At 50.2% G+C, this 57,089-nt stretch carries 56 protein-coding genes (1 of these 56 running past the window's edge); 25 read left to right on the top strand and 31 right to left on the bottom strand.

The window, feature by feature from the left end; translation table 11 throughout:
• The 10 genes from IQ268_RS33220 to IQ268_RS03200 form a co-directional block, all read right to left on the bottom strand.
• Positions 1 to 914: the 5' portion of a peptidoglycan-binding protein gene (locus IQ268_RS33220; protein ID WP_193875522.1), read on the bottom strand. The gene continues 97 nt to the left of window position 1, outside the view; 914 of the gene's 1,011 nt are visible here — the first part of the coding sequence; the start codon lies at positions 912 to 914; the stop codon falls past the left edge of the window.
• A 786-nt stretch (positions 915 to 1,700) separates the two neighbouring features.
• Positions 1,701 to 2,165, bottom strand: coding sequence for an SH3 domain-containing protein (locus IQ268_RS03240; RefSeq protein WP_193875520.1), 465 nt, complete (start codon positions 2,163 to 2,165; stop codon positions 1,701 to 1,703).
• Positions 2,165 to 3,679: an AAA family ATPase gene (locus tag IQ268_RS03235; protein WP_193875518.1), complete on the bottom strand. Its 1,515-nt coding sequence runs from the start codon at positions 3,677 to 3,679 to the stop codon at positions 2,165 to 2,167. The genes IQ268_RS03240 and IQ268_RS03235 overlap by 1 nt, the downstream gene beginning before the upstream one ends.
• Before the next feature lie 84 nt (positions 3,680 to 3,763).
• Entirely contained in the window at positions 3,764 to 4,270 is a 507-nt protein-coding gene (locus IQ268_RS03230; protein WP_193875516.1) for a DUF177 domain-containing protein, read from the bottom strand.
• Between the two features lie 135 nt (positions 4,271 to 4,405).
• A complete protein-coding gene (locus IQ268_RS03225; RefSeq protein ID WP_193875514.1) occupies positions 4,406 to 4,912 on the bottom strand; it encodes a R3H domain-containing nucleic acid-binding protein in 507 nt (168 codons plus the stop codon).
• A gap of 103 nt (positions 4,913 to 5,015) precedes the next feature.
• Positions 5,016 to 6,155, bottom strand: a complete 1,140-nt coding sequence (gene yidC, locus IQ268_RS03220; RefSeq protein ID WP_193875512.1) for a membrane protein insertase YidC — start codon at positions 6,153 to 6,155, stop codon at positions 5,016 to 5,018.
• A 198-nt stretch (positions 6,156 to 6,353) separates the two neighbouring features.
• The gene (locus IQ268_RS03215) at positions 6,354 to 6,749 is read right to left on the bottom strand and encodes a PH domain-containing protein (RefSeq protein ID WP_193875510.1); all 396 of its coding nucleotides are present in this window, start codon (positions 6,747 to 6,749) and stop codon (positions 6,354 to 6,356) included.
• Positions 6,739 to 7,146: a ribonuclease P protein component gene (rnpA, locus tag IQ268_RS03210; protein ID WP_193875508.1), complete on the bottom strand. Its 408-nt coding sequence runs from the start codon at positions 7,144 to 7,146 to the stop codon at positions 6,739 to 6,741. The genes IQ268_RS03215 and rnpA overlap by 11 nt, the downstream gene beginning before the upstream one ends.
• A 48-nt stretch (positions 7,147 to 7,194) precedes the next feature.
• Positions 7,195 to 7,332, bottom strand: a complete 138-nt coding sequence (gene rpmH / locus IQ268_RS03205) for a 50S ribosomal protein L34 (RefSeq protein ID WP_193875507.1) — start codon at positions 7,330 to 7,332, stop codon at positions 7,195 to 7,197.
• 198 nt (positions 7,333 to 7,530) lie between these two features.
• Positions 7,531 to 8,070 (bottom strand): DUF2808 domain-containing protein, encoded by a 540-nt coding sequence (locus IQ268_RS03200; protein WP_193875505.1) that lies wholly within the window; start codon positions 8,068 to 8,070, stop codon positions 7,531 to 7,533.
• A 1,596-nt stretch (positions 8,071 to 9,666) separates the two neighbouring features.
• Here IQ268_RS03200 and IQ268_RS03195 point away from each other — a divergent pair.
• The 3 genes from IQ268_RS03195 (at position 9,667) to IQ268_RS03185 (ending at position 12,639) form a co-directional block, all read left to right on the top strand.
• Positions 9,667 to 10,830 carry a Re/Si-specific NAD(P)(+) transhydrogenase subunit alpha gene (locus IQ268_RS03195; RefSeq protein WP_193875503.1) on the top strand — a complete coding sequence of 388 codons (1,164 nt, stop codon included), beginning with the start codon at positions 9,667 to 9,669 and terminating at the stop codon, positions 10,828 to 10,830.
• Positions 10,831 to 10,942: 112 nt separating this feature from the next.
• On the top strand, positions 10,943 to 11,236 hold the full coding sequence (locus IQ268_RS03190; RefSeq protein WP_193875501.1) for an NAD(P) transhydrogenase subunit alpha: 294 nt from the start codon (positions 10,943 to 10,945) through the stop codon (positions 11,234 to 11,236).
• Positions 11,233 to 12,639, top strand: a complete 1,407-nt coding sequence (locus tag IQ268_RS03185) for an NAD(P)(+) transhydrogenase (Re/Si-specific) subunit beta (protein WP_193875499.1) — start codon at positions 11,233 to 11,235, stop codon at positions 12,637 to 12,639. Before IQ268_RS03190 ends, IQ268_RS03185 begins: the two co-directional genes overlap by 4 nt.
• A gap of 109 nt (positions 12,640 to 12,748) precedes the next feature.
• Here the strand turns inward: IQ268_RS03185 and pgsA are convergent, their stop codons facing one another.
• Complete coding sequence (gene pgsA, locus IQ268_RS03180; protein ID WP_193875497.1) at positions 12,749 to 13,270, bottom strand: CDP-diacylglycerol--glycerol-3-phosphate 3-phosphatidyltransferase; 522 nt, start codon at positions 13,268 to 13,270, stop codon at positions 12,749 to 12,751.
• Between the two features lie 144 nt (positions 13,271 to 13,414).
• On the opposite strand from pgsA, the gene IQ268_RS03175 reads away from it, so the two are divergent.
• A complete protein-coding gene (locus IQ268_RS03175; protein WP_193875495.1) occupies positions 13,415 to 14,068 on the top strand; it encodes a glutathione S-transferase family protein in 654 nt (217 codons plus the stop codon).
• 28 nt (positions 14,069 to 14,096) lie between these two features.
• On the opposite strand, the gene IQ268_RS03170 is transcribed toward IQ268_RS03175, so the two are convergent.
• Positions 14,097 to 15,185: a response regulator gene (locus tag IQ268_RS03170; protein ID WP_193875838.1), complete on the bottom strand. Its 1,089-nt coding sequence runs from the start codon at positions 15,183 to 15,185 to the stop codon at positions 14,097 to 14,099.
• Positions 15,186 to 15,673: 488 nt separating this feature from the next.
• Here IQ268_RS03170 and IQ268_RS03165 point away from each other — a divergent pair, with 488 nt between their 5' ends.
• From IQ268_RS03165 to IQ268_RS03150, 4 genes are all read left to right on the top strand, one after another.
• Complete coding sequence (locus IQ268_RS03165) at positions 15,674 to 16,498, top strand: photosystem II manganese-stabilizing polypeptide (RefSeq protein WP_193875493.1); 825 nt, start codon at positions 15,674 to 15,676, stop codon at positions 16,496 to 16,498.
• A 772-nt stretch (positions 16,499 to 17,270) separates the two neighbouring features.
• Positions 17,271 to 18,047 (top strand): RNA polymerase sigma factor SigF, encoded by a 777-nt coding sequence (locus IQ268_RS03160; protein WP_193875491.1) that lies wholly within the window; start codon positions 17,271 to 17,273, stop codon positions 18,045 to 18,047.
• A 125-nt stretch (positions 18,048 to 18,172) separates the two neighbouring features.
• On the top strand, positions 18,173 to 19,210 hold the full coding sequence (gene glpX / locus IQ268_RS03155; protein ID WP_193875489.1) for a class II fructose-bisphosphatase: 1,038 nt from the start codon (positions 18,173 to 18,175) through the stop codon (positions 19,208 to 19,210).
• A gap of 391 nt (positions 19,211 to 19,601) precedes the next feature.
• Positions 19,602 to 20,900: a glutamyl-tRNA reductase gene (locus IQ268_RS03150; protein ID WP_193875487.1), complete on the top strand. Its 1,299-nt coding sequence runs from the start codon at positions 19,602 to 19,604 to the stop codon at positions 20,898 to 20,900.
• Positions 20,901 to 21,056: 156 nt separating this feature from the next.
• Here IQ268_RS03150 and IQ268_RS03145 read toward each other — a convergent pair whose 3' ends face one another.
• From IQ268_RS03145 to IQ268_RS03130, 5 genes are all read right to left on the bottom strand, one after another.
• Entirely contained in the window at positions 21,057 to 22,610 is a 1,554-nt protein-coding gene (locus IQ268_RS03145) for a sodium:alanine symporter family protein (protein WP_193875485.1), read from the bottom strand.
• 971 nt (positions 22,611 to 23,581) lie between these two features.
• Positions 23,582 to 23,728 (bottom strand): hypothetical protein, encoded by a 147-nt coding sequence (locus tag IQ268_RS32045; RefSeq protein ID WP_228035049.1) that lies wholly within the window; start codon positions 23,726 to 23,728, stop codon positions 23,582 to 23,584.
• 282 nt (positions 23,729 to 24,010) lie between these two features.
• On the bottom strand, positions 24,011 to 24,790 hold the full coding sequence (locus tag IQ268_RS03140) for a photosystem II S4 domain protein (RefSeq protein WP_193875483.1): 780 nt from the start codon (positions 24,788 to 24,790) through the stop codon (positions 24,011 to 24,013).
• Between the two features lie 128 nt (positions 24,791 to 24,918).
• Positions 24,919 to 25,170, bottom strand: a complete 252-nt coding sequence (locus tag IQ268_RS03135; RefSeq protein ID WP_193875481.1) for a ChaB family protein — start codon at positions 25,168 to 25,170, stop codon at positions 24,919 to 24,921.
• A 46-nt stretch (positions 25,171 to 25,216) separates the two neighbouring features.
• A complete protein-coding gene (locus IQ268_RS03130; protein ID WP_193875479.1) occupies positions 25,217 to 25,555 on the bottom strand; it encodes a hypothetical protein in 339 nt (112 codons plus the stop codon).
• Between the two features lie 313 nt (positions 25,556 to 25,868).
• Between IQ268_RS03130 and sufU the strand changes: the two genes are divergently transcribed.
• The 4 genes from sufU to IQ268_RS03110 all read left to right on the top strand — a co-directional run bounded on the left by sufU (position 25,869) and on the right by IQ268_RS03110 (position 29,568).
• Positions 25,869 to 26,336, top strand: coding sequence for a Fe-S cluster assembly sulfur transfer protein SufU (gene sufU / locus IQ268_RS03125; RefSeq protein ID WP_193875477.1), 468 nt, complete (start codon positions 25,869 to 25,871; stop codon positions 26,334 to 26,336).
• Positions 26,337 to 26,480: 144 nt separating this feature from the next.
• Complete coding sequence (locus IQ268_RS03120) at positions 26,481 to 27,017, top strand: Ycf51 family protein (RefSeq protein ID WP_193875475.1); 537 nt, start codon at positions 26,481 to 26,483, stop codon at positions 27,015 to 27,017.
• A gap of 155 nt (positions 27,018 to 27,172) precedes the next feature.
• Complete coding sequence (locus tag IQ268_RS03115) at positions 27,173 to 28,354, top strand: iron-containing alcohol dehydrogenase family protein (RefSeq protein ID WP_370584638.1); 1,182 nt, start codon at positions 27,173 to 27,175, stop codon at positions 28,352 to 28,354.
• The gene (locus tag IQ268_RS03110; protein ID WP_193875471.1) at positions 28,351 to 29,568 is read left to right on the top strand and encodes an aspartate aminotransferase; all 1,218 of its coding nucleotides are present in this window, start codon (positions 28,351 to 28,353) and stop codon (positions 29,566 to 29,568) included. Before IQ268_RS03115 ends, IQ268_RS03110 begins: the two co-directional genes overlap by 4 nt.
• An 804-nt stretch (positions 29,569 to 30,372) precedes the next feature.
• Here the strand turns inward: IQ268_RS03110 and IQ268_RS03105 are convergent.
• A complete protein-coding gene (locus IQ268_RS03105; protein ID WP_193875469.1) occupies positions 30,373 to 31,017 on the bottom strand; it encodes a hypothetical protein in 645 nt (214 codons plus the stop codon).
• Between the two features lie 192 nt (positions 31,018 to 31,209).
• Positions 31,210 to 32,076 (bottom strand): peptidoglycan-binding protein, encoded by an 867-nt coding sequence (locus IQ268_RS32040; RefSeq protein WP_228035048.1) that lies wholly within the window; start codon positions 32,074 to 32,076, stop codon positions 31,210 to 31,212.
• Between the two features lie 199 nt (positions 32,077 to 32,275).
• Here IQ268_RS32040 and IQ268_RS03090 point away from each other — a divergent pair, with 199 nt between their 5' ends.
• Together IQ268_RS03090 and IQ268_RS03085 are read left to right on the top strand one after the other, a co-directional pair.
• Entirely contained in the window at positions 32,276 to 33,274 is a 999-nt protein-coding gene (locus tag IQ268_RS03090; protein ID WP_193875467.1) for an ADP-ribosylglycohydrolase family protein, read from the top strand.
• Positions 33,275 to 33,714: 440 nt separating this feature from the next.
• Positions 33,715 to 36,090 (top strand): HD family phosphohydrolase, encoded by a 2,376-nt coding sequence (locus IQ268_RS03085; protein ID WP_228035047.1) that lies wholly within the window; start codon positions 33,715 to 33,717, stop codon positions 36,088 to 36,090.
• A 69-nt stretch (positions 36,091 to 36,159) separates the two neighbouring features.
• On the opposite strand, the gene hrcA is transcribed toward IQ268_RS03085, so the two are convergent.
• Positions 36,160 to 37,245 (bottom strand): heat-inducible transcriptional repressor HrcA, encoded by a 1,086-nt coding sequence (hrcA, locus tag IQ268_RS03080; RefSeq protein WP_193875463.1) that lies wholly within the window; start codon positions 37,243 to 37,245, stop codon positions 36,160 to 36,162.
• 86 nt (positions 37,246 to 37,331) lie between these two features.
• The gene (locus IQ268_RS03075) at positions 37,332 to 37,691 is read right to left on the bottom strand and encodes a rhodanese-like domain-containing protein (RefSeq protein WP_193875461.1); all 360 of its coding nucleotides are present in this window, start codon (positions 37,689 to 37,691) and stop codon (positions 37,332 to 37,334) included.
• 370 nt (positions 37,692 to 38,061) lie between these two features.
• Between IQ268_RS03075 and IQ268_RS03070 the strand changes: the two genes are divergently transcribed.
• Complete coding sequence (locus tag IQ268_RS03070) at positions 38,062 to 38,235, top strand: hypothetical protein (protein ID WP_193875459.1); 174 nt, start codon at positions 38,062 to 38,064, stop codon at positions 38,233 to 38,235.
• 145 nt (positions 38,236 to 38,380) lie between these two features.
• Here IQ268_RS03070 and IQ268_RS03065 read toward each other — a convergent pair whose 3' ends face one another.
• A complete protein-coding gene (locus tag IQ268_RS03065; protein ID WP_228035046.1) occupies positions 38,381 to 39,733 on the bottom strand; it encodes a lipopolysaccharide assembly protein LapB in 1,353 nt (450 codons plus the stop codon).
• Positions 39,734 to 39,890: 157 nt separating this feature from the next.
• On the opposite strand from IQ268_RS03065, the gene IQ268_RS03060 reads away from it, so the two are divergent.
• The 5 genes from IQ268_RS03060 (at position 39,891) to IQ268_RS03040 (ending at position 44,895) form a co-directional block, all read left to right on the top strand.
• Positions 39,891 to 40,052, top strand: coding sequence for a hypothetical protein (locus tag IQ268_RS03060; RefSeq protein ID WP_193875457.1), 162 nt, complete (start codon positions 39,891 to 39,893; stop codon positions 40,050 to 40,052).
• A gap of 54 nt (positions 40,053 to 40,106) precedes the next feature.
• Positions 40,107 to 41,390 (top strand): phosphoribosylamine--glycine ligase, encoded by a 1,284-nt coding sequence (gene purD, locus IQ268_RS03055; protein ID WP_193875455.1) that lies wholly within the window; start codon positions 40,107 to 40,109, stop codon positions 41,388 to 41,390.
• Positions 41,391 to 41,680: 290 nt separating this feature from the next.
• Positions 41,681 to 43,669 carry a two-component system sensor histidine kinase NblS gene (gene nblS, locus IQ268_RS03050; protein WP_228035045.1) on the top strand — a complete coding sequence of 663 codons (1,989 nt, stop codon included), beginning with the start codon at positions 41,681 to 41,683 and terminating at the stop codon, positions 43,667 to 43,669.
• Between the two features lie 156 nt (positions 43,670 to 43,825).
• Positions 43,826 to 44,719 (top strand): SPFH domain-containing protein, encoded by an 894-nt coding sequence (locus IQ268_RS03045; protein WP_193875451.1) that lies wholly within the window; start codon positions 43,826 to 43,828, stop codon positions 44,717 to 44,719.
• Positions 44,716 to 44,895 carry a hypothetical protein gene (locus tag IQ268_RS03040; protein ID WP_193875449.1) on the top strand — a complete coding sequence of 60 codons (180 nt, stop codon included), beginning with the start codon at positions 44,716 to 44,718 and terminating at the stop codon, positions 44,893 to 44,895. Before IQ268_RS03045 ends, IQ268_RS03040 begins: the two co-directional genes overlap by 4 nt.
• Before the next feature lie 141 nt (positions 44,896 to 45,036).
• Here IQ268_RS03040 and IQ268_RS03035 read toward each other — a convergent pair whose 3' ends face one another.
• From IQ268_RS03035 to IQ268_RS03025, 3 genes are all read right to left on the bottom strand, one after another.
• Positions 45,037 to 46,044 (bottom strand): lysozyme, encoded by a 1,008-nt coding sequence (locus IQ268_RS03035; protein ID WP_193875447.1) that lies wholly within the window; start codon positions 46,042 to 46,044, stop codon positions 45,037 to 45,039.
• A 116-nt stretch (positions 46,045 to 46,160) separates the two neighbouring features.
• Positions 46,161 to 46,520, bottom strand: coding sequence for a zinc ribbon domain-containing protein (locus IQ268_RS03030; RefSeq protein ID WP_193875445.1), 360 nt, complete (start codon positions 46,518 to 46,520; stop codon positions 46,161 to 46,163).
• A 126-nt stretch (positions 46,521 to 46,646) separates the two neighbouring features.
• A complete protein-coding gene (locus IQ268_RS03025; RefSeq protein WP_193875443.1) occupies positions 46,647 to 46,955 on the bottom strand; it encodes a TIGR03792 family protein in 309 nt (102 codons plus the stop codon).
• 157 nt (positions 46,956 to 47,112) lie between these two features.
• Between IQ268_RS03025 and IQ268_RS03020 the strand changes: the two genes are divergently transcribed.
• Together IQ268_RS03020 and IQ268_RS03015 are read left to right on the top strand one after the other, a co-directional pair.
• Positions 47,113 to 47,436: a phasin family protein gene (locus IQ268_RS03020; RefSeq protein WP_193875441.1), complete on the top strand. Its 324-nt coding sequence runs from the start codon at positions 47,113 to 47,115 to the stop codon at positions 47,434 to 47,436.
• A 141-nt stretch (positions 47,437 to 47,577) separates the two neighbouring features.
• The gene (locus IQ268_RS03015; RefSeq protein WP_193875440.1) at positions 47,578 to 48,108 is read left to right on the top strand and encodes an FKBP-type peptidyl-prolyl cis-trans isomerase; all 531 of its coding nucleotides are present in this window, start codon (positions 47,578 to 47,580) and stop codon (positions 48,106 to 48,108) included.
• Here the strand turns inward: IQ268_RS03015 and IQ268_RS03010 are convergent.
• Positions 48,105 to 48,902: a fatty acid desaturase gene (locus tag IQ268_RS03010; RefSeq protein WP_193875438.1), complete on the bottom strand. Its 798-nt coding sequence runs from the start codon at positions 48,900 to 48,902 to the stop codon at positions 48,105 to 48,107. The genes IQ268_RS03015 and IQ268_RS03010 overlap by 4 nt on opposite strands.
• Before the next feature lie 88 nt (positions 48,903 to 48,990).
• Entirely contained in the window at positions 48,991 to 49,395 is a 405-nt protein-coding gene (locus IQ268_RS03005) for an NIL domain-containing protein (RefSeq protein WP_193875832.1), read from the bottom strand.
• A gap of 255 nt (positions 49,396 to 49,650) precedes the next feature.
• Between IQ268_RS03005 and IQ268_RS03000 the strand changes: the two genes are divergently transcribed.
• Positions 49,651 to 50,250, top strand: a complete 600-nt coding sequence (locus IQ268_RS03000; RefSeq protein ID WP_193875436.1) for a thioredoxin family protein — start codon at positions 49,651 to 49,653, stop codon at positions 50,248 to 50,250.
• A gap of 11 nt (positions 50,251 to 50,261) precedes the next feature.
• On the opposite strand, the gene IQ268_RS02995 is transcribed toward IQ268_RS03000, so the two are convergent.
• The 3 genes from IQ268_RS02995 to IQ268_RS02985 are packed head-to-tail and all read right to left on the bottom strand — an operon-like array spanning position 50,262 to position 53,191.
• Entirely contained in the window at positions 50,262 to 51,092 is an 831-nt protein-coding gene (locus IQ268_RS02995) for a SirB1 family protein (RefSeq protein ID WP_193875434.1), read from the bottom strand.
• Between the two features lie 9 nt (positions 51,093 to 51,101).
• Positions 51,102 to 51,638, bottom strand: a complete 537-nt coding sequence (locus IQ268_RS02990) for a cyclic nucleotide-binding domain-containing protein (protein ID WP_193875433.1) — start codon at positions 51,636 to 51,638, stop codon at positions 51,102 to 51,104.
• Entirely contained in the window at positions 51,635 to 53,191 is a 1,557-nt protein-coding gene (locus IQ268_RS02985; RefSeq protein WP_193875431.1) for an FAD-binding oxidoreductase, read from the bottom strand. The genes IQ268_RS02990 and IQ268_RS02985 overlap by 4 nt, the downstream gene beginning before the upstream one ends.
• 159 nt (positions 53,192 to 53,350) lie before the next feature.
• Between IQ268_RS02985 and yidD the strand changes: the two genes are divergently transcribed.
• Both yidD and IQ268_RS02975 read left to right on the top strand, forming a co-directional pair.
• Entirely contained in the window at positions 53,351 to 53,596 is a 246-nt protein-coding gene (yidD, locus tag IQ268_RS02980; RefSeq protein ID WP_193875429.1) for a membrane protein insertion efficiency factor YidD, read from the top strand.
• A 196-nt stretch (positions 53,597 to 53,792) separates the two neighbouring features.
• Positions 53,793 to 56,384: a M1 family metallopeptidase gene (locus IQ268_RS02975; protein WP_193875427.1), complete on the top strand. Its 2,592-nt coding sequence runs from the start codon at positions 53,793 to 53,795 to the stop codon at positions 56,382 to 56,384.
• A gap of 60 nt (positions 56,385 to 56,444) precedes the next feature.
• Here the strand turns inward: IQ268_RS02975 and IQ268_RS02970 are convergent, their stop codons facing one another.
• Positions 56,445 to 56,858 carry a single-stranded DNA-binding protein gene (locus IQ268_RS02970; protein ID WP_193875424.1) on the bottom strand — a complete coding sequence of 138 codons (414 nt, stop codon included), beginning with the start codon at positions 56,856 to 56,858 and terminating at the stop codon, positions 56,445 to 56,447.
• Positions 56,859 to 57,089: the final 231 nt, after the last annotated feature.

The following is a 57,089-nucleotide window of genomic DNA, read 5'->3' as shown; positions in this document are numbered from 1 at the left end:
ACTGGGCCAGGATTGAAGCCTCGTGCCTGTAACCGTCTTTGCAGTTCAATAACGCTAAATCGTCCTTCTACAGAACCCAGTTCCGCTTGAGCCACCGGGGACGGAGCGGGCTGCACCACGACCGGTGGAGGAACCGTCTGTACGGGAGGCGGGGTTTGAATGGGAGGTACCGTTACTTGGGGAGGAGCAGCCACACTGACGCTGTTTAGCGCTGCCTCAGTACTGGGACCAACAATTCCATCAGCAGCCAGCCCATTTGCTTGCTGGAAGCGAATCACAGCCGCTTCAGTTTGAGGGCCAAAAACGCCTGTGATCGTGTCGTTGTAGTAACCAATATCGCGTAGGCGGGTTTGCAGATTGGCAACCCGTTCTCCAGCAGAATCTAGCTGAAGAAAGCCACTATCGTTAGGGACAGGAGTTTGAGCAACGGGTGAGGCGGGGGCACTAGCCGCATTTCTGAGAGCAGCATCTGTAGCAGGGCCAACAATTCCATCAGCAACTAGGCCACTAGCCTGTTGAAAGCGAATCACAGCCGCTTCAGTTTGGGGACCAAAATCGCCATCAATGCTGCCGGTGTAATATCCAGCATTCGCCAGTTGTTGTTGCAAGGTGGCAACACTATCGCCACTGTCGCCTAGCTGTAACCCAATAGAACTACCCCCATCAAACGATTGACTGATTAAGACAGGAAGTTCTGCTGGGGTTTCAGTGGTCATCAGGGTTGTGGCCGTACTGGCTGCACTCCACAGAGTAGAACCGATAGCAATGGATAGCAGACAGATAGCGACCTTGGGTGATAAGCGATCGCTCAAATGGCGCAAACGCCCACCGCCTGCTGCAAGGAGATGATTTTTGCTGACCAGGGTCGGAGTGTGTGGGGTCGAGTTACGATACAGAGTGCCGAAAACTTCCATAAGCGTTTTGTCATGCCTCTAATGGATAAACCTGGCTCAAGATTATACTCTTCAGCCAGGTATTCTATTGCATTTCAAGCTAGTCAGCCTAGCTGCCAGGAGACAGAGTTTCCTAAATTCCGGCGTTTGAACACCAGTAACGTTTTTATACCAAATTAAATTGCGATCGGTACAGATGACGGTTAGAGATCGTTAACCGTTGCTGAAACCAAGCAATTCACCTATCGGCCAACCCCCATAACCGTAGCCCTGAGAAGGGTTGCAATCGGTATTGGATACGCTGTCTCGCCTCTAATCTCGCCCTTAATAGTTAAACCAGTTCCCCGTTTGAAGAACTGGCTAAACAAACATTAAATATGGAACGAGATCTGATAGGTCGTAAGGCCGATCGCGCAACGCTGGGGTCAGACGAAATGATCAATTATTAAGGCTGCACTAACGGCAAAAGCTGTAATTCCTAAAGCTAAGATCGGGTTTTGACCCTGGCTAACGGCAAAAGAGGTGACGACCCCTGCGCCCAAGGCCGCTGTAACTGCTGCACTGAGCCAATCTTTTTTAGAATTTCTGTCGTACATCTTAATTAAGGTTGAGTTTTTAATACTCTGTGAACTAGCACTCAACCTACCACTCTGGCTTTTCCGGTTGACGCGATCGCCATCAACTTGTAATTAAGTTTCAAGAACGGACAATTATCTTAACTTGCGATCGTCAAGCCGTTCGCTGTACCAGCATTGTAGACAGGTCAAATGACCAAATTTTCCAATTGATTCACTCCTGCACAACCTATCACTCTGCCCGTTCCGTGTTGCCCGCTCTCACCCAACCTTCCACGCCGCTGCCAGATAGGCGAACGCGTAGCCACTCTCCGTCAGAGCTTTCACTTAACACCGTAAGTTCTTGCTCGTACTCAACTCCGCCGATCTGCTCTGCGTCGCGATTTGGATCTTGACGAATCACCAACCCAATCGGTTGAGTCACACGGGCTTGATACGCGCCGGGTTCATCAGGGGAGGGTGAAGGCGAGGGGGATGGAGTGGCCGCAGGACTAGGTTCAACTGGCTCTGCCGGAGACTGGCTGGCCACCGGAGAGGGTTCGATGTCAGCCGGGTTGTCGTTAGCAAAGATTGGCTTTGGTGGTGGTGTCGTTAAGCGAGTAATCAGATAACGCGTTATGCTAGCGCCAGTAAAAAACAGTAGCGCGATCGCTAGCGTGAACCCAAGCAAGAATTTTGTAAGCCCAGACCAACTCATTACAATGACTGATGTTGAATACGACTACTTAAACTGCCCTGTCGAGAGGCCATACGTGCTTTCCCAGAAGCAGCCCATTCTTGCAAAAACTGAATTTGCTCTTGAGCCGTTCGGGCTAAAGGAATAATTTGGCTCGCCGCTTCTACCACGTCTTCGGTGGTGAAGTCTCGATTTTGGCTGAACCCAATGTGCATTGCCTCAACCAAAATTTGCTCGATTTCGGCTCCAGAAAAATCTGGGGTTTCGTAGGCTAAGCGGTCAAAGTCATAACTTTGGAGATTATGAGGCCGCAACCGGGAGAGATGAACCGAGAAAATGGCTTTTCGCTCTTCCTGAGTAGGCAACCCAACAAAAAACAGCTCATCAAACCGTCCACGCCTCAGCATTTCGGGAGGCAACGCCTGAATATTGTTCGCCGTTGCCACTACAAACACCGGAGAGGATTTTTCGGCCAGCCAAGTGATAAACGTGCCAAACACACGGCTCGTGGTACCAGAGTCGCCTCTTCCATCCAAGCCGCCAAAGGCTTTGTCGATTTCATCAATCCACAGAATACAGGGAGCCAGCGCCTCTGCTAACTGAATCATCTGCCGTGTCCGTGATTCCGATTCTCCAACTAACCCAGCGAATAATCGGCCTACATCTAAGCGCAGCAGGGGCAAATGCCAGTGGTGAGCGATCGCTTTAGCGGTCAAAGACTTGCCTGTGCCTTGAATGCCAACCAGCAATAACCCACGGGGATGCGGCAGGCCATATTGTCTGGCTCGTTCAGAAAACGCGCCACCCCGCCGCAGTAACCAATCCTTCAGATTATCTAAGCCACCAATGTCAGAAATTCGTTCAGCGGTTGGATAAAAGTCAAGAATTTGCGTCTGACGGATGGTTTGTCGCTTCTCTTCCAGGATCATCTCAACGTCATCGGGTTGGAGTGAGCCATGAGCCGCGATCGCTCGCCCTAAAACACGCCGAATCCGGTCGAGAGAAAGCCCCTGGCAAGAACTCACAAACTCATCAAGCACCCTCCCTTCCAGAGTTTGGTTGATTGACAGCAGCAGTTGTTTTAACTCTGTTTTGATCTCAACCGTGCTGGGCAGAGGAAATTCGAGAATCGTTAAAACCTCACTCAGGTCATCTGGAATTGATAATTGAGATGATACTAAGACAATATTTTTGGGTTGAGACTTCAACAGCCGCGCTAAATTTTTGAGTTTGCGGGCAACGGCAATGTCATCCAAAAACCGATGGAAGTCTCGTAGCACAAAGACAGCAGCAACAGACGACGGTAGCTTTTCAACCAGTTCTAGAGCCTGGAGCGGATTGCGTTTGCCAAATCCAGCATCGTTAGGATTTCCTTGATATCCATCTACAAAATCCCAGATATAAACGCTACGATTACCCTGCTGCCTAGCAGAATGGGCGATCGCCGCTTCCACTCGCTCCTCTTCCCGTGTTGGAATATAAACGATTGGATACCGTGCCCGCAGTAATAGTTCAAACTCTTCGCTAAAACTCATGCCGTTTTCAGACCCATACTAGAGCGACGCTGGCAAACCAGAAGATTGCTGCCAACCGCTGCGGTGTTAGCAGCAATTCTTACCTTAGTTCAAAAGATTGCCCTTTAATGCTTCGAGAGAAGCCCACCGTCGATCAACCAGTGGAGATGTGGTCTGGTCATCTTGGGGTTGAATTCCAGAACACTGTTGACTGCAAAGTTGACGTTGCGGAATTTCTAGACACAGTTGTTCATACAACCATTCCCCTGGATGAAAGTATCCATTGGGCGACAGGTTTTCTACTAAATCGGCGAATGCAACTTCACGTTCTGCTAGGGTTTCATCGGTCTCTTCAACCTCCTCCTCCAGCCAAATTAACTCTGAGGCTTCTAGCGCTAACCGATGGTTATATTGCTGAAGGCAGCGATCGCAGGTCAACGTCACGATCGTCTCGGCCTGCCCACTCACCTCTAGATAGTTTCCTCGGTGAACGACTCGTACCTGCCCCTGAACGGGAGTTAATGTTTCTAAACCTGGCAAATAGTCTTGAATATCAACTGTTTCTGTTTGCTCAGGCGCTTTGGCTAGCTGCGGAATGTAAATGGCTTCCATAGGTGCGCCTCTCTAACCTGCTACAGGCTACGTTTAATCATGCGGGTAGGATTAATTCTACCTATCCCAGTCTAATCGCGATCGCCTCGATCTGAACGGAGGCTTCAGGGTTCCAGCGATCAACCGTTTGGGAAACTAGATTGAGTCTGGTGCATCCGATGCTCGTTTCACAACCAGACGGCGATCGGGTTCTCGACCACGGCTATAGGTTTCTAAATCCTCAAACGCTTGCAAAAAAGTGTGGATTTGACGACGTTCTGCGGCAGAAAGATCCATCATTTCAAATTCTTGCCCGGTGTCACGAACCTGCTGAGCGGCGGCTTCGGCCATCGCCTGTAACTCGGCCTGCCGACGCGCCCGGTAGCCGTCTAGTTCAACCGTGTAGGCTTGCTGATCTTGTTCGGGTTGCCCAAGATTGAGTGTTGTGTTAGCCAGGTACTGAATAGCATCTAAAACCGTGCCCTTCGAGCCAGTTACCATCTGAACCTGTTCTGGGCTGAGAGACTCAGCGTTGATAATCAGCCAACAGCTCCCCTCCGACTCGAGGCGAGCGGTGTCTGCTTCAATACTCGCCTTGACTCCTGCTAGATGCAGCAACTCACCTAACCATTGTTGACCACGTTGGATTTGATTTTCGTTCATGGCAAAGCGAGAATAACAACAGCTAAAGCAAAATGCTTGTGCCGCCAGCAGCAGCAACAAGCATTTCAAAGTGTATCAGTTGAGAATCAATCCGAAAATGAAGCTATGCTTTCTTTTTGGCTCGCCCTGGCTCAAACGGTAGCGCCTCTCGACCACTACTATCATCGGTCTTCTTCTCCTCAGAATCCATGATCTTTTGCAGGTTCTCTGGCAGCGGTTCACGCGACAGAATAAACGTTTGCAAAGTCTGGAAGATGTTAGCAATTACCATGTACATCAGCACCCCAGCCGGCAGAGGGAAGAAAAGAAACATCCCAGAGAACAAAACCGGAGTGAGCTTATTGATAGTGGCTTGCTGTGGGTTAGCGCTAGCTCCCTGACCAGAAAGCAGTTGGTTGACATAAAGGCTGATGCCAAAAAACAGCACCATACCAAAGATATCCCAGTTGAGGCTACCATCCTCGTTGAAGGCACCCACCCGACCCAGGGCACTAATAAACAAAAATCCTTTGTTTGCAGCTAAACCTGGAACAGTTCCTTGAATGGTGACATCACCGGGCTGTAGAGCTTCTATTGTGCCATCCGGGTTTAGCTGAATGCGATCTTCACCTTTGGTAACCTTCCAAACGGGCGAGAGGTTCGTCTCAGGGTACTCCTGAGCCAAAGCGCTAAACGGCTTACCCGAAGCCGTCTGAAATTCCAGGCTCGTCTTTTCACCGACGGCTAAGCGGTTGCCTCCCGGAAGCAAAGCCACTACCGGAGCATGAATACCATCAGCAACATAGATATTTTGCGGCTTTGTCAAAAATGCCTTAGGCTGAATCTGCTCGATCTGTTCTTGCGGCAGAACCTGAAGGTTGAAGGTGTAGTTTACGTCCGAGAACGGCGAACCTCTAAGGGTTGCAAACAGGGCAAACAGAATCGGCATTTGCAAAAGGACGGGCAAACAGCCAGCCAACGGGTTGCCAAACTCCTTGTAAACCTTGCTCATTTCCTCCTGCTGTTTGGCAGGTTCGTCCTTATAGCGCTCTTGAATTTCCTTGACGCGCTTCTGCATGACAGGCTGAGCTACCTTCATCCGCCTCATGCTACGGATTGAACCAGCACTGAGGGGATATAAAGCAAATCGAATAACCAAAGTCAGAGCTACGATGGCTAGACCATAGCTCGGCACGATCCCATAGAAAAAATCTAGGATCGGCAGCATTACATTGTTAGAAAGAAACCCAACACCGAAATCCATGCGCTATGTCAACCTACGTACTCTGCGTTTTTCTGAATCTAATCTATCCGATATCAGCCAGTCTGCAAGTAACCGACGCATCAAGTCGCCCCGACTAGACCACTAAACTAGCCGTGTCCTTGCCAGGAATTAAACCTACCAGTTGCCCAGTTAACCAGTATAGGGGAAGAACCCATTCCCCTAGGTACCCTCGTACGTTTACTGATTACCCAGAGGGCCACTGGCTTGCTGCGCTCGTGCCGAAAGCTTTGCGTTGATGTAATCGTAAACTTCACGAAAGCGAGGCAACGCTCTGAGTTCTAACCGACTGCCATCTTTTAAAGTAATAACCATATCTCCCCAGGAACCCAATCCACGAGGAACAGTAACAATTTTGGCGACTTCTGAGTAAATGACATCAGTGCGCTCGCGCCCCAGCCAACCACCAGTAACAGAGATACGGCGATCGCTAATTCGATAGCGCAGCCACAATGCCCTGACAACAGCACCAACCGTAAGAGGCAAGCAAATGACAGTAAATCCTAAAAGGATGTTGACGATCAAATCGCCAACATGAGGCCCACCTTCAAAATAAACCTCTTCTTTAATGGCCATCCAATACCTCAGCGTCCATCAACAACTGCTTCAATTCTTGCAGAATTTGCCAATAATCGCACTGAGTTGCGCTAGGTCGAACAACGACAACGAGGCTCCAGCCCGATAACACTTGGGGTAAAAGCTCCCAAAAAGCCGCTTGAATTTGGCGGCGAATGCGGTTGCGAACGACTGCTCGCTTGCTGACTTTTTGGCTGATTGAAATTCCGATTTGAGTGGCTTGTTGCGTCTCTGATCGGCCTTGATAGACCTCTGAGGAGCCAGCCCGTGGAATGGCCGCCCCAGCATGTTGCAAGGCTCTCAGTGTTAAATGAGGAGTAGAGCGACGTAAGCCAGACTGATAGACAGCACTAAACTCGTGTCGGCGCTTGAGCCGATGCATTTTAGGCAAAGCCACATCAGGTTCCGGCTATGAACTGCTGAAGCCGCATAGGGGAAGCGGCACTCAAACGGCTAGCCGCGCCCGACCCTTCTTTCGCCTAGCCCTGATCACCCGTCGCCCAGTTGCTGTTCGCATTCTGGCACGAAAGCCCGATGTTCGCTTCCGCTTGCGGACGGTACCACCCAATGTACGCTTAGTCATAAGGAATCACTCCGTTATTCTGTGAATTGCAAAAGCCACGGTTTACAATCATACCATTTCTTGAGGAACAGAGCTTCCGCTACGACGGTGACCCGATCGCACAAACAGTGAACAACAGGAAATCAGGTTAAGCAAGACAGAGCCAACAGGATGATGAGACATCCTGTTGGCAATAGAAAAACTTGCCCCGTTGAGAGCTTAGTTCCGACCGATTTGAATGATCCAGGTGCCGATGTATCGCAGCAGTGGAACGTCTCCAGGAGACTGCACGAGCGCATTGAAGTAATGCGTTCCTGGACGGCGAGGATTTCGCACATTTGAAAACACCAGCTCAACGCGTCTTCCGGCGGGAATCGCTTCTTGTGGATAGATCTCGATCAGTCGGTTCTCTTCATCCCAATTGACTTCGTCCAGTGGAACGCTGTTGCCTCCGACTCGAATTTCAATTCTGTCGGTATCGAACTGTCCTGCAAACGTATCGGGATAGCTGACTGCAAAGCGAGCAACGGCTAAATCCATTTTGTCGGCAGGAATTCGAAGACGGTAGCGATCGCGGAAATTCGTTCTACCTTCGTAATCTAACCGATAGCCTAACTGGTACTCTCGATCAACACCGCTGAAAATCGTTAGCCCTGGCAAGCCCTGTGCCAGACTGACAGCAGCTAAGCCAGTCACCAAACAACTGGAAAGGGCTATGGCCGAGAACAAGCGGCGCGCTGACGGTTTTTTGATAGCCATACGCTTTAAACCTGACACAATATCTACTGAGTTAAGTTAAGTAACTCAGCCACTACTGACTCTAGCAGTATTGGCTGATTATTTACTGGCTTGACGCAACGACACCTGGAAAAGTGCCATCCAGTGCTTGCTGTCTTTGACCAAGCGCCAGGAAGGCCAGACTATGCACGGTGGCGACCAAACAGCATATAGCCTCCGATTGCGGAGGCTATATGCTGCGGGAAAAAGCGACGAACAATAACTTCTGGGTCTGTTTCCAAGGACGATCTGCCGAATGTTACGTCCTTACAGCAGACATTTGATCCGTTTCAAACTTCCTAATATTCAGTTAGTTTTTATTAGGAAATACAAAGTAACGGTGCATTCAAACAGCCGCCGCGTCGAGCATGTTTGGACGTTAAAGGGAAGCAACCCCACCCACCAGAGCCATTCACTATCGTCTTAAATCGTATTCTAAAGATTTCAATGGTTTACTAAATGTGTGTGATTGTAATGCCGAGTGGACGATCTCTGGCATAACTTGTTAATTAATCATTAGGTACATGCAGTTGCACGGATTATGTTCTGGCTGAACGTTAATCTCGGTGGCATTGGAAGTGCGTCAAAAAGAGTCAGCCGATTACTTAGATGGATGGTGAGGTGAGGCAGAATGTAGCCTGCTAATTTGCGATCGCTAAAATGGCAGCAAGCCGCCCACTGGAATCCTTAAGCTTAAGACCAGACTCAACTGCATACACTTAGAAACCGGGTGGATCGAGTGGTTAAATCCTGAAGAAATATAAAGCTGACCCCAGCAAGGTGGTTAGAGATTTTCACCCATCTGTAAAAACAAGCTGAAGATATGGCCAGAAGATTGCGAGTTCACATAGGATGCGAAGTGACCCATCACTCAAGCACAGGATCAACGGTTGGATTCTAAGAGGATGTCTTAAAAGTGCTAAGCTCCAACTCGAACCGCCCCCTAATCCCCCAGTTTTGGGGACTTCCGAATCAATTCTGTTTCAAAGTCCCCCAATTTTGGGGGATTTAGGGGGCTAATTTAGAATGTTGAGCCATTCTCAGACACCCTCGAAGAGGATGCTTTAAAAGTAAAAGTCTAGTTTGTAGCCCAACACCTGTAGGGGCGCAGCATATCCTGCGGCAAGCAAGCGACGGGCAATATTTCTAGTGTTTCAAGGGTTATCTGCCGAATGTTACGCCCTTATAGGAACCATCTCATCCGCGTTAACCAGAATCCTAAGCCTGTTTCAGTTCGCAACTGCCAACAAACTAGCTTCAAGACTATTTTGCTTAGAGATTCTCAAACTATTCACTGCATCTCATTACAGAATTTAAGCTTGCTGGCTATGCAATGCTTCACAGGAGTTGATTTGCGTCACACTACGCTTGAGTTGGGGCGATCGCCATTCGTTAAACAGTACGGCTACTGAGAATGGTTGCTGCAATTGATGCAAAACCGATTAAGAGCCAAGAAAGATAGGGTAGGTGAAACTCAATTCAACCTTCGCTACCTGGCTTGGGCTGGTTAAATTTGGTCGCGGTGCAGTTGAGTTGAAGTCAGTTAGAAATCAGTTAGAAGTTAATGGAAGGACAAGCATGAAGATAGCGGTTGCTAAAGAAATTGAGGTCGGAGAGAGTCGCGTTGCTCTGGTTCCTGATGTGGTTTCCCGCCTGGTAAAGCAGGGTGTAGAGGTCTTAGTTGAGGCTGGAGCCGGAGAACGGGCTTCTTTCCCTGATGAAGCCTATGTCGCCGCAGGAGCCGAGGTCATTGCTGATTCCGCCCACCTGTGGGGCAGTGCAGACATTCTGTTAAAAGTGAACCCACCCCAAACGCGTGAAGATGGGCAACCGGAAGTCAATTTTCTCAAAGAGGGAGCCGTTTTAATTAGCTTCTTGAACCCACTTGGCAACCCCACATCGATTCAAGCACTGGCCGAGCGGCAGGTTACTGCGTTCAGTATCGAGATGATTCCACGCACCAGTCGAGCGCAAAGCATGGATGCGCTTTCGTCACAGGCGGGGGTGGCTGGCTACAAGGCGACGCTGATTGCAGCGGCGGCTTTACCCAAGTTTTTCCCCATGCTAACCACAGCCGCCGGAACGATGCCACCAGCTAAGGTGTTTGTTATGGGGGCAGGGGTGGCTGGCCTACAGGCGATCGCTACAGCTCGTCGGCTGGGGGCAGTGGTTGAAGCCTTCGATATTCGTCCAGCCGTTAAAGAAGAAGTCCAGAGTTTAGGTGCAAAGTTTGTAGAAGTAACGCTTGATGAAGATACGGTAGCTGCCGGTGGATATGCCAAAGAGGTTTCGGAAGCAGCCAAGCAGCGATCGCGCGAAGTCGTAACCGAGCACATCAAGCAAGCCGATGTGGTTATTACTACGGCTCAGGTTCCCGGCAAAAAGGCACCCATCCTCGTCACCGAAGAAATGGTGGCACAGATGAAACCCGGTTCGTTAATCGTTGATTTAGCTGCCGAGCAAGGTGGAAACTGCGCCTGCACCGAGCCAGGTAAAGACGTACAGTACAACGGTGTAACCATTATTGGTCCAATCAACCTGCCATCATCGATGCCCATTCACGCCAGCCAGATGTATGCCAAAAACCTGCTAACCCTGGTGCAACATCTCTTGAAGGATGGCGCATTGCAGCTCAACTTCGACGACGACATCATCAACAGCGCTTGTGTCACTCACAATGGCGAAATTCGGAACCAGCGAGTTAAGGATGCCTTAGTGGCGGAGCAAGTCCCAAGTTCCTGATGTTGGTGGAGTTGGGAATGCCACCAGATTGATGGCTCGCTTCTCCTGCCAACGTCTGCTGTGAGGCAGGCTCATTAGTATTTAACACTCAACTTACGCTGAAGGAGCGTTCATGGAAGCAGCATTGCTGACCGGTTTAGTCGTCTTTGTTTTAGCGTCGTTTGTGGGATTTGAACTGATTAACAAAGTACCGCCGACGCTGCACACTCCCCTCATGTCGGGTGCAAATGCCATTTCTGGCATTGCGGTAGTGGGTGCTATGCTCATTGCCGGATCAAAAGAGTGGAATATCACGGTCATTTTAGGGCTGGTCGCAGTTGTATTCGCAACGATTAACGTGGTCGGCGGTTTTTTAGTAACGGATCGGATGCTGCAAATGTTTAAGAAGAAAGAGGTGAAGGCATGAGCAATATTTTGCCAACCGGGATTGAGTTGACGTATCTGCTTGCAGCCTCGCTGTTCATCTTAGGTCTGAAAAAATTAGGTTCCCCCGCTACTGCCCGTCAGGGAAATACAATCGCCGCTGTGGGGATGCTGTTTGCAGTAGTGGCTACGCTGCTCAACCAGTCCGTACTGAATTACCAGATGATTTTAATTGGAATCATCATCGGATCACTGATTGGGGCGATCGTTGCCCAAAAAGTTGAAATGACTGACATGCCGCAAATGGTCGGCTTGCTCAACGGCCTGGGTGGTGCTGCATCGGCATTGGTAGCCGTAGGTGAGTTCTGGCGGCTTCTCAGTATGCCTGGAGCCGAAGTGCCGTTGGATGCCACCATCACCATGATTTTGGGAGTTCTAATCGGTGGTGTCACCCTGACAGGCAGTTTGCTTGCCTTCGCCAAGTTGCAAGGCTGGGTAAAAGGAACACCCGTTACGTTTCCGCTACAGCAACCCTTTAATATTCTGTTGCTGGTTGGCTTTTTGGCGGGTAGCGCTTACATGATCGTTTCTCCAGAAAGCCCCCCTGTGTTTTTGGCATTAGTGGGCATTTCTCTGTTGCTTGGTGCGCTGTTTGTGTTGCCAATTGGCGGTGCAGACATGCCTGTGGTGATTTCAATGTTGAATTCCTTCTCCGGTTTGGCGGCCAGCGCTGCCGGATTTGTGTTGATGAACAACATGCTCATCATTGCAGGAGCCTTAGTCGGAGCATCCGGCCTGATTTTGACGCAGATCATGTGCAAGGCCATGAACCGCCCGCTAACAAACGTGTTGTTTGGCGCATTTGGTGGAGCTATCACCAGCGGTGATGCTATTACCGGAACGAGATCAGATCAAGTGGTGCGATCGATCGGCTCTGAAGAAGGCGCAATGATGCTGGGCTATGCGCGATCGGTTGTAATTATTCCAGGATATGGAATGGCGGTTGCTCAAGCACAGCACAGTGTTCGGGAGTTAGCCGATCAGCTCGAAAAGATGGGCGTTGAAGTTCGATACGCAATTCACCCTGTGGCTGGGCGAATGCCCGGACATATGAACGTGCTGCTGGCAGAAGCAAATGTGCCCTATACCCAGCTTCACGACATGGAAGACATCAACCCTGAGTTTGAACGCACAGATGTAGCGCTGGTCATTGGTGCCAACGATGTGGTTAACCCTGCGGCTCGCCACGATACCAACAGCCCGATTTATGGAATGCCCATTTTGGAGGTAGACCGCGCACGCAATACCATCGTGATCAAACGAGGCATGAACGCTGGCTTCTCCGGTGTGGAGAATGAGCTGTTCTATAAAGACAAAACGATGATGCTATTTGGCAGCGCTAGAGATGTGGTAGATCAGCTTGTTTCTGAGGTAAAGCAGTTGTAGCCCCAGACACTGGCCGTTACCTAAAATTCCTCTGCTAACGCAGAGGAATTTTTTCATGGTCGCCGAGTCACTTGGAAAAGAACAACCATCTAGCACCCGTGTTTATAACCTATGAGGCAGGTTGAGGCTGTTTGGGTGGCAGCAAATAGATTGCACCCGATATTAGGGTGAACCCTACCGAAATCCAGAACGCTGTCAAAGCCACCCCAATCCATTGTTCAGGCAGAGGAGCAATAAGAAGGGCGATCGCAACAATTTGGCTCACCGTTTTTAGCTTGCCCCAGATATTCGCCCCAGAAATTTTGGTCTGGCTTACCCGCCAACCAGCGATCGTTAATTCTCTAGCTAAAATCAAAAATACCCCCCAGGCTGGAACTTGACCCAACTCAATTAACACCAGCAATGGAGCCAAAACCAACAGCTTATCCACTAATGGATCCAGAAATTTTCCTAGATCCGTCACCTGGTCTAACCGTCGTGCTAAATAACCATCTACCCAGTCTGTCCCAGCAGCAATTAAAAAGATAACGACGCTAATCCAGCGAACTGTCTCCGTTGGGTGAGACAGTAAATAGAGCAGTATAGGAACGCCCAACAACCGAGAAAACGTAATCCAGGTCGGCAGGTTCATCCTTCCAGCCCTCTAAACAACAGTTCCTCTACTTATACCAGCTCACTTTGCCAATTCCATCCGTCCTGAGAACCTTCACCGTCGTTTTACCAACCTGCTGCCCAATGTTCCAGTTCCTTAAACGCTTATTTAAAGCGTATCGTTATGGCTGAATTCACCCTCGTCATTGGCAACAAAAACTATTCATCCTGGTCTTTGCGGGCGTGGCTTGCCCTGAAGCAAGCCGATATCGAGTTCAACGAACTGCGAATTCTGCTGGACCAACCCGACACCCGCAACCGCTTATTACAGCAATCTCCTTCCGGTAAAGTGCCTGTCCTCCGCCACGGCTCCCTGGTTATTTGGGAATCGATCGCCATCTGCGAATATATTGCAGAGCAGCGACCCGATCGCCATCTCCTCCCCACCAATCGAACAGCACGAGCGATCGCCCGTGCCGTTAGCGCTGAGATGCACGCTGGATTTGCCCCCCTACGACAACACATGCCAATGGATTGTCGCGCTCGCCGACCGGGGCAGGGTCTGAAACCAGGCGTATCGGAAAATATCGAGCGAATTACGACGATCTGGCGCGACTGCCGCCATCAGTTCGGCAACACAGGTGATTTTTTGTTTGGACAATTCACCATCGCAGATGCAATGTATGCGCCCGTTGTTTCTCGTTTTATCACCTATGGCGTTCAGCTAGATGAGTGCTCACAAGCCTATGTTGAGGCAATGGTGGCACTGCCAGCAATGCAGGAATGGCTATTAGCCGCCGCCGCTGAAACCGAGCACATTGCAGAATCAAAGCTGTAAACAGCAGCTCACAACCGCTCACAACCGCTTACAACGGCAACGTCACGCTAACCGTTGTTTGTCGATTTGGAATACTTTCGATCGTCAAATTCCCCCCATACAACTCCGCCAACCGTCTGGCAATTACAAGTCCTAAACCAGACCCTTGCTGCTCATACAGCTTCCGTTCAAACTGCATGTAGGCTCCAACGCTGGCAATTTGCTCCTGTGAGAATCCACGCCCCCAATTCACCACACACAGCTTAAAAGCGCTTTGACCCACATGAGTGATCACGACCACCGGGGTGCCATGCATTGAAAACTTAAACGCATTGCCAATCAGCTCTTCGGCAATCTTGTTAAATTGATTTTCGGCGATTTGAATCTTGGCGTTCTGGAGCTTGAGATGAAGATCACCCTCTCGTCCAGCTTTTTTAGCAATGTGCCGAGCCGTGTTGCTCAGCACATTGTTAACACTCACCCAGTCATAATGGCAGCGCCAGGATGCCGTTCGGTCTGGATTTGCTGCTATCAGTTCCAGCTCGGCATAAAGTAAAAAATTTTGAGTCAGACGATACAGCACCTCAGCCGAGGTATGAATAGACTGCAACATCTCAACCCCTTCAGCGACCGGAATTGAGCCATAGTCTGCCATCATCAGCTCCGACAGGCCAATGATGCCAGCCAATGGAGTATGCAGTTCGTGCGGCAACGAGAAAGCAATACTGTTTCGCAAATCGTCAAGCTTTCGTTGGGTCTGCTGCTCAATAGCAGCGCGTTTGCCCCACTGAGTGGCGATCGACTCCAACAACTCAGCCTTCGTAAAGGGTTTAGTCAAATAATCATCTGCTCCCAGCGTCATCCCGTGACGCAAAGCCCCCTTCCCGCCCTTGGCCGTCAAAAAAATAAACGGAATGGTCGCCGTTTCCGGCGTTTGGCGCAGCACCGCCAAAACGCCATGCCCATCGAGTTCAGGCATGACTACATCACAAAGAATGACATCAGGCTGCCATTCTCGGGCTAGCCGAACACCCACTTGACCATTCTCAGCCCCCAAAACCTGAAAATGCTCTAATCGTAGAATTTCAAGGATTCCTTCTCGAACAAATTCCTGATCCTCGACCACCAGAATTTTCATCTGCACTGCATTAACTGTATTAAACAGAAGGCTATAGCCCTTAGGGTACCCGTCTCACGTCGGCAGACACCGCCTTTTATGTGAATCTGCTAACGATAATATCTTGCTCTAAGTCGATGTAAATTACATTGCAAGCCTCAATAAAGGCTACAAGGTCTTGTAAAATGCTCTATGTGATCTGATGAGATCCATACAACTAAGCCATTCTAGGCTGTTCTAATTTCGTGGAGTTGTGCGCTTAAAAGTGTTAGTCACTGAGTTGTCAAACAGCTTTGTACGTTTTCAAACCTGTAAGTAGAACGCCAGGTTAGCGTGTAGCATCAGTTACACCTGACTGATTTGAATCTACCAACTCTACCCATCCTTCACCACTCCACACTTTCCACAAGATTTAACCGTGCAGTCAGAATGCTGGCATCTGATGGGTCGAATCTTGGTTTTAAGATGACACTGTTAGGGATTTTTACTCCAAATATTTGAGGTTGACCATGAGGTATCGCGCTTTACTCGTTGCATTCCTAGCACTTTGCCTAGGTGTGCTAACTGCTTGCAGCGAAGGTTCATCCACTGCAAGCGGTCCCCTCACCTATGAGCAAGTTAGAGGTACTGGTTTAGCTAACACTTGTCCCCAGTTAGGAGAAACTAGCCGGGGTGCGATCGCACTCGATCGTGACCAGTCCTACGTCTTGAAAGGTTTATGTTTAGAACCAACCGCTTTTTTTGTTAAAGAAGAGCCTGCAAACAAGCGCCAATCCGCAGAATTTGTTTCAGGTAAGCCGCTAACACGCTACACCACCACCCTTGATCAGATCCAGGGTCAATTGCAGTTTGCATCGGATGGGAGCCTGACGTTCCTTGAAGAAGACGGCTTCGACTTTCAAGCGATCACCGTTCAACTCCCCGGCGGAGAGCAGGTTCCCTTCTTGTTCACCGTCAAAGGGTTGACGGCAAAAACGCAAAACCCCTTAGAAAGCATCAATACTTCTACTGATTTCGAGGGCAAGTTTAAAGTACCGTCTTACCGAACATCAAACTTCCTCGACCCCAAGGGACGCGGATTAGCGACGGGCTACGATAATGCCGTTGCCTTACCGAGCCGAGCCGACAGCGAAGAACTGCGCCGTGAAAACATCAAGAGCTTTGATGTGGGTACTGGCTCCATTTCTTTGCGAATTGCCAAGGTTGACAATGTTACAGGTGAAATTGCTGGCACCTTCGAAAGTGTCCAACCTTCTGATACAGATATGGGTACAGCTGCACCAGTCGATGTCAAAGTGCGTGGGTTATTCTATGGACGAGTCGAACCTGCATAAGTGGGGCAACCTCGTCGAACGTTATTGTTGCAGCGAGCTTGGTTAACGCTTCTAAAACTAAGTTGATAGCAAAGGGGCTAATTAGCCCCTTTTTTCTTTTCTATGGTTTAGTGCATCAGTTCTAGATTGCACAGAGCGCTCCCATGCCTTATGGTTTCAAACAGAAACGGTTTCCACCCATTCGCTAACTGCATAACTCAGCAGAGAACACCATTGCAATAATTTTTGAAACGTCTATTCTGTGGCTTTCTTAATTTTTGTGCCTTTAGCCAAAATTAGGCCCTGCTGTCTGAAAACAGACTTTTTTGAAATCCCAGAGTTAGGTAAGCTTCTCTAGGGCTTTTCTCTCCGTAAATTCCTTGAGACAACATGAACAACTATTGGCTCCATCCCTCAACACCATCTCAAGCAGCAAGCTCTTTTGCCGATCGCGATTGCTAAAACTCAAGTCTGTTCTCATCCCTTACCTCCGGCTAGACTCCGTTTAGGTTCAGTGGAAATGCAGTTGTTCCCATGCCTAGTAAATCAATAAATTTAACTTGCGAATCCGGAAAAACTGCCGCCAACTGAACCTCGCAAACCCGAGAACAATTCTACCTCTCGCCGTTCTACGTTCAGACTGGTCTCACTACCATGAATCAGCGTGTGTATCCCTTATCACCACATTCTGTGGTTGAACCCATGTTAGGTGACTCAAAGGCAGGGCAATTTCAAACCTCGTTCAAACGGCTCAGCGCCCGCTGGACACTACGCAACCTACCTGAACCTCGTCATGGATACTTTGATCACCAACGAATTGAAGAGCGAGAGCTTGCAACTGTTGCGGGAGTATCAAAATTCTCCCGCTGCTGAGATTCGTAATCGGCTCGTACAACTGAATCTGGGTCTTGTCAGAAAAGAAGCCCATCATTGGGTCAATCAATGTACAGAGAGCTACGAAGATTTACTTCAAGTTGGAAGTTTAGGGTTGATTCGAGCCATTGAACGGTTCGACATGTCGAAAGGGCACGCCTTTAGTTCTTTTGCTATTCCCTACATCCGAGGCGAGATTCAGCACTATCTGCGCGATAAAGGCTCAGCCGTTCGCATTCCCCGTCGCTGGCAGGCTTTGCAGCATCAGGCGGCTGGAGTCGTGCGATCGCTTCAAACACAGCTCAACCGTCCACCAACGGATGCAGAAGTCGCCGCCGCTCTGCAAATTTCCCCAAGCGAATGGCAAGACATCAAGTTGGCCTACCGCAACCGTGCCCCTTTGAGCCTAGATGCCCCAATGCGGGACGAAGAGGAGGGGTCTACATCGCTGGGTGACCTAGTTCCCGATAATCAGTACCACAGCTTTCAGCTAGCCCAGGAAGACCAACTCCGTCTTCAGCAAGCGTTAGTCCAGCTCGAAAAGCGAACCCGCGAAGTCCTGGAGTTTGTGTTTCTGTATGACTTAACCCAAAAAGAAACCGCAGAGCGGCTCGGAATTAGCGCTGTCACCGTTTCTCGTCGGGTCAAGAAGGGTCTCAAACTGTTGAAGCAGTCCATGGTAGGAACCAGCATCTGATACGAAACTTCACACAGTTTAAGCTTCAGTCTGTCTTCAAGCGTATCTCCCTAGTCTGGTAGACTTTTAGACTGAGGCTCCATCCTCAAAACGACGCAAAATCAGCAGTTGGGAGGACGTTACTGGTGGAGAGTACGCTCGGTTTAGAAATTATTGAGGTTGTAGAGCAAGCAGCCATTGCTTCCGCTCGTTGGATGGGTAAGGGTGAGAAGAACACTGCTGACCAGGTAGCAGTAGAGGCAATGCGCGAGCGGATGAACAAAATCCACATGCGTGGCCGTATTGTCATCGGTGAAGGAGAACGGGATGATGCCCCGATGCTCTACATCGGTGAAGAGGTTGGGATCTGCACCCGAGAGGATGCTGCCCAGTACTGTAACCCTGAAGAGCTGGTTGAAATCGACATTGCGGTTGACCCCTGCGAAGGAACCAACTTAGTGGCGTATGGACAACCCGGTTCTATGGCAGTACTGGCTATCTCAGAAAAGGGCGGGCTATTTGCTGCGCCCGATTTTTATATGAAAAAACTGGCAGCACCGCCAGCGGCCAAAGGAAAGGTTGATATTAACAAATCAGCCACCGAGAACCTAAAAATTCTCGCAGAATGCCTCGACCGAGCGATCGAAGAACTGGTGGTAGTGGTGATGAAACGCGAACGCCACAACGAACTGATTCAGGAAATTCGGGACGCAGGGGCTAGAGTCAAGTTGATTAGCGATGGAGACGTATCCGCAGCGATTTCCTGCGCCTTTGCTGGCACCAACATCCATGCCCTGATGGGAATTGGGGCTGCGCCTGAAGGCGTAATTTCCGCGGCTGCAATGGAATGTTTGGGAGGACACTTCCAGGGTCAGCTCATCTATGACCCAGAAGTGGTTAAGACCGGGTTAATTGGCGAAAGCAAAGAGAGCAATCTAGAGCGGCTCAAGTCTATGGGGATTGACGATCCCAACCGCGTCTACAACTCCAATGAACTGGCATCGGGCAAAACCTTGCTCTTTGCGGCCTGTGGCATTACCTCAGGCACGCTGATGGAAGGAGTACGGTTTTTCCACGGGGGCGCCCGAACAGAAAGCCTGGTCATTTCTAATCAGTCTGGTACGGCTCGGTTTGTAGACACCATTCATATGGTCGATCAGCCTCAGTACATCCAGTTGAAATAACCTAAACTAAACCGTCAGGGCACACCTCGTGCCCTGATTCTCTTATTCAGGAAGACGTTTACAAGCAACGCCACCTCACTTCTGTTTCAATCCGATTAAATGCTGTTGTCAGGATGTTCACACACGGAAACATTCAGATGGATCCAGACAGACCACTTTAATTTACAAAAATTTAGAGTGCGAATCGTAATCGGTTTGCTCTCCGCATCACTGTTGGGTACTTGAAATTGATAGACTTTCTTGTAACTGCTATCGGTACTCATGCAGCCGTTTACATTACGAAAACCTGGTTGGATATTAAGCTAGCCGATTGTTGATCGAGTTGCGAACGATTCGATTGAGTTGCGATCGCTCCATCTGCTAGCAAGGTGATAAAACTTTGGGAGGAAGGATGAATATTGCCGTTATTGGTCTGAGCCACAAGACAGCGCCAGTGGAAGTGCGAGAAAAGCTAAGTATCTCAACTCCACAGACAGAAGCAGCACTTGCCCACCTGTGTAGCTATCCTCACATTGAAGAAGCGGCAATTCTAAGTACCTGTAATCGGCTAGAAATTTACATTGTCACTAGCGAGACAGAGTACGGTATCCGAGAAGTCACTCAATTTCTCTCGGAGTATGGCAAACTGCCGCTAAATTATTTGCGCCAATATCTATTTATGCTGTTGCATGAAGATGCAGTGACTCACCTGATGCGAGTGGCCGCTGGATTAGATAGCCTGGTGCTTGGGGAAGGACAAATTCTGGCACAGGTAAAGCATACCCACAAGATTTGCCAGCAGCATAACGGCGTTGGACGTATCTTAAACCGTTTATTCAAGCAGGCGCTTACGGCAGGTAAGCGAGTACGTACCGAAACCAGTATTGGTACAGGTGCCGTTTCAATTAGTTCTGCTGCGGTTGAATTAGCTCAGATCAAAGTTCAAAACCTGGCGGCCTGTCGGGTTGCGGTGGTGGGTGCTGGCAAAATGTCCAGGCTGGTCGTGCAACACCTGCTTTCTAAGGGCGCTACTCAGATTTCGGTCATCAATCGTTCGCAAGCAGGTGCTCAGGAGTTAGCTAACCAGTTCAAGGACGTTAATTTACAGCTTTATACGCTGGCCGACATGATGTCTGTGCTTGCAGCATCCGACCTCGCCTTTACAGCAACGGCAGCAACCGAACCGTTGCTTGATCGCGCCAAGCTAGAGTCGATATTGGAACCTCATAACTCCCTGATGCTGTTTGATATTTCTGTGCCCCGCAACGTTGATGCTGATGTGAATGAGTTATCGAACGTGCAAGCCTTTAATGTGGATGACTTGAAAGCGGTAGTGGCACAAAACCAGGAGAGCCGTCGCAAGATGGCGATGGAGGCTGAAGTTCTCTTAGAAGAAGAAGTAGAAGCTTTTGATATTTGGTGGCGATCGCTCGATACCGTTTCTACCATTAGCTGTCTGCGCGACAAGGTTGAATCCATTCGAGAACAAGAGCTGGAAAAAGCGCTATCGCGTCTGGGTGCAGAGTTTGCTGAAAAGCATCAAGAAATCATTGAAGCGTTGACCAGAGGCATTGTGAACAAAATTTTGCACGATCCGATGGTACAACTGAGAGCGCAGCAAGATATTGAAGCGCGGCGCAAGGCTATGGAAACGCTGAATATGCTCTTTAATCTTGATACAACGTCGCGATCGGGCGAGCAATATAGCTAGAGCCGTTAGCTCCATGTTTTTGGCTCTATATTTAGAGTTGAAATGACAATAAGGGCATTGCTTGCAATGCCCTTACAGGTTTTTTTGTTGGGTTCCAAACCAGACTTGCCACAGCGACCACCTTGCAAGATGTCCACGCTAGTAGCGCTTTGTAGTTTAGAACGTCGTTGTTTCCTTTGCCCGTTGGGCTTCTGGCTGCATCTGTCCAGATTGCAGGCGAGACATATAGTCTTTTAGATCGGCAGCGACCTGATTGGAGAGGATAAATCCACCTAACATGTTAGGGAATGCCATCGATAGGATCATCATGTCGCTAAAATCGAGAACGGCTCCCAAATTTACCACTGCTCCAACGAACACAGCAGACACAAACAGCACTTTGTAGGCCAGCGTGGTGTTTCGTCCGAACAGGTATCCCCAGCTTTGCTCTCCGTAGTAACTCCAGGAAATGATAGTAGAAAAGGCGAAGAGCAGCACCGACAGTGCCAGAATCAGTGGAAACCAACTGATAACGCTAGAGAAAGCGTTGAGGGTAAGCTGAACCCCGTCTACTCCCTCGCTTGCTGTGTTGTAAACGCCAGTGATCACAATGACGAGGGCTGTCATATTACAGATCACGACTGTATCAATAAATGGTTCTAGAAGCGCAACAATTCCTTCACGCACGGGTTCATCGGTGCGAGCCGCAGAATGGGCGATCGCCGCAGAGCCAACACCTGCCTCATTCGAGAAGGCGGCTCGTCTGACCCCTTGCACCAAAACCCCAATGAATCCTCCTTGCATCGCTTGGGGTGAGAAGGCTCCGACCAAAATGGTGCCAAATGCAGCCGGGATAGCGGTGAAGTTGGTTAACAAGATCCAGAGGGAAGCCACAACATATACGAAACACATGGCTGGGACAAGCGCTCCGGCAACCGCTCCAATGCGGCGAATGCCGCCGATGATCACCAGTGCCACCAGAGCAGCCATAATCAGCCCATAGAGCCAGGCACGACCTTGCAACAAGGGTATGACTTCAGCAACCGCAACAAAGGATTGGTTGGCTTGAAACATGTTGCCCCCGCCGAGCGATCCACCGATACAGAGGATGGAAAACAGAACAGCTAACCCCTGACCCAGGGGGCGCATTCCCCGTTCCGATAAGCCTTTTGATAGGTAGTACATCGGCCCGCCAGCCACCGTTCCATCGGGTCGAACGATGCGGTACTTGAGGCCAAGCGTGCATTCGACGAATTTGCTGGTCATACCCAGTAAACCAGCGATCGTCATCCAGAATACAGCTCCTGGCCCCCCAACACTGACAGCGATCGCCACCCCAGCGATGTTACCTAAACCAACCGTAGCGGACAAAGCGGCTGATAATGCCTGAAAGTGAGTTACCTCACCTGGCTCTGAAGGGTCATCGTATTTTCCGCGCACCACGTCAATTGCATGACCAAAGGCACGAAAATTAATAAAACCCATCCGAATAGTAAAAAAGACGGCTCCCCCAATCAGCCATAGCACCACCAGCGGTACACCAGCGATGCTGACAAACAGAATTCGGTCTAAAACAGCAACAATCTGGGAAAAGACGGCATCGATCGCTGCTAAAAATCCGCCAGACGGTTCTTCGGGCGGAGCTTGTGCTAGCACCAACAGACTGTGCAAAGGCAACATCATACTGAACAGGGCAGGAGGCACCAAGGATGAAATCCAACCTTGTGTCATTAATTCTTCTCCAAATAAGCTGGACGACAAAACCAATAGACTACATAAAAGTAGAGAACTAATTCTCTTAGCAGCCGCTACGGTTGTCCAACTTCGAGCAGTATTGCGTGGTGAGCAAGGTACTAACTAGGGGGTGCTTTAAGCGTACTGAATGTTCTGCGTTATCCCCTTCCATCCTCCAGACAGTAGAGCTTTCGAACTCGTCCTGGCTTACAAAGTATTCGCTCGACCAGGCACTCACGTTGAAGACCAAAAACTGGAAGTTTGGGAACACTTTAAATGTCACTTAGCACTTTTGAAGCATCCTCTCAAACAACGACCTGCACCATAACGCTAGGCTGCTGAAATTGACTCAATCATTCAGAGCTGCAACTCCTTTGAGCAATTGACGGAACCTTAAAATCGATCAATCTTTGATATTAAACTACAAGCAAGGACTCTTGAGGAATGTACCACTTTTCAAAGAAATCATACGTCAATTTTGCAACAAAACAGCACCATCGTTGGAGTCGTTTCAAGCATTTATAGCTAATCTACGACTTGTGCTACTGCGACTCACTGTAATAGCAACTAACCGTTCAGAGCGATCGAATTCAGCCCATCTTCCCATTCTTAGAAGAAGCACCGAATTGGACAACATACGAATTTATCATCGGCATTAAGAGGGTGTCTGAGAATGGCTCAACATTCTAAATTAGCCCCCTAAGTCCTCCAAAATTGGGGGACTTTGAAACAGAATTGATTCGGAAGTCCCCCAAAATTGGGGGATTAGGGGGCGGTTTGAGTTGGAGCTTAGCACTTTTAAGACATCCTCTAAGATTTTGCCATCATCTAGTAAGCTTCAGCCACTAAGAGGTTGTTTTAAGCGTATTAAATGTGCTGTATTCGCTCCCTAAGTCTCCTAATATTGGGAGACTTTGAAACAGAATCGGCTCGGAAGTCCGCCGATCCTAAGAGATTTAGGGGACGGTTCACATTGCAGTCAGCACCTTTAAACTATCCTCTAAGAAGACATTTAAAACAGTAGCAAACGCCTCCTGTAAGGGATAGTGTTCTACAGATTGCCCTTGCCTTGAAACAGACCCAAGTACGTATTGCCCCAAGTACGTATCGCCCATAGACTGCTTCCCACAGGGTATGCTGCGCTCCTGCGGTTATTGGAGCTACAAATCAAACTTTGAAGCATCCTCTGAAGATAACTGCTTTCCGATGAGTTCACAGGGTAAAGCGATAGCTAAATGCCCAATCAGGAGACAAAAAATGGTGAAAGAAGCGTTAGAAACCAGACCTGAAATGAACGATTCTGGGTCTTAGCTGAATCCCGTTTCTATTACAGAAGCCTTCAACGAGTGAGGCCATACGAAGCTTTACTGGGTTGCTGGCAAACCTAGCATTTTAGGTTACATCAATCGGGTTAGCTGAACGCGATATCGCTCTTTCTTGGTGATGGCAACCTCGCCGACTTCCAGACGGCCTTTGCTGCGAACGGCCACCAAATCACCCGACTTTAATAAATGGCTGGCCTGGGTTACATCTTTCCAATTGACGCGAACATCACCACTGTTAATTAAATCCGCCATCTTGCTGCGAGACATACCGAATCCAGCGGAGGCGATTGCATCTAACCTCAACGAAGCCTCAACGGTAGTCATCTCTTTTTTCTTCGGTTCACGAACCTTAAGCTCGTCTAGGTTGATGGAGCGAACCTTGACTGGAACCGAACGCACTTGAGTTAAACTCATCTCTAGAAATTCAACCATTTCAGGTACGACAACGACCTGGGCACCTCGCTCACCCAGGACAATAATATCCCCTACTTTTTCGCGAACAATTCCTGTTCCCAGAATGGCTCCCAAAAAGTCACGGTGGCTCGCAGGGTCAAACAGAAAGTTACCGGCAATGTCTAATACAGCTAAGCTGACTTGAGACGCATCAAGCGGTAAGTCCACACGAGCGATCGCCACACGTTGCCGCTCTGCCTGCGGATATCCACCCCATGCAACAATGCTAACCTCCGTTAAACGACGAAACATTTGCTGTACGTTGGCCAGTTCAAGCGGCGAGAGAAAATCGGTAGAAACCACCTCCCAGGTTCTGATAGCCTGATCGGCCTGGTCGATTACCCGGACAGCACTGTCTCGATCGTCAATTCCTTTTAGTAGATCTTCCCGTGGCAACATGTAGTCAATAGTTACGAACGCTTCCTTAATCTTAAACGGCTAGGAGCAAGGTAGCCTTGCTCCTAGCCGTTTACGCAATGTGGAGTGCGATCGCTACACCCACTGATTATGGTCAATCAAAGCCTGATTCAGGTGCCGCTGCTGCCTACGTTACCAAGCGGGCTGCTTTCAGATTTCCGATCTTCCCGATGGTACCAGGTGCCATCTTTATCCTGGTTGTACTCTTGCTTAACCGAATTCCAGGCAACCTGGGTCGCTGCGTCTTTGCTCATACCATCCGATTCGGCAGCATTAAAGGCAGCTACAAATGCTTGCTGTGCCCCCTGCGGCATCTTTTCTTTAACGTCTTGAGGCAGCTCGTCTAAGTTTTGATAAGGCATGTTTATCCTCCTAAATTTAATAGAAATCGAGTCTAAAAACGTCAGCTTATCGCCATTGGCGATTGCCATCTTCATCGACGCGAGCCTGACGAATTACGTCAGAAATTTCCTCTGCGTCTTTAACGTGGTGGAGTGCTTTCTTCTCACCATCGGGTTCATCTACTACAAAGTAAGCTGGCACTACGATGTGATCGCCTGTAATGTCAGGGGCATCAACTGCAACCTGCTTTGCTTTTTCCTCTAGCGTCTGAGCTTCGTCAGTGACGCGATCGCCAGGGTTTAGCACCTGAGGACCATCAGAAACTTCTTCCTTAATGCGTTTTTTTTGCTCAAAATCAACCTCTTCAGGTTGCATAGGTTGTCGAATTTCTTTGTCGTTACTCATAGTAAAATCAGTTAAGTTCCAGTAAGTTCAATGATTGGTTATCGTTCGTTCATCATAAGAAGATGACAAATGTTATTCCTCCTTCAAACGGAAGAATCAAAGCATTCAGTCACAACGCCTTCCTCTGCACCTGGAACGATTTAATTGGATAGATGCAAATAAACCTGCTTGATGTGCTGCATAGAATGCTGCGATCGACCCATTTTGCTTCCAGCTAACAATTAAGGTTGCGGCTCGGCTCGATCTCCAACCCTGAATTCGCTTCCCCCTGATAGGATCAAGGAAGCTAAGTATTGTTAACCCCCTGTGATTCATGGCATTGGACAATCTGCGCGACCTCTACCAGCAGGTTATTCTTGAGCGTTACAAGAAACCCCGAAATCGTGGCAAGACCGATCCAATCGATCGCTATCAAAAGGGGCACAACCCTTCCTGTGGCGACACGATTGAACTCACTCTGCACCTCAGTCCCTCCGGCGATCGGATTGAAGACGTCAAGTTTGAAGGAGAAGGCTGCGCGATTTCAATGGCTTCTGCCGATTTAATGGCAGAGGCTCTTCAGGGCAAAACCACCGAAGAAGCTCTGGACATGGTTCAGCGGTTCCAGAACATGATGAAGGGAGAAGCCGAGTTTCCGAAGGAACAGCGCAAACTTAACGTGATGCAGGGAGTCGCCCAATTTCCGGTGAGAATCAAGTGTGCCAATCTCTCCTGGCATACTGTAAAAGCAGCATTGGAACTGAAAGATGCACAGCCCGCAGGTTTTATCAGCAACGAATGAACTAAACCCTAACGAAGGGCTGCGTGGCTGGTCTGCAACCGGTGTTAGGCATCGCTTAAACCCAACCGAACGGACGGGTCGGTTGGGTGAGACGAACTTCACCAATGCCGTTCAACTGACAGTTAAAATTTGAGTTTAAAACCTATGCTAAGCACTGCTAATTTTCTCACGGCTGCTCAATGGGCCGGATTAACGACCTTAGCGTTTGCAGTCCTGGCTGGGCTAAGTTTCTTGTTCCAGTGGGGCTTACGGTTTCGGTTGGTTGGCATTACCGGATTTATGGGAGTTTTAACCGTTGGGCTATTTGGCCTGGGCCTAGTTCCCTTCACGCGTACCGTCGTTCCTGGTGCGGTGCGCTTTGCAACCGTGTATGACTCCGGTTCAACCCAGACGGTCATTGTTGTGCCGTCTTCCATTACAGAACCGCAGTTGCTGGCAACCCTGCAACAGGCGGCCAGCGATATGTTCTCCCCGGGACGGCTCAGTCGTGGTCAAGATCAGCTCACCATTCGGGCACGAACGGTATTGCATCCAGAGGAAGGCGTTTCGCAACCGCTCGTATTGGGGCAGGTGAAGCGATCGCTCTTTGTGCGCGACGATCAGGAGATGCAAATTGACCTTTACCGGGAAAACCTGGCAAAACTACCGCCTGCACCGTCTGCCCCTGTGCAACCTGGCTAGCTTGATCCGGACAGCGGACGGCTGCTGACGCTTAATTTCGGCTTCATGTAGTAAAGTGTTTTTTACCTCAGATTTGAATTGAGGGCTGTCTTGAAGTTATGACTGATTCATCTGCTCTTTCTCAAGCATCTGACTCACCACCCCCAGTTGTGACGATGGCAATGGCACCGACACAGGTTGTGCGCGGCTCAAACGCCTTGGCTCAATCTGGAGCAGCGATCGCCCACTTAGGCCAACGACCGCTGCTGATTGGTGGCGAGCGGACGCTAGCCGCCATTCAGCCTTACCTGACTCCGGTACTAGAGCAGCGATCGCTCCAGGCTGCTCAAGCTTCCTATGGCAGCGATTGCAGCGAAGCCAGTTTGCACACACTACGCCGAGCGGTGAAACAGCACAAGGCGGACGTTGTTATTGGAGTAGGAGGGGGTAAAGCGCTAGATACCGCTAAACTGCTCGCCCACCAATGTCAGCTACCGATCGTCACTATTCCAACCTCGGCTGCCACCTGCGCTGCATGGACGGCTCTCTCTAACATCTACTCGGAGCAGGGTGCGTTTCTGTACGATGTGGGCCTGAGCAAATGTCCCGATCTGTTAATTTTGGATTACAGCCTGATCCAAACCGCTTCCCAACGAACGCTGGTCGCTGGAATTGGAGATGCGTTAGCCAAATGGTATGAAGCATCGATCAGCAGTGGGCATTCCGAGCAAACACTGATTATTGCCGCCGTTCAGCAAGCAAGAGTGCTGCGGGATCTGCTGTTCCAAAAATCAGCCGTGGCTCTCCAGTCTCCTGGCAGCGCCGACTGGCGCGAAGTGGTAGATGCAACCGTGTTGTTGGCAGGTGTGGTTGGTGGCCTGGGGGGTGCCCAGTGCCGTACAGTTGCCGCCCACGCTGTTCATAACGGCTTAACCCATCTGCTGGAGAGCCACGGAACGCTGCATGGCGAAAAAGTTGCGTTTGGCATTCTGGTACAGCTTCGTTTAGAAGAAATGGTGCAGGGTAATCTGTTAGCCGCCACATCCCGACAACAGTTACTCAAGTTTTATGCTGAAATTGGTTTACCGCAGAGTTTGGCTGATCTAGGGTTAACGCAAATAACGATCGCCAATTTACAGGGAGCCGCGACCGTAGCGTGCCAACCCACATCCGATATTCATCGCTTGCCGTTTGAGGTCACACCGACTCAACTAATGGCGGCGATGGTATCGACCACAGCCCCCTGCACGGGCGGGAGAACTCCAGATTTCCATACGCTTCAAGCAGGAAGCGGTTCTCCATCTCTGGTAGATAGCCACAGCGACTGCGGATCGTCGTCTAGCGAGGTACAGGCATGAATTTGAGTTGGTTGACCCCTGCCGATCGCCTTAGCGCACTTCCTCCCTATGTTTTTGCCCGCCTGGATGAACTCAAAGCTCGTGCCCGTGAGCAGGGGTTAGACTTGATTGACTTAGGCATGGGGAATCCGGATGGCCCCACGCCTCAGCCTGTAGTTGAGTCAGCAATTGCGGCTCTACAAGACTCAGCCAATCATGGCTATCCTCCGTTTGAAGGAACGGCTAGCTTTCGACGAGCGATTACGGCCTGGTATTTGCGACGGTATGGGGTAGAGCTTGACCCAGATGGAGAAGCTCTGCCGTTACTGGGTTCCAAAGAAGGGTTGACCCATTTGGCGATCGCCTACATCAATCCAGGCGACCTGGTTCTGGTTCCCAGCCCTGCTTACCCTGCCCATTTTCGGGGGCCTTTAATTGCAGGTGGAAAAATTCATAGCCTGATTCTCAAACCCGAGAATGACTGGTTGATTGATCTGGCAGCCATTCCAGATGCGATCGCAGAACGAGCTAAAATCCTCTACTTTAACTATCCCAACAATCCAACCGCCGCCACCGCCCCACGCGAGTTTTTTGAAGACATCGTCGCCTTTGCCCGTCGCCACGAAATCTTGTTGGTGCATGACTTGTGTTATGCAGAACTTGCCTTTGATGGCTATCATCCCACCAGTTTGCTCGAAATTCCGGGGGCAAAAGAGATCGGCGTTGAATTTCACACCCTGTCTAAAACCTACAATATGGCTGGCTGGCGCGTTGGCTTCGTTGTGGGCAACCGCCACATTATTCAAGGCTTGCGAACCCTCAAGACCAATTTAGACTACGGCATTTTCGCAGCTTTACAAACGGCAGCGGAAACCGCTTTACAGTTGCCGGATGTTTACTTACACGAAGTGCAGGCTCGTTATCGTACCCGACGAGACTTTTTAATTGAAGGATTCTCGCAATTGGGATGGAAGATTCCCAAAACCAGGGCAACGATGTACCTCTGGGCTCCTTGCCCACCCGGAGTTGGGTCTACCGATTTTGCTCTGTCGGTATTGCAGCAAACGGGGGTAGTTGTCACACCCGGTAATGCCTTTGGAGCGGGTGGCGAAGGCTACATGCGAATCAGCCTGATTGCCGAATGCGATCGCTTACAGCAAGCTCTTCAGCGGCTCCACCAGGCCGGAATTCGTTATGAGTCTGCCGTGATGGAACCCACCGATGTAACGCTTTAGCTTCAGGTTAAAGCGCTATTCTGGACATGGCGACCCTCGGTATAAGATGGGCGATGCCCCACGAGATGAATCCATCAAGATTGGGAGGATGTAGAGGGAGCCAACGTGCTGCTAACCCTTGGGTCTGGTCAGGTTCGAAAAGCTGTATTCAGGGGCCTTCAAGTCACCATTAACACTTTCGTTGCAGCGTAAAACGCCCCATTAAAACCAATGGGCCTGACGAAACGCCAGACCCGGAAATTACTTGAATTTGCTTAATGGAACCAATTAACGACACGAACCAACTAGACTAAATCAACAAACTAGTTAATGAACGCAGCTAAGGTTTACAGCAAACTCGCAATTACTGATTAACTTGTGAGCATTTCAGTCTCTTTAGGAGACTAGAGAGCTTTGGCATTGTAGTTAACGATTTCTGTAACAAGGAGAAGTGTTGCTTCGTTAAATACAACCCGCCGTGTAGATTTTAGAAATGTCTCACAGCAATGAAGCATTGCGATTCGGATCAAAGCGGGAGGCACAGGCTCTAATCCAGAATTGGTTTCAGTGGTTTATGACTGATGTATGTGCCTGTTATTAAATTAGCATTCCATCCAGAAGGGCGATCGCACCTTTTACCAAAGTTCATGCTGTTTGATGAAGCGAAACCCTGTGGCAACAATCATTCACATAACCATTAGCCGCACCAGGAAGATTGGCGCTCGACCCATCGCTTATTCTACGAAAAAAGCCTGCATCAGCAGGCTTTAAGCTTCAGGTTTTTGGATCAGGGAAGCCGGATTTAAACCGGTTTCCTGAAGACAGTTACTGAGGTGTTCCAGTCGTTGCAGGGGTCTGCGTCGTAGGTTCGTCGCTGCCTTGCACTTCAGGTTGAACAACGTTGGGCTGTTGAATAGGAGATTGCGGCTGAGTAGGGACATCTACAATCGGCTGCTGAGTCTGGGGTACGGGTTGCTGAGCTTCAGTCGGGGCAGGCGCTTGAGGCTGCGGTACAGGTACCAGTTCACGCGTCCGCTCAATCACCCGTTCGCGCACTTCCGTGTTGTTAGTTTGGGGGGCTGGAGGCTCCACAGCATTTGGCTCTGCCGGGACAGGAACAGGCACCACTGGAGCCGGAGCCTGGTTTTGCTGACTAACAAAGAAAATGGCAGCAATCACCACACCAACCAGCGACGTTAGTAAGATGCCCAGGAGAAAACCACGTGCTGCGTTTTCGTTATCTCGAACCTCGGTTACATTATCTTGCTGATACCGATCGACGGTTCGACCGCGCACATAACCGTCACGATAAGAAGCATCCTCCGGACTAACCCGGTTGCCGTTGGCGACGGTAGGCGTTTGATTAATGACGCGGTAATCATCGGTCTCGTACTGAACCGGGCGATCGCCATACGTACGACCGTTTGAATAGGTTTCTTGACGATAAGTGCGATTGTTATGGTTGTGCATGGCTTTAGGTCAGAGCTTTAGAGAAGTTATTTTTTATGCTCTCTAGATTAAAAAGTTTGACCACCAGAAACGTCTGTCTGAGGAAAGGAACCGACCCGCCTCTTCAGACAGACTTCAAAGCCAGGTTTACCAAAAGCAGATCCCTCTGCAAGCAGAGCCGTTCAACGCCAGCCGTGACGTATCACAGCAGTTCTACCGCAGTAAGGCAGTCCAAGTTGCAGGGCCAACGACCCCATCCGGGTCAAGCTGGAAATTCCGTTGTGCGGCTCTAACAGCGGCCTGAGTTTGTGGCCCAAAAATGCCGTCAATCGCGCCATCAAAAAAACCAGTAGCCTGTAACCGCTCTTGCAACCTTGACACCGCTGGCCCTTGCATTCCGATTCTCAAAATAGGAAGCTCCACTGGAGCAACCGGAGAGGCCGAGTCAGGTACGGGTGTAGTTGGGTTAGAGGTGGGTGCTGGGGATGCGGGTGCGCCAGCAGGAGAGGGCGTAGCGGTAGGAGACGGTGTAGCGGTAGGAGACGGTGTAGCGGTAGGAGACGGTGTAGCGGTAGGAGACGGTGTAACAGGAGCAGGGGCAGGACTTACTGTTGGGATAGGCGACGGGCTGGGAAAATTAGAACTGGCAGTAGGCGTATCTGCTAAAGCCGAAGCAGTTGCGGTGTTCTGTGATGCGGCGGGCAGGAGCAAATTCCATGTTTCCGTACCCACCACACCATCAGCCTGCAAGCCTGCGGCCGTTTGAAACGCAGAAACCGCAGTTGCCGTACTCTCCCGGTAGTCGCCGTCAACCGTTCCAGTATAGTAGCCTAGCAGTTGCAGGAGGGCTTGCAGCTCTGTGACCTCAGATCCCCGGCTGCCCAACCGCAAGATTGAGCGGTTAGAGGCTCCAGCAGGAGATGGAGTGGTTGTAGCAGGGGAGGGGGTTGCTTCCTGTCCAGCCAGCGGAGTATGCCCAATGCCTAACGTGGTCACCATCAATAGGCCAGACACTCCAAACCGGATCAGCCTACCGATCGCTTGAGTTGACTGGGATGATACAAATATCAAGTCGTGCATCAAACTGCCTCTCATAGCCCTCACTCTTCATCTTCAACGTGATATTCCTTGTAAGCCTCTCACAGAAAAACCAGATTTTTCTGACTTTATACCAAATCACTGAACGTTCCACTCAATACTTTAGATGGGTCGGAGGAATTCTGGTTTTTTATAGGTCGTCCCTTCTTCCCTTCACCGAATGTCCATGCACCATTCACTGATGAATCGATTTCGAGGCGCTTTGCTGGGAACAGCTTTAGGAGAAGGACTTGGAGTACATAGTTGGATGCGGTTACAAACTTCATCACCGCGATCGTGGTCAGACGTGGATCGATGGGGGTTTGGGAAGCTCACTGTCCCATTGCCTGTGGCAATGGGCACAGTAGTGACAGAACAAATCAATCTCTTGATCCAGGGAGAGAGAGCGTCCCAACCAGCCACTATGTCCCTGTTTAAAGCACATGGAAATGTCCCCTCAGCAGGCCATTGTGCGGCCAGCGCTAAGGCAGCGATCGCCGCCATCCCCATCGCCCTAGCATTACATGACGACATCCATCAACTTCATCGCACGCTAGAGGAAGCCATTATCGTCTGGCAAGCTCCAGCAGAATCCAAAGTTGGAGCGCTGCTCGTTTGCCGTCTTTTAGCGCTAATTCTACGTGAACAGTTTATCCCCGAGGGCTTTGAACGCTTTTTAGCAGAAAGCCTGGGATCAGAACCCATCAGCCTCGTTTGGGCAACCCAACTACATCAGCTCAACCACTTGCTTCAGACTAAAGCAGGGTTGGTTACTGCCGTTGCCCAATTGACTCAACCTCGCCGCATATCTGCCTCTGAAGATGCGGCTATGCTTGAAACGACACCGATTTTGCTAGCGCTCTATTCGTTTCTCTCCACCCCAGGTGATTTTCGCTTGACGCTACTGAGAGCGGCACAGGCATCCCACCAACCGCAGCTAACGTGTGCGATCGCAGGGTTGTTATCGGGCAGTTATAACGGAATTACCGCAATCCCGGTTCATTGGCGGCAAACGTTTTGTCATCAGTCTGTAGACGCTCTCTTAGTCAAGATGTGGGAGATAGAATCGGAGACTGCCCTCATAACACTGGCCGATCGATTATGGTCAGTTTGGGCAGGTGTACATACCCCAACTCACCCAACCGAGGTTTTGCGCTACAGTGCGGCCATAGCCGCTCCAAACATTATTCGACCCCGTTGAGCGTTTGCACAAATTGAGCTTCGATATACTATTACTACTACTACTTACTGCCTTACTTAATTGCCTTACTTACCGACTCATATTCAAAATCTGAGACCCTGTACATCTACTCGGTGTTATCTGAACTCCTTTCACTGGATCGTCTTGATAGGGAAACTGTCTCCTGGGTCTGGAGCAGTATACAGCACACAGAAGGCATAGCAACCCAGTTGCCATTCTGCTGAGAATTCACTCTCGATTTAGCTATCGGTGTAGCAATGAAGTCGTTTCGGTTTTTGACTCAGCAACTCGTTCAGTGGAAGCAGACCCGTTTTCCAGGTACCTCCCGAAGATGCTTCAACCGCACGCTGCAAAAAGCGTTGTTGCAAGCAAAGCGTTGCCAGAGGGCAGCTAGAACCCCAGCATCTTGGCCGCATATGCTCCGAGCCAAGTCTGATCAAATGACCTTAAAGTATCCCCTACGTAGTAAAACGCGGCGAAAGTCCCGCCACGATCAGGCGAGATCCAATTCAACCGCTGTTTTAATTCTGGCTGTTTTATCTCTGACCAGCGCTATTGGCTACCGCTTTTACAACGATCCGCAGTTAGCGGCTGAGACGATCGCCCCCCAAACGTTGAGGGCACCAGAATCGGCCAGAGTGGTCGATGTCCGTTCCACAGAAAACAACCGGAAGGCCGCTCGTACCGGATCTGTTCCGGTGCTGATGATTGATGAGAGCGTCAATCAAGAAATTTATCAATCTTTGCAGCGTTTAATTGAGCAAGGAAACGAACTGAGGCAACGCGCCGGGGCATTTCCCTTTGTAGAAACCTCAACGCTGTCAACCACAACTCAACAGCATTTGCGTCAAGCAGCAGAATGGGAATGGCGAGAGGCGATCGCTGCGGCTAGCGATCCCAACACCAACGCCAATTCGTCTGTGCCCACGGCACCCCAGGCTGGACGTTCTGGTGACATTCCAGCCAACTCTTCACAACAGCTTGCGATTATTGAACTGCAAAACTATCGTCGAATTACCACTCCAGAAGATTTCACCGCACTCAAAGAAGTCGTTGCCCGTGCCCGACAACGCTATGCTGCGGTCGTCTCAGAACTAGCCCACGCTACACCCAACGAACCGGGCAGTTTCTACAACGCATCATTGTTGGATCTCACCGATGCCGAATGGAACGCAACGAAGGCATCCATTCGACAGGCGCTTGAACGGATGTTGAGCCAGGGAATTTCACCGGGTATCCCCAACACGTTGCTGAAAACTGCCATTGCCATCCAGATTGGCGCAGATGTTCCATCTGTAGCCACACCGTTGTCCAGCGAGATCTTAATTTCGGTCGTTAAGCCCAACCTGGTGCAAGATCCAGAACAAACCAAACTCCGTGCTGAACAAGCCGCGCAAGCGGTTGCCCCAGAAATTGTGGAAGTTCGTCGGGGAGAAGTTATCGTTCAAGCGGGTGAAACAATCAGCCAAAAAGACTTTGTTTTGCTCGACCACTTCGGTATGAGCCGCAGAGGAGTGAATTGGTTTGGCCTGATCGGGTTTGCTGGAATCACCACTGGAGCAGTCGGAGTGTTCCTACTGGTCGAATATCGGTTCCATCCGGGGTTGCGCCGTCGAGATCATCTCCTCGTTGTGCTGTTGACTCTAACGGTACCTCTAACGGTGATTTTGGCCGTCCCAGCCATGAGTTTACCTGCCGTCGGCCTCCTGGTTGGCAGCTTTTACGGGTCAGCGCTGGGAGTGACAATCGTTGGCTTGCTCAGCATAGTCATTCCCATTGGCATGGAAATTAGCTGGATATCGCTGTTCGCTAGCACAATTGGTAGCTTAGTGGGAGCATTCATGGCCGGACAATTGCGATCGCGTGAAGAGCTTGCCCTCTTGGGAGGAGCCGTTGGCATTACCCAGGGCGTTGCTTTTTTGCTCCTCACCCTGATTCTTAGTCCGGCGAGTACGCCTGTCTGGTATGTCACCCTGTCTACCGCTGCGCTGCAAAGTTTAATGGGAGTTGCCTGGAGCGTGGTAGCGCTTGGCATCAGCCCTTACTTAGAGAATCTGTTTGATCTGGTAACCCCTATCCGCTTAGCAGAATTGTCTAATCCCAACCGACCGATGCTCAAGCGGTTGGCCTCTGAAGCACCTGGAACCTTTCAGCACACATTATTTGTAGCCACCTTAGCCGAGGCAGCCGCTCGCGCCCTGGGTTGCAATGTTGAGCTAGTCCGAGCCGGAACGCTGTATCACGACATTGGCAAAATGCACGATGCCCTGGGTTTTATTGAGAATCAAATGGGTGGCCCCAACAAACACGACCTGATCGACAATCCCTGGAAGAGCGCAGAAATTATTAAAAAGCACGTAACTGAAGGTCTGGTGATGGCGCGGAAGTGCCGCCTGCCCACCGCTATCCGCGCCTTCATTCCAGAGCATCAAGGGACAATGCTAATCACCTATTTTTACTATCAGGCGCAACAGCGGGCACAAGACGATCCCAGTATTACAGTCAAGGAATCCGACTTTCGCTACGACGGGCCAATTCCGCAATCTCGCGAAACGGGTATTGTAATGCTGGCCGACTCCTGCGAAGCGGCATTGCGATCGCTCAAGGATGCCACCCCAGACGATGCCCTGGCGATGGTAAACCGAATTCTCCGCGCTCGCTGGCAAGACAACCAGTTGATCGATTCAGGCTTAACGCGAGTAGATATGTCCAAAATTGCCGAAATTTTTGTGCAAGTCTGGCAGCAGTTCAACCACCAGCGCATCCCTTACCCCAAGGCTGCGCTTAGCCCTCAACCGGCACCAGCGCAGCCTTAGCGGCTGTTTGAAAGGTGGTTATATCTCTAAGGGCAACACAGAGCCACAGGTAAACGGCTCAAACATTCTTTAAGTCGTTTGGTTAAGCGCCCCCGAAATATAGTCAGCAGTGACTTCCACCAGAGTAATGGCATCTTCGTACACCATCCGCGTCGGCCCCAGCATACTCACACTGCCAACGGGCACTGTTCCGCGCTGATAGGTAGCCGAAACCAGCGCACAGGTTTGAATAGGTTCCAGCGGATTTTCTGAGCCGATCCGCACCGTAACCCGTTTGGCAGAAGGAGTTGATTCAGCGGAATCAAAAATTAATGACCACAGTTGGTCTTGTTCCGATTCCAGCAATTGCATAATCGTTTGAATTTGCTGAATCTCAGAAAATTCTGGTTGCCGTCGCAAAACCTCAGCCACCCCGTTAATTAAAATCTGAGTGGAGACGGGCACCTGGCTCCGCTGGTTCAAATCAGACAAAGAAGATTGCAACAGCTTAATGTATCGCTCAAACTGGCGACCCAACTCGCCCCAGTCCAGCGTAGCGATTTCGTTGAGCGATCGCCCCCGCAGATGGGTGTTCAAGAAATTAGAGAGAATCTGAAGTTCCCGGTCTAACAACTCTGGATCAAAGGCCGTTGCCTCGTTGGACTTGGAGAGATCCATTACCGTCGAACGGGTTTCATAGGAATCCAGCACCACAATCAGCATTACCCGTCCTGGATCAACCTGCACCAGTTGTAGATGCCGTAACAGAGCGACGCTCATCTGCGGCATCGTCACCAGTGCAATATAGCCGCTTAGGGTGGCTAAAATTTGCGCCGCACCACGCAGCAACGCCTCGAAACTCAACTCCTCCCAATTCAACTGATCTGAAAGCAGTTGCTCAACCTGATGCGCCAGCGCACTGGATGGCATCATTAGCCGATCCACATAGATGCGATAACCCGAATCCGAAGGAACTCGCCCTGCGGAGGTATGAGGCTGAAATAATAACCCTGCTTTCTCCAAATAACCCATCGCGTTGCGAATCGTCGCGGCACTGACCCTGGGATTGAATTCCTCAAGCAGTGCCTCTGAACCGACAGGCTTAGCAGTAGCAATGTAATGGCGGACAGTTGCCCCAAGGACTTGCTGCTGTCGCTCACTGAGCTTGATTTGCATACAACGATATAACAATTAAGTTATCGGACTTTAAATTGTAACCTAGCTGTGATCTAGCCGATGGTTCAAACCGTCGGCTGTAACTATCAATACCGAGGAACAGTTGGGTCAATTCGATCCGAGTAAGCATCAATGCCACCCGCTAAATTTCGTACGTTTGTAAAGCCCTGATTCACTAACCATTGACACATTTGAGCCGATCGCATGCCGTGATGGCACATCACAACGGTTTCAGCATGAGGATCAAGATACGCCTGAATTTGACCTGACCATTCAGAAAACTGGCTGAGTGGCAGGTGCTTAACGTTGGGAAGGTGGGCGATCGCCAACTCTTCTGGCTCTCTCACATCCACAAGCTGAACAGGTTCACTCGCCGCATTCAGACGAGCCACCAGATCTTCAACGCTAATCTGCGCGATGGGTTGATTTGAAAAATGAGCAGACATAATTTGCTGAATCGAATTGAGACCGAACCTTAACACCAATGGCGTTCACGGAACGAGTGTTGAATATCCTGTTAAACGGTAATGGATGCAACCATTTTGACTCAGTTATGACTCAGAACCACTTATACAACCGCCTCCTTCATCGTTCTACTTTCAAACTATCGATGGATCAGGGTTAGCGCAAGCATTACGTCAAAGTTTGTTCTATTGAATGGGTTCCGTTCATAGAAACAACATTACCAAGGGAGCAACGGTAGAACTGCGGACAAATTGACTCACCGTTCATCCAACTGGAGGACTCGACCGGGCGAAGTGCGGATGCATTTAGATACCGTATCTTTACAATGTCCCTGAGTGAGGGGAAATTAATATGCTAAAAACATTATTTCAAGCCGTTTCCATCACCTTCAGTCTCTACGTGCTGATGGGAGTTAGCTCAGTACCAACGGCTCAAACGGTCTTCCTCACTGATATTCAGGCATCCGTTCCACAACTTGAGGCACTCTATCGCTTAGCCAAGCTGACCCATGCCAACAAAGAGTGATCTAGCCGCAACCGTATGGCACTGCTCCATCACGGATGAAGTTGTTCCTGCTCCCCAACGATAAGGAACGTCCGAATCTGACACTCCATGCAGCAGTGCGCGATCGTGTGTCGAAACACCAGGCACAGGTATTCAGCCGAACGACTTATTGAGGTTGCGGTTCGCTCAACGGTGGTTCGACAGGCGGCAGATCTGGCGGTTGTGGTTCAGTTGATGACTCTGCTGGCTGATTGAGCTGGTCTATTTGAGTCGTGAAATAACTGATTTTGTAGTTGAGCTGTTGAGCCAGTTCTAATCCTCGTTGGAAGGCGGCTAGCGCTTGCGGTTGCTGCCCTCTATCTCGATAAATTTGACCCATTTGATCGTAGGCATTCATCGTTCCCAACGTGTTGTAGGATTGCTGCTCCACATCTAACAGCAGTTGGTATACGGTCAGCGCATCGTCTAGTCGATCGATCGATCGATACAGAGTTGCTAGCCGCTGTAAGGCATCACTCGCATAGCCATATTGCTGAACAGAGCGAGCCACCGCAAACGCTTCTTGATAACTAGAGGCGGCTCCATTCAGCCGTTGCAGTTCTGTGTAAGCATCGCCCATCGCCAGCTTCAACGGAGGAATTTGCAGATAGTCTTGCTGCTGTTCGTAAAGGGTAACAAGCTGTTGTTGAATTGCGATCGCCTGCTCAGGCTGATTGCCTTCTTGATAAATACTGGCCAGTTGCTTCAATGCTTCAATCTCGTTTGCACGATTTTGCCTTGCCTGAGCCGAAGCCAACAGTTGCTGATAGGTTTCTCCTGCCCTGGCATAGTCAAACCAGGCCAGGTGTAGCTCACCTAGCGCCGTCAAAATTTGCTGCTCGCGATCGCCTTCTTGCTGCTGCCGCGCCTGCACCAAGATCTGCTCGTACAGCGTTACAGCCGGGTCGCGCGCCCGCAGTTGCTGATAAGACTGGGCAATGGTCAACAGCAAATCATAATTGAGCGGCTGTTGCGCCTGAAGCTCTTGCTCGATCTCCTGCAAGCGCTGGGTAATGATTCGCACTTCGGTCGTTTGGTTCTCGCGCCAAGCCACTTCTCCGACCCGGCTTAGCGTCGTCACTTCCTCCTGCACGCCTAAAACCCGACGCAGCCGCAGTTCCCGGTTCCAAATTTCAAATGCGCCTGCGGGATCGGCAGCCCGTAACCTGGCTTCGGCCTGACGATTCAATTCATCTAATGCGGTAGCCAGCACTCGACGCTCTTGTGGGCTAAGGGGTCGATCGACCAACAGCCGAGGCAGCAGCGGATCATCCTCAGAGGTGATCTCCAGAGGATTGGGGGGAAATGTATCGGGGTCTTCCTCTGCGCCCGCAATTGGAGCTAAGATTGGTGAAATCAGGAGGGCGATCGCTAAAACAGTTCCCCCAACATGAGCAATTTTGCAATGTTGAAGAATCTTGCAATGTTGAAATAAGTGCATCTGGTTAAACAGCTTAGGCTGAGCGACGCGCAACGACATATATCTAAAACTTAATATCTCGGATAAGGTGTGCTGAGCGTTAGAATTTCAAAGGCTCCAACCTAGTGTACTCACTCTACTGGCTACCCTGGCAAATCCCTGGATATTGAAACCCAACGTCACAGTTGGCGATCGCCTTTAGCCCGAAGAGGCACCAGTGACAAACCGCAGTCATGCCGTCACTAGTCACTTTTTTGCAGTCACTTTAAAAGTCAAGCCCTGCCATACTGAAGCCTTGCAAAATCTTGAAAACTTGCTCATTGAAGAATACAGAAGGTTTACCGAAGTCAGTTTTGATGATTTCGGTGATATGACATAATGAGATGCATTTTTGTGAACCGTCTAGAGTGTTATCGGCAAGGGTGGGCATAGCGTGAAAGTTTTGATCGTTGGTAGTGGGGGACGCGAGCATGCCCTCGCCTGGAAGCTATTACAATCAGCCCGGGTTCAGGAAGTAATTTGCGTTCCTGGCAACGGCGGCACATCCAGATTGAGCCGTTGTCGAAACCTCGCTCTGGGCGTGAACGACTTTGAGGGAATTGCTCGCTTTGCCCTTGTCAATAACGTTGGGATAATCGTCGTTGGGCCAGAAGGCCCCCTGGCGGCTGGCATTACAGACTACATGCGCCAGCAGGAGTTGACCGTATTTGGGCCAACCCTGGCAGGTGCCCAGATAGAAGCCAGCAAGTCGTGGGCAAAGTCGCTGATGCAGCAGGCCGGAATCCCAACGGCAAAGGCAGCGGCGTTTGACGAAGCAGAGGCAGCGATCGCCTATGTGGTTGAGCAGGGCGCTCCTATTGTCGTTAAAGCAGACGGATTGGCGGCTGGCAAAGGGGTGACGGTTGCCGAAACCGTTGAAGAAGCCAAAGCAGCCATTGAGGCGGCGTTTAACGGAGAATTTGGAGCCGCAGGAAAGCGAGTAGTCATCGAAGAACGGCTCGTGGGGCAAGAAGCATCGGTCTTAGCCGTAACGGACGGCCTGACCATTCGCCCATTGATTCCAGCTCAAGACCATAAGCGCATTGGCGAACACGACACAGGAGCAAACACGGGCGGGATGGGAGCCTATGCCCCTACTCCCGTTGTCAATGACGGCTTAATGGATCGGATTCAGCGAGAAGTGCTTGAACCTACCATTGCAGCACTCCACCAGCAAGGAATCGACTATCGAGGAGTGCTGTATGCTGGCTTGATTATCACACCAGACGGCGTTCCTAAAGTCATTGAGTTTAACTGCCGCTTTGGCGATCCGGAAACTCAAGCGATTCTACCGCTGCTGGAAACCCCTTTGGATACGGTAATGATGGCTTGCGCTCAGCAAAAACTGTCTCAGTTGCCGCCGCTAGTTTGGAAATCGGGCGTAGCCACCTGTGTTGTAGTTGCAGCAGAAGGGTACCCTGGTAAACATCAAAAAGGACATCCCATTTCGGGAATTCAAACCGCTGAAGAAACGGGTGCGATCGTCTTTCATGCGGGTACCAAATTGAAACACCAGCAACTGGTCACCGATGGAGGACGCGTTTTGGGGGTCACTGCTGTTGCAGAGACATTTGAAGAGGCGATCGCCCGAGCCTATGCCGCTGTCGATCATCTCCAGTTTGAAGGCTTATACGTTCGTCGCGATATCGGCCACCATGTGCTGAAGTTAAGCCACTAACCGCAGGTCTTTGCGATCTGGCAAACGATCTGGCAACCCTGGAATGCAGCCTTCAACATTAACCTGCTTCCATCTCCCCTTGAATAAGCTTCTAGCTCAGGAGCGCTACCCTCAACGGTTGTCCTGAAACGTCTTTCTGGCTTAAGCAGGTTACCATGTAACAATAAAATCTAAGGTTGTAGTTGTTCCTCGGCGCGGTCAATTGCCTTAGCCTGGAAGATTACATCTCGATTGTTGCGCGCGCGCTTAAGATATCCACTTTGATAGCTTTATTGAATCGACTCAGAGAAATGATTGCTCGGTGGTGGTCAGAGTTCACACTCCAGACGCGCTTGATGGCCGCTGCAACCCTGGTCGTATCGCTAATCATGAGCGGGCTGACCTTTTGGGCAGTCAATACGATTCAGCAAGATGCTCGCCTGAATGACACCCGGTTTGGTCGTGACCTGGGTCTGCTGCTTGCAGCAAATGTCGCACCGCTGGTCGCTGAGAATAATCGAACCGAACTGGCTCGGTTTTCGCATCGGTTCTATAGCAGCACCACCAGCATTCGCTACATGCTGTACGCCGATGAGGACGGCAACATCTTTTTTGGTATTCCATTTTCTGAGTCGGAGGTGCAAAATTCGCTCACCATCCGGCGGCGGATGCAGCTTCCAGATAATTACGCTGAGAACGTCGAAGAGCCGATGGTGCGGCAGCACTTGACACCCGATGGCGAAGTGACCGATGTGTTTGTGCCGCTGCTGCACGAAGGCAGGCACATGGGGGTAATGGCGATCGGCATTAACCCAAATCCAACGGTTGTCACCTCGTCTCATCTCACCCGTGATGTCACGATCGCCGTTTTCGTCTCGATCTGGGTGATGGTTATTTTAGGAGCCGTATTCAATGCTCTGACCATTACACAGCCCATCAAAGAGTTGCTGGTGGGGGTTAAAAACATTGCGGCTGGCAACTTCAAACAGCGTATTGATCTACCGTTCGGCGGTGAACTGGGAGAACTCATCCTCAACTTCAACGAAATGGCAGAGCGCCTGGAGCGCTACGAAGAGCAAAACATTGAAGAACTGACCGCCGAAAAAGCAAAATTAGAAACGCTGGTGTCTACTATTGCCGATGGAGCCGTCTTGCTAGACACCAACATGAACGTGATCCTGGTCAACCCAACCGCCCAGCGAATTTTTGGGTGGGATAGCAGCAGTGAGATTGTGGGCAGAAGCGTTATCCAGCATCTCCCAGAATCGGTCAAGGCAATGCTCACACGCCCTCTGCGTCAAATTGCCGCTGGAGACGTGCCCGAGGAAATGTTACGAGAACGGGAGGGCGCTGAATTTCGAATTACCATTCCCGAACCCACCAGCCGCACCGTTCGAATTTTGCTAACGACCGTACTGGATCAATCCCGTGAGAACGTTAAGGGCATTGCAATCACGGTGCAGGATATTACACGCGAAGCTGAGCTAAACGAAGCCAAGAGCCAGTTTATTAGCAACGTCTCCCATGAGCTGCGAACACCGCTGTTTAACATTAAATCCTTCATTGAAACGCTGCACGAATATGGAGAAAGCCTCAGTGAGGGGGAACGGCGCGAATTTTTGGAAACCGCGAATCGAGAAACCGATCGCCTCACCCGCTTAGTCAACGATGTTCTTGATCTGTCACGGTTGGAATCAAACAAGCGCTATCTGTTTGAAGCCGTTGATTTGATTCAACCCACCGAGCAAACGCTACGAACTCATCAGTTGAATGCGAAAGATAAGGGCATTGAACTGATGCAAGACATTGAGCCTGACCTGCCCCCCGTCTTAGGAAACTACGATTTGCTGCTGCAAGTCTTTTCCAACCTGGTCGGTAATGCGCTGAAATTTACGCAACCCGGCGGCAAAGTTGCGATTCGCGCCTATCGTCTCCAGGATAACTCTCACCACCAGTCCGCCACTCCACAGGTGCGAATCGAGGTTTCAGACACGGGTATTGGAATTGATCCCGAAGATCAAAAAGCAATTTTTGAGCGTTTCTTCCGAGTAGAAAATCGGGTTCACACGCTGGAAGGAACGGGCTTGGGGCTTTCTATCGTTCGCAACATCATTGAGAAGCACCACAGCCTGGTTAGACTGGTCAGCGAAGTGGGAGTAGGCACAACCTTTTGGTTTGACTTGGCCGTTTTTCAGGAAGAGAAAGCGCCCGTTTCTGCCAGCTTCTCTATGGAAAACCCAATGGGAGCCGAACAAGGAGGAGGGAACTCCTTGTTGCTCAGATCCAGTTCCGACCCTTAGAGAACCTCTTAAAAGAGCTTTCCGCAAGTGCTAAGCCGCCAATTCTGAGGGTCTTTGAACGGAAAACGGTTCGGAAGTCCTCCAACTCCTGATGTTGTCAAAGTGATATCACTTTGCTAGCTTGGCAATGTCATTTCGCGAAGCTGGACTGCAAGGATGAACCACATTCGTGAGACAAAGGCTTGGACGATCAATGGGCTAGTTGTGGCGGCGATCGCCACCGTCCTTTTGGCAATCGGTGTCTTGCTGGTGGTGCGTTCCACTTCGATTGCAAACAATGAGCTACTGAATCCGACCGTATTTGCGATCGGCAGCACACTACTGCTGCTTACGGGGTTATTGATGCTGGGCTTTTTCGTGGTTCAGCCCAACCAGGCAGAAGTTTTGATTCTGTTTGGTCGCTACATAGGTAGTGTTCGAGAGCCAGGGCTGTACTGGACCCTTCCTCTGGTAGTGCAGCGACAGAGGATTTCGCTACGAGTGCGTAACTTCAACAGCGAACAGTTGAAAGTGAATGATGCCCAGGGTAGCCCAATCGAGATTGCCGCCGTTGTTGTTTGGCGCGTGGTAGATTCTGCTAAAGCAATCTTTGACGTGGAAACCTTCAGAGAATTCGTAGCCATTCAGAGCGAAACAGCACTCCGTGCCATTGCCAGTCGTTATCCCTACGACAATTATGAGTTGGAAGCTCAATCGCTTCGCGGGAATCCAGATGATGTCGCAGATGCCCTCAAGCACGAAACCCAGGCTCGACTAGAAGTCGCTGGGGTGCAAGTCATTGATGCCCGCATTACCCATTTAGCTTACGCACCAGAAATTGCTCAAGCTATGCTGCGCCGTCAGCAAGCGGTTGCTGTCATTGCAGCGAAGGAACGGATCGTCGAGGGTGCAATGGGCATGGTGGAAATGGCACTGACGCGTTTGAGCGAACAGCGAGTGGTTGAATTAGACGAAGAACGCAAGGCGGCAATGGTCAACAATTTACTGGTTGCCCTGGTTTCGGAGAATGCAACTCAACCCGTTATCAACACAGGTACATTGTATACGTGAGCGAGAAAAAGAAGTTTTTGCTCCGGATTGATCAGGAGCTATATACCGTGTTGAAGCAGTGGGCAGACGATGATCTGAGAAGCATCAATGCTCAAATTGAGTATCTTCCGAAGCAATCGGCTCAACAGTCTGGCCACTGGAAAAAGAAATCTCATCACGGCTCAGATGACGCTTGAGAGGAAAGCGGCATCAGGGTTGAGGTTGAGGGTTGAGGTTGTAAGTCTCGATCAGGAAAGTCAGTTTACCAGTCGTTGGAGCGGGAAACAAGGCTGACAGTCTACCGTTCAGCCGTCTCTATGCCTACGATGCTGTTGGAGTTACCGTTGCAAAAACAAACGCTGTTCTGCCACTCGACGGCGAGTCAATCCGGGCAGTACGCGACCGCCACCGCGATTCCATTTCAATAGTTCCTGTGCGGCGGCCTGATAGTTTTTTTGGTTGATCAACTTCAGCAGTGTCGATTGCTGAAGTGCGCCAATGCCGACATTGAATGCAAAGCTTACCAGGGCACTAAACTGGTTGTCTGTAAGGGGAACCTTGACTAAAGTATCAACCGCTTTCTCAAACCGCACCAGGTCTCGCCTCAAGAGTGTTTCCGCTTGAGCCGGAGTAAGGCGATCGCCCATTTTAACGCCTGCGGTTGAACCATAGCCAATTGTGGGCACACCCGCAGGGCAAATATAAGCCGTCAGACGCAAGCCCTCGAAGCTTTTGATCAAATCTAATCCAGCCTGGTTGATTTGACGAGTGCCTGTCCCAGAACCGGATGACGCTGGCTGTGCTGGCTTGGGAGGGTCTATTCCTTCAATCAGGCAGTGATCTTTGTAAACGTACCAAACGCTAGAGTTGCCTAAAACGGGGCCTTCAAAACAGACCTTAACATGCCCCTTTAAATCCTCTCCCGGCACGGTGTAGGCATAGGAGTGAATGTAAATCCGGCAGGGGTTTTTCGCAATCTTGTCGGTCACATCTAGCGCTTCTGCGGCAACAGGACGGCGCTTGAGCAGAGTTGGCTTTGTAATCCGCAAGACCAACGGCTTCTCCGCAGGGCGTGCTGCCTGGGTCGTGTTGGCATCTTCGATCTGGCAGTGGTCTTTGTAGACATACCAAACGCTTGACCCCTTGTATGGCCCGCTCAACGACACTTTGTAGTGATTTTGTAGGTTTTCGCCTGGAACGCTATACGCATAGGAGTGCAGCGGAATCCGACAAGGCCCCTTGGCTACTTTTTCGTCAGCCCCCAGACTATCTGCCGCAGCAACCCGACGCTTCAAAAACGTAGGCTTAGTAATCCTGAGGACAAGGGGAGTACTAGTCGATACCATAACCGTGTTGAGATGCAAAGTAATTTAAGTAGACCAAGTCTTCTCCCGTTAGGCACAAAGACTTCGCAAAACTTCAACAAAAGGCACGCTGCGTGCGGCACCTACCGAGAAGGAACCTAACGGCTAAACAGGACGAGCAGGAAACTGATAAGCAGCAACCCTGCCAGCCCAAGCAACAGGCCATTCCGGTTAACCCATAGCCTTACGGAACCGCCAAAGCCGGGGGTATAAGTGGGCTGCGCCAGAGTTGGCCGCATTTTGTTGCGGTAAAGCGTACATTCCCTGGCATATGGGCGTTGCGGAAATGTGCAGGTGTCGTCCTCATGGTAAGTGCAGCTTTCGCACAAATATCCCTCGCCCGTTTCCCGATGAATTGTAATGCCAGGATGACCGTACGCCTTTAGCGTAGCGTTGCAGTAGGGACACGCGATCGCCTGTTTATCGACAGGCTGGCGACAACGAGGACAATCAAGCATCAGCCTTGGTAGAGAGACAGCAGTTCTATTTTGTATGCTAGCCCAGACCCACGTTCCTCCTGCAAAGGGGTTGACAGAAACCGAGAACAAAGGAAGCTAACACAGCAAGTTGGCATCTTACAGAGATTATTGAGGAAACTTACGCACTTGATATTCAGCAGACGCGACAAGCTGATGGTTACCAGAGCCGATCGCTTCATTAAATTGGCGATTGACCTCCTGTAACGCGGCTTCGGGAATCGACTTCCACGCCTCGCGCGTTGCCCAACGAATCACAATAATTAGCTCAGCTACGTTATCAGGGTTGATCCAGATCTCTTTGCCCAAAAAACCGGGATAGCGGGAGAGAAACGCAGTCCAGATCTCTGTATCCTTCTGAATATAGTGTTCTCGTAACGGGGGGACGACGTTGATTTGCAACCACTCAATTACCATTTAGTTATTCCTGCTACATCTAAACGATTGTTTTCTGCTTACAGCATGCCAAATTTGCCAGAATAGGTACTGTAGGCTGGAAGCAATCCGGAACAGAATATCAAGCTCTATTGCCTTGGGCTAACTCTCTTGAAAGGCAAACTAATAGGAATACAGCATGGATAGCAACAATCTGCTTAAGCAGTTACTCATGATTGGAATTGGCACCACCTCGCTGGTTGCCGAGCGGTTGCGCCAGGTTAGCGATCAGTGGGTGCGAGACGGCAAACTTGACCCTGAACAGGCTAGCGGTTTTGTAGACGATTTGATGCAACAGCTCAAGACCGAGCAAAGCAGTTTTGAGGTGCAAATGCAGCGGCAGTTGCGGAACGTGCTTCAAGACCTTGGGGTGCCTCGCCAAAACGAAATGGATGAGTTGCGGGGGCGGCTCGATCGGCTTGAGCGCCAGGTGCGCGATTTAGAAAACAAACTGTGGCGTTAGTCGGCAGCAGGGTTAAATTCAGGGTCTGGCGGCTCTGCTGGTGGTCATAGACTGATGGAACGGATAGGGCTAAACTGAAAAACGGTCTGCGACTGCTATTCGCTAAACGCAGGTGTATGTAAGCAATCAGGAGGATTGACGGTGAAAGAAATTCTCATCAGCTTGGGCGTTATGGTGGCTTGTTGCCTCTTCTTGGTGGTTGCTCAATTCACCAATCGTGGAGATGCGATCGCCGCCAATTTGACGACCACAGAAACGCCTGCCGTGGCGATCGAAGACATCAGCCCTCTACCCCAAACCATTATGGCTCAACTACCCGATTCGACAGAAGATAACGTGGTTACCACTGAATCTGGTTTGCAGTATGTAGACATCGAAGAAGGCAGCGGTGCCACCCCTCAAGCAGGGCAGACGGTGTATGTACACTACACAGGCACTCTGGAAGATGGAACTAAGTTTGACAGCTCACGCGATCGCAACCAACCCTTTTCCTTTCAACTAGGAGCAGGTCGAGTGATCCAGGGGTGGGATGAAGGCATTAGCACCATGAAAGTTGGTGGGCGGCGGCAGCTCATTATTCCGCCTAACCTGGGGTACGGTTCTCGCAATGTGGGACCCATTCCAGCAAACTCAACGCTGCTGTTTGATGTAGAACTGCTCAGAATCAGCTAGCGATCGCGGACAGACGGTAAGGCATACCACGGGAGCTGCGGGTATTCATGATGCTCCCAGTGGTAGCCAAAGTGATAACAGGTTACAAATGACCACAAGGCCGAGCAGGAAAGGCTTTGGGCATGGTGAGGGTTGTCGTAACCCTGTTCAGGCTGGCGATGCGGCAAGTAGGTGCCGAAATAAAATAGCTGAACCGAACTCAAAACAATGGGCAGCACCCAGAGCAGCATAAGATTGATGAACGGTGCGTTGAGAACCAGATGGAGGGCAAAAAACAGGCTGCCCATGCCCACCATCAAAATTAGATTTTGGCTGCGGTCGAGATAACGGCTCATAAAGGTGAGATACCAGGCAATTGGGTGACGGTGCGTTTTGCCATGAAAGTCTGGGTCACCTTCTCTGCCCGGCTGACGATGATGGCTCCAGTGCTTTTCCAGGCTGCGATCGTACCGCAGAAACGCATAGAGGCTAATAGCAAATCGGCCAATGGCATGGTTGAGTTTCCGATTGTGGGAACAAACCGTGCCGTGCATCGCATCATGGGCGACAATAAACAGTCCAGTATGTAAAAAGGTGCGAACCAAAATAGCCGGGAGCAGCCATCCACCGAGGTCTGAAAGTGCGATCGGTGCCAGCGCAACCAGGCTACCTCCCCACAGCAATAGAATGGTGGCTGCAACAATCGTTCCGGTATTAGCTTGAAGGAATTGTTGCCCCTGGCTAATCGCGTTCAACCAGCCAGTAGAGTTGAGCTTCAGGTAAGGCTTATGAACGAAGCCCGTTTGACCATTCATTCTTCAAAATTCTCTGCATTTCGTTACGTTTTTTAAACGTAGCGCATTCGAGAAAGCCAAAATGCCATCCGCGAGTTAGATCCACAGGTTAGAGATTGATAGAAATAGCTTGCACAGGACAGGTGGGAATACACTGCTCGCAAACCACACAGCGCGATCGCGTAAAGTTGAGTCGAAAGGTTTGGGGGTCAAGATTTAGCGCTTCTGTGGGGCATACCCCTGTACACAACCCGCAGTGAACACAGGTCTCCTCGTCGATCACTATTTCTCGACTCGCGGTGGAAATGCCAATATCTTGCGATCGCAACCAGTCTATTGCCGCATCCAGTTGATCAATATCTCCCGATAGCTCAACCACCAGGGTGCCAATTTGATTAGGCGCAACCTGTGCCCGAATGATGTTTGCCGCAACGTTAAAGTCCTTTGCCAATCGATAGGTAACGGGCATGTGAACCGCACGTTTTGGAAAGGTAAGTGTGGCTCGCTTCTTCACAACATAGTCCCTTGAACGAGTTCCGTTAGACTGAAAATTAAGAGCGTCGTGGCGCATTCCACTGGCTCTTAGAGAATGGCTTGAAAGTGTCGATTGTCACAAACCGTCGCCGTTTCTGGCTTGCCGCTAAGTCCTCAACCTTGAGGGATTTGGAGGGCGGATGCAGCCCATTTGATACGTTTAAAACAATCTCTTAACCACCTGCTTGATCAATTCTGGCAAATATTCACACGAAGTAGATATCCTCAAGCCCCTATGACAGTTAATCCCAACTCGGCTCCAACCCCCAATCCCCAGCCTGACTTTAACCTGGCCGCACGCATCAGAAATTTGGTGATTGTACTGGTGGCGATCGCCCTCAGCACGGCGGTCTTCTTTGGGTTGCGTACCGAAACCAACTCCGTGTCGCTATCCGCTATGGCCGAGGCCGCAACGCCAATGGAACTGGCGCTGACTAACCACAAACCAACGTTGTTAGAGTTCTATGCCAACTGGTGTACAACCTGTCAGGCAATGGCAGAGGATTTGGATACCCTGAAGCAAGAGTATGGCGATCGCGTTAATTTTGTCATGCTAAACGTAGACAACAACAAATGGCTGCCGGAATTATTGCATTATCGAGTGGATGGCATCCCTCATTTTGTTTATTTAGATGAACAGGGTGAAGCGATCGCCAGCGCCATTGGAGAACAGCCAAAATCAGTGATGGCCGCCAATTTAGACGCGCTAGCCACCGGGCAGTCTCTTCCATATCTGCAAACCGCACGCGGCAAAATCTCTGAAGTTGAGCCATCTACCCTACCCAAAACGGGCTCAGACGATCCTCGCAGTCATGGCAGCCAGGTGGTTCAGTAGCCTCACCAACTTCAATCGCTGTTTTCCTGGCTCATTTGCTCTAGCAGTTGCAAAATCACAGGAGTATCCTGAGCCGTTGGCATATCCATTAAATAAGCTTCTAAATCGGTGGTAGCTTCTGTCCACCGACCGAGATGATAGTAGAGTAAGCCGCGATCGCGCCGTTCGAAGGCCGCATCAGGAAACAGCAACAAAATGCGTTCGATCGCCGCCAGCGCTTTCTCAATTTCCTCTCGGTTAAGGTAAATCATCTTAAGATTGGACAGCATCCGCGCCAGGAATTGCTCTGCGGTTACCGCTTCCACAAACTCCGGCTGAATTTCGATCGGTCTACCATACAGTTGGCTGAGTCGCTCCTGGCAGTCCTCCAAAAACAACACCTCCCCCTGATGGAACGGATCAACAAATACTTCCATTTGGCCAACGGTCGGGCGAATCAAAAAATGACTGGGCATACCAATGCCGACCATAGGAAAGTTAACCCGGCGAGCAATCTCCAAATACACCAGCGATAAGGTGATGGGAATACCAGTGCGCCGATCGAGTACCTGATTCAAATAGCTGTTTCGCGGGTCATAATAGTCGGCCTGGTTGCCGCTAAAGCCCAAATCGTCATACAGGTAGCGATTGATGGTTTGAATGACCCGCAGGGGGTACTGCTCCTGCGGCAACCGTTCCTCTACCTCGGCTGCCATTGTTTCTAAGGTGCTGAGATAGTTTTCTGGCTCAAGGTTCGGATACTCTTCCTGGGCTAGATACAGTGCAGCCCTGGCCAAATCGATTTCGCCTTCAGGCTGACGCACTTCTTGATAAAACCGCTGTCTTGCTAGTGAGAACTCCATAGGTCAGCATTAAGACGCTTCTTTGAGGCGAGTTAGCAACCAATCCAGACGAATTTGCGCCAGTTCTAAACTCTTTAATGTATCTGGATTAATGTCGTTGTCATTTTCTGAGTCTGGCTGGTCTTTGTTGTAGCCCAATCGACTTACGGTTCCCCGCAACCGATCCGACAGGAAAGCCGCGATCGCATGATAAAAGTGCGCCGCAAACGCCACATCTTGCCCCAGTTTCCGGGTCAACTGCGATCGCGGAATCGCCCAAACTATAGAATCTTCAGCCGCCTTTACCGTAGCAGACGGCAGGCGAGTATCAATCAGCGACATTTCCCCTACCACCTCGCCCTGGTGCAGTTGGGCAATTTCTTCACCGCCAAAGGCTTCTACCAGTACAGCCAACGATCCGTTTAGCACAATGTACAACGCATCTGTCGGTATCCCTTCATAGATCAAGGTAGTACCAGCAGCAATGTCTCGTTTGGTACCAGCAGTTAACAGCCACTCAAAGTCGCGATCGCTGAACTCAGCCAGCATGTACAGCGCTTTCTTCATCGTTGCATGTCCTCATAATCGCCACCTGATCCGTACTGCAAGGCTTCAAGCCAGCGATCGATATAGTATTGTTGAGCCAATGGCATCTCCTTGAACCAGGGACGGACTGCACTGGCAAGGGGATACAATCCAGCATAGATCCCCAAATTGACATAGTGAATCACCCATTCAAGCAATGTCATTAGCCCCACATGCGGCAGAATTTTTAGCACCAACAGGGGATGGTAAATGGATGTTCGCAGCAAGGTTTGGCACAGTGCCGGAAACTGCACCACATCTTGTAGAAATGGCCTTAGCACCGGATCGCCCAACTGTTCCATTTGTTGAAACACGCTTGAAAGCAGTTGGTTAATTTGGTTGGGGGCAATTTCTTGCTCCACGCCAACGCTCATCGCTCGTTGAAACAGCCAGGTCACAGTCAAATTAGGTTGGTAAGGCTGAAGCATGGCTAAATGCTGGCGGCTGAGCAGATCAGCCTCCAGCGCCGCATGAACCCCCTGAGTCAACCGTTTAAGATGACGGATCATGGCACCAAACCCGCCAAAGCTCAGCGGCGACTGGTTGCCACTGCTATCACCCACTGGCAAAGTTCGATTCCATTGAGATTGCAAAGGGCTTTGCCGATAACAGGGAAAAAAGCCAAATAGTGCCCGTTTAACCTGTAACTGCGCTATTTCTGCTCCCTGGTAGGCAGGCAGTAGCCGCCAATACTCGTCAAACAAATGTTCTAAACTGGGGCGATCGGGATGGGCATCCAGGTATGTGAACAGGTAAGTCGTTCTACCATCACGTGCCGGAAATGCTTCCCAAAAATACTGGCAGTGATTTTGGGTTGGCGTAAACGAGGCAAACAAATCCCCTGTTTTGTTCTCAGGAAATCCAGTGGCACAGGTTCCTACCACCATACAAACAGCATCGGGTTGACGGTTTTGACGAGCTTGGCGCGAAATTGGAGAAAAGTGCCCCATGGCATCTATCAGCAACCGAGTCTTCAACCCATCTCCAGCCGCAACGTTAACACCGTCACCATGCACAACAGCCCCTTCAAAGGCAGTGTGTTCTAACAACTGACCGCCTGCTGCCAAAAACCTTGCTTTCAGCGTATCCAGCAAGAAGACGGGATCTACACCCACATTCAGAACATCCTCAACCCACAGCTCAACGCCTTGATGAAAGCTAATCCGGCCAGGGTTGTACTCTGTGGCGATCGCCTGTTCCAGTTCAGCCTCGCTCAGCAGGTTCAACTCAACCAACACCTGGAGTTCGTTGCGAGAAATATTCCATTCCTGCTCCCGCCCCCGCAATTGCCCGCGCTCAACCAGGGCAACGCGCCAACCGGCCTGTGCCAAGGCAGCACCCACCATAATGCCTAATGTGCCGCCGCAAATGACGACATCCCAATCCACCGTCCCCAGCAGTTCCTGACTTTCTTTAATCACCGTTGGGTGGGGTAATGTATCCTCGCAGTAGGCTCGCCAGAGGCGATCGGCTTGCCGAAGTCCAGATAAGACATCTCCCGGTAAAGCAGACAGGATATGTTCTGTTTGAGTCATAGCGGTGATAGATGGAGGGGTTTACTTCCAATCCTAATGAGAAATGGCTTCAGACTTCCCCCTATCTCAGCCAGTAGCCTGTTCCTTCTGGCTCAACCCAGACCTGCCCCAACACTGGTGAGCAGCCACACGGCGAAAGAGATGCCATAAAATGAAGCTATGAAGATGCTCGTCGTCACCTTAATTCGGGGGTATCGGCTTCTCATTTCACCGCTCTACCCCCCGGTTTGTCGCTTTCAACCCACCTGTTCTCAATATGCAATTGAAGCGATCGCCCGTCACGGAGTGTGGCGCGGCAGTGGGTTGGCAATGCGGCGCATTTCACGCTGTCATCCATTTCATCCCGGCGGCTATGATCCGGTTCCGCCCGCTGAAAGCCACTCCCATCCCGACTCTATTGAGTAATTAGCTTCTCATAATGAGATTAAATTGATTTTTACTTAACAGCTAAAAAACGTAGACAGCAACGGTTATCTTAGGGCAGAATGCAGGATCAATAGACATTCACTGGCTTTGGGCGGTTAACCTGTAAGAGGTATTTGCTTCAAAATCATTTTTCCTGACCTCACAAAATTCATTAGCGTTCTTAGCACTCCTCCTAATGCTGCATTTTTCCTTTGATACCGACAACAACGGACGTAAATCCTTTGAACTTCCAGGTGCAAAACCTCACTACAATCCCGATCGCCCTGGCCAAGTTGAGCACCTGTTTCTAGATTTAGAATTAGACATTCCCAATCAGCGGTATCAAGGCACCTGTAGCATTCGTCTTAATCCAGTTCAAAGCGGTATCGATCGCCTCACGCTTGATGCAGTTCATCTCAACATCATCTCTGTCACCGTTGGAAATACGGCTCAAGACTTTGATCATGACGGTGAACAGTTGCAGATCAAGCTACAAGCAGCAACGGAGGCAGGAAAGCCAATCACAGTGGCGATCGCCTACAGTGTGGATCACCCCCAACGAGGGCTTTACTTCATCACACCCAACCCGCACTATCCCAATAAACCAACCCAGGTCTGGACTCAGGGAGAAGATGAAGACTCGCGCTTCTGGTTCCCATGCTTCGATTACCCAGGCCAACTGGCAACGTCTGAAATTCGAGTACGCGTTTCCCAACCATTTGTGGCAATCTCTAACGGAGAGCTGGTTAGCACAGAAGAAGATGGCAACGACAAAATTTACCACTGGGTTCAAAAGCAAGTCCATCCAACCTACTTAATGACCTTAGCGGTTGGCGACTTCGCCGAGATCCGTGACGAATGGCAAGGCCGGCCAGTAACCTATTACGTCGAGAAGGGACGCGAAGCCGATGCCCGCCGCACGATGGGCAAAACGCCCCGGATGATTGAATTCTTTAGTCAGACCTTTGGCTACCCCTATCCCTATCCCAAATATGCTCAGGTCTGCGTAGATGATTTTATCTTCGGCGGCATGGAAAACACATCAACCACGCTGCTGACCGATCGCTGCTTACTAGATGAACGAGCCGCATTAGACAATCGCAACGCTGAAAGCTTAGTGGCTCACGAATTGGCGCACCAATGGTTCGGAGATTTGGTGGTCATCAAACACTGGTCTCATGCCTGGTTGAAAGAAGGCATGGCATCCTACTCTGAAGTGCTATGGACTGACTACGAGTATGGTGCCGATGAAGCGGCCTACTATCTTCTCAACGAAGCCCGAAGTTACCTCGATGAAGACAGCTCACGCTATCGCCGCCCCATTGTGACTCATATTTATCGAGAAGCGATCGAACTGTACGATCGTCATCTCTATGAGAAGGGAGCTTGCGTCTATCACATGATTCGGGCAGCGTTAAGCGACCAACTCTTTGCCAAAGCTATTCACACGTTCGTTCAAGACAATGCTCATCAAACAGTAGAAACAGTTGACTTGTTAAGGGCGATCGACAAAGCTACCGGGCGTAATTTGCAATTTTTGTTCGATCAATATGTTTTTCGAGGCGGACATCCCGATTACACGGTTGCCTATGCTTGGGACGGGGACAGCAACCTCGCCAAAATCACTATCACCCAAACCCAGGCAAAAGAAGGGGATAGAAGTAGCAACAGCGGTTTGTTTGACTTGAAGATACCAATTGGTTTTGGCTACGTCGAAACCAATCAGTTCAAGGAGTTAAAAACGTTTACCGTTCGTATTCATGAGCGTGAGCAAAGCTTCTATTTCCCACTACCAAAGCCTCAGTTCATCAGCTTCGATGTCGGCAATCACACTCTTAAAACCGTCACATTGGAGTATCCGCTTGCTGAACTCAAGTCCCAAGTGCAGTTCGATCCTGATCCAATTTCTCGAATCTACGCAGTTGAAGCGCTGGCCAAAAAGGGCGGTTTAGAGGCAGTAACCGTGTTGTCTCACGCTTTAGAAAACGAAGCCTTTTGGGGAGTCCGAGCAGAAATAGCCAGTCAACTGGCTTCTGTCAAGCTAGACCAGGCGTTTGAAGGATTGGTTAAAGGGTTAAAAGACCTGAATTCAAGGGTACGCCGCAGCACGGTTGAGGCTCTAGCCAAGTTCAAAACCAATGAAAGCTACAACGCTATTGAATCAATCGCCCAGAATGGGGACGTTAGCTACTATGTTGAAGCGGCCAGCGTCCGAGCCATCGGCACTATAGCCGCAGGGCTTTCAAACAACACTGCAACAGAAGGCGAGGCATTGAACTTGCTGCAATCGGCTTTGGAGAACCGAGCAGGTTGGAACGAAACCGTAAGAAGTGGAGCGATTGCCGGCCTAAGCCAGATGAAAACGTCTGAAGTCGCTCTTGATCTCGTTCTCAAATACACTACTTCGGGGGTTCCACAAGCGCTACGACTTTCTGCTATTCGTGCCTTGGGGGCTATTTCAACCGGACAAAGCAACATTAACGTAGAACGTATTCTCAATCGGTTGGAGGAGTTGTCCAACGAAACCTTCTTCCTCACTCAAGTAGCGGTTGTCGTGGCACTGGGTCAAATGGAAACACCAAGTGCGATCGCCATCCTGCAATCTCTTGCCGACCAAACTCCAGACGGTCGAGTTCGTCGCATTGCCGAAGAAGCAATCCAGCGGGTTCAAAAAGCCATAGGCTCAGACAAAGCCGTCAAAAAATTGCAAGAAGAAGTAGATCAACTGAAGAAGGATAACCAGGAACTGAGGAGTCGATTGGAGAGCTTGGAAGCTAGAGCAAAATAAGAAAAGGGCGATCGATCCATCAAATTTTGAGCGGCTAACGGCGATCGCTCCTACAAGTCGTTAAAACTCCACTGCAATCAGTTGAGGGGAGTCTTCAATAGAACTGCCTTCTGCCTGGTTCTCTTCATCCTCAGTACTCTTCACTCGATCTAGGTCAATATCCAGCACAGTCATTTCTAGACCTGCCTTTGGCATATTTCCGTTGCTTGAGATGAAAGGATTTGGTTCAACGCTGCCTGTGCAAATAATTAGAGACCCTTTTCTGAGGTATGGAAGCTTACGCCAAGCATAAGACTTTTCCCAAATACTAAGCCTTACAGTAAACGAGTCATCGCGGCTACGCTGTTTTCGAACATACAACGTCGCCTCAGCAACTTGTGCAGTTTCGCCGCTACGTAACTCAACCGTTTTCACCTGAGCATCAGCCGCTAAATTGCCACTGACGATCCACTTGTTCAAACCTGCACTTGACATAAATGCCCCATCCTTGATGATTCATCAAAACAACGTTCGTTGAATTCAAGAATTCCCTGAAACGCTAAACGATTAACTAAACACCCACAAATCACCTTAACGAGTCTACCCATGAAACAAAACAGAGCCTCCTGAAGTGTAGGAAGGCTCTGTTCTGTTTTGTAATACAAACCTGGCACCGAGCTATTTTTGCAGAGGGCTACCCCTCAACTATCTTCGCCGCAACAGCAT

The organism is Oculatella sp. LEGE 06141 (assembly GCF_015207605.1).
GTDB lineage: Bacteria > Cyanobacteriota > Cyanobacteriia > Elainellales > Elainellaceae > Oculatella.
This window is presented reverse-complemented; position numbering and strand designations above follow the sequence as displayed.

Coding starts and splice junctions, on each gene's coding strand:
- IQ268_RS03170 (WP_193875838.1), bottom strand. CDS start 15,185: ATGAAAATTCTGGTGGTCGAGGATCAGGAATTTGTTCGAGAAGGAATC.
- rpmH (WP_193875507.1), bottom strand. CDS start 7,332: ATGACTAAGCGTACATTGGGTGGTACCGTCCGCAAGCGGAAGCGAACA.
- IQ268_RS02975 (WP_193875427.1), top strand. CDS start 53,793: ATGCTGCATTTTTCCTTTGATACCGACAACAACGGACGTAAATCCTTT.
- IQ268_RS03025 (WP_193875443.1), bottom strand. CDS start 46,955: ATGGTAATTGAGTGGTTGCAAATCAACGTCGTCCCCCCGTTACGAGAA.
- IQ268_RS03105 (WP_193875469.1), bottom strand. CDS start 31,017: ATGCACAACCATAACAATCGCACTTATCGTCAAGAAACCTATTCAAAC.
- IQ268_RS03020 (WP_193875441.1), top strand. CDS start 47,113: ATGGATAGCAACAATCTGCTTAAGCAGTTACTCATGATTGGAATTGGC.
- IQ268_RS03200 (WP_193875505.1), bottom strand. CDS start 8,070: ATGGCTATCAAAAAACCGTCAGCGCGCCGCTTGTTCTCGGCCATAGCC.
- IQ268_RS03215 (WP_193875510.1), bottom strand. CDS start 6,749: ATGGCCATTAAAGAAGAGGTTTATTTTGAAGGTGGGCCTCATGTTGGC.
- IQ268_RS03235 (WP_193875518.1), bottom strand. CDS start 3,679: ATGAGTTTTAGCGAAGAGTTTGAACTATTACTGCGGGCACGGTATCCA.
- IQ268_RS03240 (WP_193875520.1), bottom strand. CDS start 2,165: ATGAGTTGGTCTGGGCTTACAAAATTCTTGCTTGGGTTCACGCTAGCG.
- IQ268_RS32040 (WP_228035048.1), bottom strand. CDS start 32,076: ATGCACGACTTGATATTTGTATCATCCCAGTCAACTCAAGCGATCGGT.
- IQ268_RS03000 (WP_193875436.1), top strand. CDS start 49,651: ATGACAGTTAATCCCAACTCGGCTCCAACCCCCAATCCCCAGCCTGAC.
- yidC (WP_193875512.1), bottom strand. CDS start 6,155: ATGGATTTCGGTGTTGGGTTTCTTTCTAACAATGTAATGCTGCCGATC.
- nblS (WP_228035045.1), top strand. CDS start 41,681: ATGATTGCTCGGTGGTGGTCAGAGTTCACACTCCAGACGCGCTTGATG.
- yidD (WP_193875429.1), top strand. CDS start 53,351: ATGAAGATGCTCGTCGTCACCTTAATTCGGGGGTATCGGCTTCTCATT.
- IQ268_RS32045 (WP_228035049.1), bottom strand. CDS start 23,728: ATGGGCGATACGTACTTGGGGCAATACGTACTTGGGTCTGTTTCAAGG.
- IQ268_RS03190 (WP_193875501.1), top strand. CDS start 10,943: ATGGAAGCAGCATTGCTGACCGGTTTAGTCGTCTTTGTTTTAGCGTCG.
- IQ268_RS03010 (WP_193875438.1), bottom strand. CDS start 48,902: ATGAATGGTCAAACGGGCTTCGTTCATAAGCCTTACCTGAAGCTCAAC.
- IQ268_RS03140 (WP_193875483.1), bottom strand. CDS start 24,790: ATGTTGCCACGGGAAGATCTACTAAAAGGAATTGACGATCGAGACAGT.
- IQ268_RS02990 (WP_193875433.1), bottom strand. CDS start 51,638: ATGAAGAAAGCGCTGTACATGCTGGCTGAGTTCAGCGATCGCGACTTT.
- IQ268_RS03110 (WP_193875471.1), top strand. CDS start 28,351: ATGAATTTGAGTTGGTTGACCCCTGCCGATCGCCTTAGCGCACTTCCT.
- IQ268_RS03030 (WP_193875445.1), bottom strand. CDS start 46,520: ATGCTTGATTGTCCTCGTTGTCGCCAGCCTGTCGATAAACAGGCGATC.
- IQ268_RS03175 (WP_193875495.1), top strand. CDS start 13,415: ATGGCTGAATTCACCCTCGTCATTGGCAACAAAAACTATTCATCCTGG.
- IQ268_RS03135 (WP_193875481.1), bottom strand. CDS start 25,170: ATGCCTTATCAAAACTTAGACGAGCTGCCTCAAGACGTTAAAGAAAAG.
- IQ268_RS02995 (WP_193875434.1), bottom strand. CDS start 51,092: ATGGAGTTCTCACTAGCAAGACAGCGGTTTTATCAAGAAGTGCGTCAG.
- IQ268_RS03225 (WP_193875514.1), bottom strand. CDS start 4,912: ATGAACGAAAATCAAATCCAACGTGGTCAACAATGGTTAGGTGAGTTG.
- IQ268_RS02985 (WP_193875431.1), bottom strand. CDS start 53,191: ATGACTCAAACAGAACATATCCTGTCTGCTTTACCGGGAGATGTCTTA.
- pgsA (WP_193875497.1), bottom strand. CDS start 13,270: ATGAACCTGCCGACCTGGATTACGTTTTCTCGGTTGTTGGGCGTTCCT.
- IQ268_RS03115 (WP_370584638.1), top strand. CDS start 27,173: ATGGCAATGGCACCGACACAGGTTGTGCGCGGCTCAAACGCCTTGGCT.
- IQ268_RS03165 (WP_193875493.1), top strand. CDS start 15,674: ATGAGGTATCGCGCTTTACTCGTTGCATTCCTAGCACTTTGCCTAGGT.
- IQ268_RS03130 (WP_193875479.1), bottom strand. CDS start 25,555: ATGAGTAACGACAAAGAAATTCGACAACCTATGCAACCTGAAGAGGTT.
- IQ268_RS03065 (WP_228035046.1), bottom strand. CDS start 39,733: ATGTCGTTGCGCGTCGCTCAGCCTAAGCTGTTTAACCAGATGCACTTA.
- hrcA (WP_193875463.1), bottom strand. CDS start 37,245: ATGCAAATCAAGCTCAGTGAGCGACAGCAGCAAGTCCTTGGGGCAACT.
- IQ268_RS03145 (WP_193875485.1), bottom strand. CDS start 22,610: ATGACACAAGGTTGGATTTCATCCTTGGTGCCTCCTGCCCTGTTCAGT.
- IQ268_RS03120 (WP_193875475.1), top strand. CDS start 26,481: ATGCTAAGCACTGCTAATTTTCTCACGGCTGCTCAATGGGCCGGATTA.
- IQ268_RS02970 (WP_193875424.1), bottom strand. CDS start 56,858: ATGTCAAGTGCAGGTTTGAACAAGTGGATCGTCAGTGGCAATTTAGCG.
- IQ268_RS03035 (WP_193875447.1), bottom strand. CDS start 46,044: ATGGTATCGACTAGTACTCCCCTTGTCCTCAGGATTACTAAGCCTACG.
- IQ268_RS03150 (WP_193875487.1), top strand. CDS start 19,602: ATGAATATTGCCGTTATTGGTCTGAGCCACAAGACAGCGCCAGTGGAA.
- IQ268_RS03075 (WP_193875461.1), bottom strand. CDS start 37,691: ATGTCTGCTCATTTTTCAAATCAACCCATCGCGCAGATTAGCGTTGAA.
- IQ268_RS03045 (WP_193875451.1), top strand. CDS start 43,826: ATGAACCACATTCGTGAGACAAAGGCTTGGACGATCAATGGGCTAGTT.
- IQ268_RS03160 (WP_193875491.1), top strand. CDS start 17,271: ATGGATACTTTGATCACCAACGAATTGAAGAGCGAGAGCTTGCAACTG.
- IQ268_RS03185 (WP_193875499.1), top strand. CDS start 11,233: ATGAGCAATATTTTGCCAACCGGGATTGAGTTGACGTATCTGCTTGCA.
- IQ268_RS03090 (WP_193875467.1), top strand. CDS start 32,276: ATGAATCGATTTCGAGGCGCTTTGCTGGGAACAGCTTTAGGAGAAGGA.
- IQ268_RS03195 (WP_193875503.1), top strand. CDS start 9,667: ATGAAGATAGCGGTTGCTAAAGAAATTGAGGTCGGAGAGAGTCGCGTT.
- IQ268_RS03230 (WP_193875516.1), bottom strand. CDS start 4,270: ATGGAAGCCATTTACATTCCGCAGCTAGCCAAAGCGCCTGAGCAAACA.
- sufU (WP_193875477.1), top strand. CDS start 25,869: ATGGCATTGGACAATCTGCGCGACCTCTACCAGCAGGTTATTCTTGAG.
- IQ268_RS03085 (WP_228035047.1), top strand. CDS start 33,715: ATGACCTTAAAGTATCCCCTACGTAGTAAAACGCGGCGAAAGTCCCGC.
- IQ268_RS03070 (WP_193875459.1), top strand. CDS start 38,062: ATGCTAAAAACATTATTTCAAGCCGTTTCCATCACCTTCAGTCTCTAC.